This window comes from Shewanella sairae (assembly GCF_023283535.1).
In the GTDB taxonomy this organism is placed as follows: Bacteria; Pseudomonadota; Gammaproteobacteria; order Enterobacterales; family Shewanellaceae; genus Shewanella; species Shewanella sairae.
This window is the reverse complement of the sequence record NZ_JAKILT010000036.1, coordinates 1-52742: the sequence shown is the minus strand read 5'-3', so window position 1 is coordinate 52742 and position 52742 is coordinate 1. Positions and strand designations below refer to the sequence as shown.

General features: G+C 44.5%; 45 protein-coding genes. 27 read left to right on the top strand and 18 right to left on the bottom strand.

Annotated features, from left to right (window positions below; all coding sequences use genetic code 11):
* Positions 1-438: 438 nt before the first annotated feature.
* The gene (locus tag L2748_RS15125; RefSeq protein ID WP_220778256.1) at positions 439-1002 is read right to left on the bottom strand and encodes a NapC/NirT family cytochrome c; all 564 of its coding nucleotides are present in this window, start codon (positions 1000-1002) and stop codon (positions 439-441) included.
* Between the two features lie 393 nt (positions 1003-1395).
* On the opposite strand from L2748_RS15125, the gene L2748_RS15120 reads away from it, so the two are divergent.
* The 6 genes from L2748_RS15120 (at position 1396) to L2748_RS15095 (ending at position 8719) form a co-directional block, all read left to right on the top strand.
* Positions 1396-1809, top strand: a complete 414-nt coding sequence (locus tag L2748_RS15120; RefSeq protein WP_220778258.1) for a hypothetical protein — start codon at positions 1396-1398, stop codon at positions 1807-1809.
* Positions 1810-2025: 216 nt separating this feature from the next.
* On the top strand, positions 2026-2442 hold the full coding sequence (locus L2748_RS15115; RefSeq protein WP_220778260.1) for a DUF2057 family protein: 417 nt from the start codon (positions 2026-2028) through the stop codon (positions 2440-2442).
* Positions 2443-2586: 144 nt separating this feature from the next.
* Positions 2587-2997, top strand: a complete 411-nt coding sequence (locus L2748_RS15110; protein WP_220778261.1) for a hypothetical protein — start codon at positions 2587-2589, stop codon at positions 2995-2997.
* Between the two features lie 132 nt (positions 2998-3129).
* Positions 3130-3741, top strand: coding sequence for a heavy metal-binding domain-containing protein (locus L2748_RS15105; protein WP_220778262.1), 612 nt, complete (start codon positions 3130-3132; stop codon positions 3739-3741).
* 23 nt (positions 3742-3764) lie between these two features.
* Positions 3765-5567 (top strand): efflux RND transporter periplasmic adaptor subunit, encoded by a 1803-nt coding sequence (locus tag L2748_RS15100; protein ID WP_220778263.1) that lies wholly within the window; start codon positions 3765-3767, stop codon positions 5565-5567.
* A gap of 14 nt (positions 5568-5581) precedes the next feature.
* The gene (locus tag L2748_RS15095) at positions 5582-8719 is read left to right on the top strand and encodes an efflux RND transporter permease subunit (RefSeq protein WP_220778264.1); all 3138 of its coding nucleotides are present in this window, start codon (positions 5582-5584) and stop codon (positions 8717-8719) included.
* Between the two features lie 74 nt (positions 8720-8793).
* Here L2748_RS15095 and L2748_RS15090 read toward each other — a convergent pair whose 3' ends face one another.
* The 3 genes from L2748_RS15090 to L2748_RS15080 form a co-directional block, all read right to left on the bottom strand.
* Positions 8794-9576 (bottom strand): VOC family protein, encoded by a 783-nt coding sequence (locus tag L2748_RS15090; protein ID WP_220778265.1) that lies wholly within the window; start codon positions 9574-9576, stop codon positions 8794-8796.
* A 250-nt stretch (positions 9577-9826) separates the two neighbouring features.
* Positions 9827-11050, bottom strand: coding sequence for an HlyD family secretion protein (locus L2748_RS15085; protein ID WP_220778266.1), 1224 nt, complete (start codon positions 11048-11050; stop codon positions 9827-9829).
* A complete protein-coding gene (locus L2748_RS15080; protein WP_220778267.1) occupies positions 11043-11384 on the bottom strand; it encodes an MFS transporter in 342 nt (113 codons plus the stop codon). The genes L2748_RS15085 and L2748_RS15080 overlap by 8 nt, the downstream gene beginning before the upstream one ends.
* Before the next feature lie 138 nt (positions 11385-11522).
* Here L2748_RS15080 and L2748_RS15075 point away from each other — a divergent pair, with 138 nt between their 5' ends.
* The gene (locus L2748_RS15075) at positions 11523-12551 is read left to right on the top strand and encodes an AraC family transcriptional regulator (protein WP_220778268.1); all 1029 of its coding nucleotides are present in this window, start codon (positions 11523-11525) and stop codon (positions 12549-12551) included.
* A 32-nt stretch (positions 12552-12583) separates the two neighbouring features.
* Here L2748_RS15075 and mtr read toward each other — a convergent pair whose 3' ends face one another.
* Positions 12584-13840 (bottom strand): tryptophan permease, encoded by a 1257-nt coding sequence (gene mtr / locus L2748_RS15070; protein ID WP_220778271.1) that lies wholly within the window; start codon positions 13838-13840, stop codon positions 12584-12586.
* The gene (plsB, locus tag L2748_RS15065) at positions 13840-16263 is read right to left on the bottom strand and encodes a glycerol-3-phosphate 1-O-acyltransferase PlsB (protein ID WP_220778272.1); all 2424 of its coding nucleotides are present in this window, start codon (positions 16261-16263) and stop codon (positions 13840-13842) included. Before plsB ends, mtr begins: the two co-directional genes overlap by 1 nt.
* A 604-nt stretch (positions 16264-16867) precedes the next feature.
* Here plsB and lexA point away from each other — a divergent pair.
* The 6 genes from lexA to L2748_RS15035 all read left to right on the top strand — a co-directional run bounded on the left by lexA (position 16868) and on the right by L2748_RS15035 (position 23134).
* Complete coding sequence (gene lexA / locus L2748_RS15060; protein ID WP_220778274.1) at positions 16868-17488, top strand: transcriptional repressor LexA; 621 nt, start codon at positions 16868-16870, stop codon at positions 17486-17488.
* Positions 17485-18021 (top strand): cell division inhibitor SulA, encoded by a 537-nt coding sequence (locus tag L2748_RS15055; RefSeq protein ID WP_220778276.1) that lies wholly within the window; start codon positions 17485-17487, stop codon positions 18019-18021. The genes lexA and L2748_RS15055 overlap by 4 nt, the downstream gene beginning before the upstream one ends.
* A 477-nt stretch (positions 18022-18498) precedes the next feature.
* Positions 18499-20067: a cytochrome c oxidase subunit II gene (gene coxB / locus L2748_RS15050; protein ID WP_220778277.1), complete on the top strand. Its 1569-nt coding sequence runs from the start codon at positions 18499-18501 to the stop codon at positions 20065-20067.
* Positions 20068-20076: 9 nt separating this feature from the next.
* On the top strand, positions 20077-21681 hold the full coding sequence (ctaD, locus tag L2748_RS15045) for a cytochrome c oxidase subunit I (RefSeq protein WP_220765678.1): 1605 nt from the start codon (positions 20077-20079) through the stop codon (positions 21679-21681).
* A gap of 2 nt (positions 21682-21683) precedes the next feature.
* Positions 21684-22259 (top strand): cytochrome c oxidase assembly protein, encoded by a 576-nt coding sequence (locus L2748_RS15040; RefSeq protein WP_220778279.1) that lies wholly within the window; start codon positions 21684-21686, stop codon positions 22257-22259.
* Positions 22256-23134 carry a cytochrome c oxidase subunit 3 gene (locus L2748_RS15035; protein WP_220778282.1) on the top strand — a complete coding sequence of 293 codons (879 nt, stop codon included), beginning with the start codon at positions 22256-22258 and terminating at the stop codon, positions 23132-23134. The genes L2748_RS15040 and L2748_RS15035 overlap by 4 nt, the downstream gene beginning before the upstream one ends.
* 17 nt (positions 23135-23151) lie before the next feature.
* On the opposite strand, the gene L2748_RS15030 is transcribed toward L2748_RS15035, so the two are convergent.
* Positions 23152-23370 (bottom strand): DUF2909 family protein, encoded by a 219-nt coding sequence (locus tag L2748_RS15030; RefSeq protein ID WP_220778284.1) that lies wholly within the window; start codon positions 23368-23370, stop codon positions 23152-23154.
* Between L2748_RS15030 and L2748_RS15025 the strand changes: the two genes are divergently transcribed.
* The 5 genes from L2748_RS15025 (at position 23369) to L2748_RS15005 (ending at position 27626) form a co-directional block, all read left to right on the top strand.
* On the top strand, positions 23369-24115 hold the full coding sequence (locus L2748_RS15025) for an SURF1 family protein (RefSeq protein ID WP_220778286.1): 747 nt from the start codon (positions 23369-23371) through the stop codon (positions 24113-24115). The genes L2748_RS15030 and L2748_RS15025 overlap by 2 nt on opposite strands.
* 181 nt (positions 24116-24296) lie before the next feature.
* The gene (locus tag L2748_RS15020; RefSeq protein ID WP_220778288.1) at positions 24297-24839 is read left to right on the top strand and encodes a hypothetical protein; all 543 of its coding nucleotides are present in this window, start codon (positions 24297-24299) and stop codon (positions 24837-24839) included.
* 126 nt (positions 24840-24965) lie between these two features.
* Positions 24966-25949 carry a COX15/CtaA family protein gene (locus tag L2748_RS15015; RefSeq protein ID WP_220778289.1) on the top strand — a complete coding sequence of 328 codons (984 nt, stop codon included), beginning with the start codon at positions 24966-24968 and terminating at the stop codon, positions 25947-25949.
* Positions 25950-26015: 66 nt separating this feature from the next.
* The gene (gene cyoE, locus L2748_RS15010; protein WP_220778290.1) at positions 26016-26921 is read left to right on the top strand and encodes a heme o synthase; all 906 of its coding nucleotides are present in this window, start codon (positions 26016-26018) and stop codon (positions 26919-26921) included.
* Positions 26922-26996: 75 nt separating this feature from the next.
* Positions 26997-27626: an SCO family protein gene (locus L2748_RS15005; protein WP_220778291.1), complete on the top strand. Its 630-nt coding sequence runs from the start codon at positions 26997-26999 to the stop codon at positions 27624-27626.
* 68 nt (positions 27627-27694) lie between these two features.
* Here the strand turns inward: L2748_RS15005 and L2748_RS15000 are convergent, their stop codons facing one another.
* Positions 27695-28741, bottom strand: a complete 1047-nt coding sequence (locus L2748_RS15000; protein ID WP_220778292.1) for a polysaccharide deacetylase family protein — start codon at positions 28739-28741, stop codon at positions 27695-27697.
* A gap of 18 nt (positions 28742-28759) precedes the next feature.
* Between L2748_RS15000 and L2748_RS14995 the strand changes: the two genes are divergently transcribed.
* Positions 28760-30091 carry an MATE family efflux transporter gene (locus L2748_RS14995; protein WP_220778293.1) on the top strand — a complete coding sequence of 444 codons (1332 nt, stop codon included), beginning with the start codon at positions 28760-28762 and terminating at the stop codon, positions 30089-30091.
* A 93-nt stretch (positions 30092-30184) separates the two neighbouring features.
* Here the strand turns inward: L2748_RS14995 and nfuA are convergent, their stop codons facing one another.
* Positions 30185-30763, bottom strand: coding sequence for a Fe-S biogenesis protein NfuA (gene nfuA / locus L2748_RS14990; protein WP_220778295.1), 579 nt, complete (start codon positions 30761-30763; stop codon positions 30185-30187).
* A 210-nt stretch (positions 30764-30973) separates the two neighbouring features.
* Between nfuA and L2748_RS14985 the strand changes: the two genes are divergently transcribed.
* Positions 30974-33514, top strand: coding sequence for a M14 family zinc carboxypeptidase (locus L2748_RS14985; protein ID WP_220778297.1), 2541 nt, complete (start codon positions 30974-30976; stop codon positions 33512-33514).
* A 59-nt stretch (positions 33515-33573) separates the two neighbouring features.
* Here L2748_RS14985 and L2748_RS14980 read toward each other — a convergent pair whose 3' ends face one another.
* Positions 33574-34257: a ComF family protein gene (locus tag L2748_RS14980; RefSeq protein WP_220778299.1), complete on the bottom strand. Its 684-nt coding sequence runs from the start codon at positions 34255-34257 to the stop codon at positions 33574-33576.
* Between the two features lie 80 nt (positions 34258-34337).
* Between L2748_RS14980 and bioH the strand changes: the two genes are divergently transcribed.
* Positions 34338-35138 (top strand): pimeloyl-ACP methyl ester esterase BioH, encoded by an 801-nt coding sequence (bioH, locus tag L2748_RS14975; protein WP_220778336.1) that lies wholly within the window; start codon positions 34338-34340, stop codon positions 35136-35138.
* 103 nt (positions 35139-35241) lie between these two features.
* The gene (locus tag L2748_RS14970) at positions 35242-35736 is read left to right on the top strand and encodes a hypothetical protein (protein WP_220778303.1); all 495 of its coding nucleotides are present in this window, start codon (positions 35242-35244) and stop codon (positions 35734-35736) included.
* A 118-nt stretch (positions 35737-35854) separates the two neighbouring features.
* Here L2748_RS14970 and L2748_RS14965 read toward each other — a convergent pair whose 3' ends face one another.
* Both L2748_RS14965 and greB read right to left on the bottom strand, forming a co-directional pair.
* A complete protein-coding gene (locus L2748_RS14965) occupies positions 35855-38200 on the bottom strand; it encodes a Tex family protein (RefSeq protein WP_220778304.1) in 2346 nt (781 codons plus the stop codon).
* 140 nt (positions 38201-38340) lie between these two features.
* Positions 38341-38820 carry a transcription elongation factor GreB gene (gene greB / locus L2748_RS14960; RefSeq protein ID WP_220778305.1) on the bottom strand — a complete coding sequence of 160 codons (480 nt, stop codon included), beginning with the start codon at positions 38818-38820 and terminating at the stop codon, positions 38341-38343.
* A gap of 362 nt (positions 38821-39182) precedes the next feature.
* Between greB and ompR the strand changes: the two genes are divergently transcribed.
* The 3 genes from ompR to L2748_RS14945 all read left to right on the top strand — a co-directional run bounded on the left by ompR (position 39183) and on the right by L2748_RS14945 (position 43312).
* Positions 39183-39908, top strand: a complete 726-nt coding sequence (gene ompR / locus L2748_RS14955) for an osmolarity response regulator transcription factor OmpR (protein WP_220778309.1) — start codon at positions 39183-39185, stop codon at positions 39906-39908.
* Positions 39909-39954: 46 nt separating this feature from the next.
* Positions 39955-41277, top strand: a complete 1323-nt coding sequence (gene envZ / locus L2748_RS14950; protein ID WP_220778313.1) for a two-component system sensor histidine kinase EnvZ — start codon at positions 39955-39957, stop codon at positions 41275-41277.
* 94 nt (positions 41278-41371) lie between these two features.
* Positions 41372-43312 (top strand): methyl-accepting chemotaxis protein, encoded by a 1941-nt coding sequence (locus L2748_RS14945; RefSeq protein WP_220778315.1) that lies wholly within the window; start codon positions 41372-41374, stop codon positions 43310-43312.
* Positions 43313-43357: 45 nt separating this feature from the next.
* On the opposite strand, the gene L2748_RS14940 is transcribed toward L2748_RS14945, so the two are convergent.
* On the bottom strand, positions 43358-43831 hold the full coding sequence (locus L2748_RS14940; RefSeq protein WP_220778316.1) for a peroxiredoxin: 474 nt from the start codon (positions 43829-43831) through the stop codon (positions 43358-43360).
* A gap of 414 nt (positions 43832-44245) precedes the next feature.
* Between L2748_RS14940 and L2748_RS14935 the strand changes: the two genes are divergently transcribed.
* Entirely contained in the window at positions 44246-45664 is a 1419-nt protein-coding gene (locus L2748_RS14935; RefSeq protein ID WP_220778317.1) for a magnesium transporter, read from the top strand.
* 64 nt (positions 45665-45728) lie between these two features.
* Here the strand turns inward: L2748_RS14935 and L2748_RS14930 are convergent, their stop codons facing one another.
* The 4 genes from L2748_RS14930 to L2748_RS14915 form a co-directional block, all read right to left on the bottom strand.
* Positions 45729-46988 (bottom strand): hypothetical protein, encoded by a 1260-nt coding sequence (locus tag L2748_RS14930; RefSeq protein WP_220778318.1) that lies wholly within the window; start codon positions 46986-46988, stop codon positions 45729-45731.
* A 14-nt stretch (positions 46989-47002) separates the two neighbouring features.
* Positions 47003-47986 (bottom strand): hypothetical protein, encoded by a 984-nt coding sequence (locus L2748_RS14925; protein WP_220778321.1) that lies wholly within the window; start codon positions 47984-47986, stop codon positions 47003-47005.
* Positions 47987-48008: 22 nt separating this feature from the next.
* Positions 48009-48572, bottom strand: coding sequence for an imm11 family protein (locus L2748_RS14920; RefSeq protein ID WP_220778322.1), 564 nt, complete (start codon positions 48570-48572; stop codon positions 48009-48011).
* A 394-nt stretch (positions 48573-48966) separates the two neighbouring features.
* The gene (locus L2748_RS14915; protein ID WP_220778323.1) at positions 48967-50799 is read right to left on the bottom strand and encodes a hypothetical protein; all 1833 of its coding nucleotides are present in this window, start codon (positions 50797-50799) and stop codon (positions 48967-48969) included.
* 218 nt (positions 50800-51017) lie between these two features.
* Here L2748_RS14915 and L2748_RS14910 point away from each other — a divergent pair, with 218 nt between their 5' ends.
* Positions 51018-51329, top strand: a complete 312-nt coding sequence (locus L2748_RS14910; protein WP_220778324.1) for a hypothetical protein — start codon at positions 51018-51020, stop codon at positions 51327-51329.
* Between the two features lie 588 nt (positions 51330-51917).
* On the opposite strand, the gene L2748_RS14905 is transcribed toward L2748_RS14910, so the two are convergent.
* Positions 51918-52301, bottom strand: a complete 384-nt coding sequence (locus L2748_RS14905) for a hypothetical protein (RefSeq protein ID WP_220778325.1) — start codon at positions 52299-52301, stop codon at positions 51918-51920.
* Positions 52302-52742: the final 441 nt, after the last annotated feature.

Genomic DNA, 52742 nt, shown 5'->3' with positions numbered 1-52742 from the left:
GTATTGCGTTGTATTGCATCGCTCGGCATTTATGCCGTTAGGCTTATCGCCCTCAGCCTCGCCAATTTAGCTATCACTATATTCAGTATATCGATGGGCTAAAGCCCAACCTACAAAGCCTAGTATTGCGTTGTATTGCATCGCTCGGCATTTATGCCGTTAGGCTTATCGCCCTCAGCCTCGCCAATTTAGCTATCACTATATTCAGTATATTGATGGGCTAAAGCCCAACCTACAAAGCCTTGTATTGTGTTGTATGCGTAGGTCGGCATTTATGCCGTCAGCTTTATCGTATTCGACCACGACCAATTGAACAATTGAGCTACCATGAAAAACAAAAAAGCCCCAATTAAGGGGCTTTTAGCGATTTAACTTGTCGCTTAGACTTGTTACTTAAAACAGTCTGGTTTACTCAATTCCTAGGCTTTAGCCTGAGTATTATCCCTTAGGATAAACGTGAGCAACACCTTTGTGACAGTCTACACAAGTCTTACGCTTGTCTTCTTCTTTCTTGAAGTTGTTAGCGTGCATTCTTTTCGCCATCTTCTTCATAGTTTCAGGCTGGTTCTCGTAGATGCGAGAGTGACAGTGCTGACAGTTAGCAGAGTCATTGCCTTTGAAGTACTTAAGCGCTAGATCAGCTTGCTCTTTGCGGTTCTCATCCAACCACTCTTGAGTGTTAAAGCCGTCAATTGTTAGGTAACCGTATAGATCTTTAGATACGATGATCTTCTTAACTAGGTACTTAACTGGGTTGTGTGGAAGGTGACAATCTTGACACTGTACCACGATACCAGCACTACCACCGCCGTGAGCAGATGCTAACACTTCATCTTTCAATGAGTGGTTGCTATGACAGCTCATACAGAACTCATCTGTACTTGTGGCATGTAAAGTTTGTTGTGTACCAAAGTAGCCTACAACACCGACAACGACACCGATAATCAGCAATGCCAGAATCGAAATTTTTGCGCTGGGTTTAAATAGTGCTCGCCAGTTCATCACTCATCTCCAAGTATTTAATTATTTTCTACGATGAAGCTGAACTTCATCTTTAATTTATGCAAACTATTATAAACTAGATCCTACTCATTGATCTGGAACTAAAAGTGCAAAATGAGACATGGCTCTAACTCTGTCCTCACCGCCAAATTCGCTCACTTTATATGCACGTTTACTAAAGCTACTCTAAAGCCTTGAAAACCGCAAGGTTACTTAGGAGCAAGCCTTATAAAATAATGATTTAAAGCAATTACTTTGAATTCCTTTTAGATGTAAAACTGAGGGGTAGGACACACTAAAAATCAAAAAATTTGTGATTATTTGAAACTTTTTAAGCAAAAGTCAGGTCTTGGTTATTACATCATCTTTATTCCATAAACGTTAAGGTTTGACATGAGTAAGCAGTTAGCATATTTAGCATTTTTAGTCGCATTGGTGAGCCAGTTTATTCTGTCTCCTGCGATGGCAATGCCTAAATATTTGTCTGCGAGCTCGCACCCCCTTATTCAACAAGATACAGTCACGCCCCTGCCGCAGCAGCTTACCAGCATCAACCAATCCGATAACCATCAAGATTGCGTTCCACAAGCCGTTCAGCTTAGTCAGTTAAAAATCGACTGCGATGCGGTTTGCGAGCAGTTAGCTGCTGGAAACTGCGTCTCACATTGTGCTTCGGCTCCAGGAATTGTTGACCACTCTCAACTTGCCATATCAATTCAAAGCTCTAGCAATAGTATCCAAGCCAACTTTTGGTCATTACAAACTGTTGAGCTTTCATCTAAAAATCCCCCTCCGATTTACGCATAAGTCTTACTTCAACCGCATTTAGGGGCTCATCTGCTACAGACTTACCTGTCACAGAGAATACTCAACAGGTTTAGCCAAGAGTTTAAGTGCCCTGCATGATCAAAATATTACGCCAGCACTACCACATTTATAGTCAGTAGTTGGTAATAGCGTTTGCCGCATCTAGTCACAAAGTGATGCTCAGCAACGCACAATAAAAATATTTCGGAGTTTATTATGAAAAAATTTATCACCGTAATCACATTATCATTAGCAAGCTTTTTCACTTCAGCAGCATCAGTGTCTTTCCCTGAGTCTATCGATGTATTAACCCTTAATGGCCTCGCTAACGTTGACAGTCGCTACTTAGAGCTCGACAACGGCCATAACTTAATAGAAGTGAGATACAGTGATCTGTTTGAAAGTAATGCAGAGGATTCAAGTTGGGTCAGATCAGAACCTCTGTACCTCTACCTCGACTTTGACGTTGCAAACAACTATCAAGCTTTTACCCCGAGCATTTTATCTGAAGAGGATGCACTGCAGTTTATCAGCAACCCAACCATTAAACTTCGTAACGGTATGGGCGATGAGAAACAAGTTAGCTTAATGACTCACAGTCAGTTGATGGCTAAATTATTATTGTCTAAGTAGTGACAATCACTGCCATTAATAGCTAACTAATAACTGAATTAGTTAGCTATTAATGGCACATTGAACAAAGTAATTTGTGAAGTTTATCAATGTGTCAGCTAATTCCTATGGTAGACTTATCAAAGCTCATTAATTGGAAGCATCATGCTTAGCATCATCCGCCGTCATACATTACTAGCCTTTACGCTACTCGCTTTGTTGAGTCAGCTAGTGCTATCTAATGGGTCGCTGATAGTACCGAAAGCAATGGCTGATGACATGCCAATGATGAGCATGCAAGACGGAACAGAATGTCACCCAATGCAAATGGATGAAGACGCTCATTGCTGCGAAGCTGAAATACAAATGCTTCCCGGTAACGCTCAGCCTTGCTGCAACGGCAATGGATCATGCCAGAGCGACTGCAACCACTGCTTGGTTATTTCTGTAACAGGTACCCTGTTGAGTGCATCACCTTGGCCAGGTTTTAGCACCTCCGAAATTATAACGGCCACTCCAATGCCTCATTTCCACTCTATTTCATTGCCACAAGATTTAAGACCCCCTATTGCGTAACAGAGGCCCTGTCTCTCTATGCAAATTAAAAAAATCGTTATTAATCTTAATCAGCAATTATTTATGCCGTTAATTGTTCTGTTGCTTATATTAAGCACAGTCATCCGGCCATCTCTTTGATGGAGTTGAGTTATGAAAACCCTTATAAGTTTAGCCTTATCTGCCTTGTTAGTTTTGTCTTGGGGCCCTACAGCGTCTGCAAATGAGCATCATCATGCCCATAAAGGTCAGCACGCTGCACAGCACCAAGCATACGCCTGTCCAATGCACCCTGAAGTGACAGGTAACCAAGGTGACTCTTGCCCTAAATGTGGTATGGATTTAGAAGCCAATAAAACAGCTGCTAAAACCCACGCTATAAACTGTGACTCTTGTCCAAATAAAGAGTCGTGCCCGAACAAAGCTGGAAAGCACCATAAACATATGAGCAAGCACACCCATGCCTGCCCGATGAACCCAGCCATTACCGGTCAAGCAGGCGATAGCTGCCCTAAATGTGGTATGGATTTAGAGCCAATTGCTAAGGCGGATAACGCTAAAAACTGTGACTCTTGCCCGAATAAAGAGTCGTGCCCTAACAAAGCTAAAAACCACCACAAACATATGAGCAAGCATACCCATGCCTGCCCAATGAACCCAGCTATTACAGGTCAAGCAGGCGATAGCTGCCCTAAATGCGGAATGGACTTAGAGCCAATCGCCACTGGCGATACAGCAACAAAATCTAGTCACCAGCATCACTAATATTTAGGGTGGAGATAGGCATTATGAGTCTTTTTAAAGCACCAGTGGTAAAGCCACTAATCTGCGCACTAACGCTAACAATGGCTGTGACTCCACAGCTAGGCTATAGCCAAAACGCAGAGCCAAACGAACAACACAGTCATGCCCACCAGCATGACTCTACATACTATTGCCCTATGCATCCAGAAGTGACCAGCCATGAGCCGGGTCGCTGCCCTGAATGCAAAATGTTTCTCGTCTTAGATGAAAAAAAATCTGATGAAAAAGAAACTAGCGTCAAAGCTACCAATGCAGCATTAGGTGAACACTACTACTGCCCTATGCACCCAGAAGTGACCAGCCACGAGCCGGGTCGCTGCCCTGAATGCAAAATGTTTTTAGTCTCAGATCAAAAAAACACTGATTCTGATACTAATTCAGATAATCACAGCGAACATGCTGCCACTACAGCAGTTGAGAACTACTACTGTCCTATGCACCCAGAAGTAACCAGCCATGAGCCGGGTCGCTGCCCTGAGTGCAAAATGTTCCTTGTTAAAGAAGAGGAAGAAGAAAGCCCAGCAGATGAGCATGCTACCCACCAACATACACCAGAGCACACCCAAGCTGACAAAATATTAAGCCAGCCTAAACCAACGCTTGCACCCGCAGCGCAAAGCAGCGGTGATGGCAATATTAAGTACGTATGTCCGATGCATCCGCATGTGGTGTCTGACGTACCTGGATCATGCCCAATCTGTGGCATGGATTTAGAAAAAGTCACTGTCGGCGGCGTTGGTGAAGAAGTGGTTGTCGGTGTCTCAGGCGGCATGCAGCAAGCACTCGGTATGCGCAGCGAGCAAGTCACCAAGGGCACACTTTGGAAGCTAGTAAAAACCATTGGTACCGTGGAGTACAACGAAAATACTATTGGTCATAGCCACACTCGTGTTAATGGCTGGATAGAGACCTTAATGGTGCATAACGTCGGTCAGCGAGTGAAAAAAGGCCAGCTATTATACGAGCTGTATTCGCCAGAGCTTATTAATGCTCAAGACGACTATATGCAAGCAGTTGATTACCTTAAACAAGACAAAGAGCGCGGCCAAGGTTTATTGCGTAAAGCGCGGCTACGTCTAGAGCTGCTAGGAGTGAATACCGCAACGATTAAACAATTAGAACGTACCGGAAAAACTATCTATCGCGTACCATTTTATGCCGAACAAGACGGCTTTATCAGTAAATTAACTGTGCGTCACGGCATGTACGTTCAACCGGGTGACACCCTGTTCGAAATCGTTGATTTAAGCAGTGTTTGGGTGATTGCCGATGTATTTGAAAACGAACAAAGCTGGCTAGAACAAGGCCGTCCTGTAGAAGTAACTTCTGCGGCGCAAGGCTTGTTTGATATTGAATCGAATATTGACTACATCTACCCAGAACTTGATCCCGTATCGCGCGCGATGCGTGTGCGCATCAAACTCGATAATCCTAAAAAGCTGCTGAAACCTGGCACCTTAGTCGATGTAAAGCTGTTCGGCGGCCCTAAACGCGAAGTGCTATCTGTTCCAACTGAAGCATTGATTCTAACTGGACGTGAAAACCGCGTAGTCGTGCAGCGCGATGATAACCGTTTTGCTTCTGTTCCGGTAAAAGTCGGCATGATTGCCCAAGGCAAAGCTGAAATCATTGAAGGCTTACAAGCAGGTGACAAGGTCATAGTCTCGGGCCAGTTCCTGCTCGATTCCGAAGCCAGCATTCAAGGCAGCTTACAGCGTTTAAGTGGTAGCAATAGCACTAACGATAATAGTGGCGATGCCGCTAGCGATCCGCACGCACACCATTAATCGGGAGGCTGATTATGTTAGAAAGAATTATTAGCGCCTCGATTAAACAGCGGGCGATGGTGTTAGTGCTGACTGCCGTAATAGCCTTAATTGGCTATCAAGCAATGCGCATGACACCACTTGATGCACTGCCAGACTTATCTGATGTGCAAGTGATTGTAAAAACCTCTTATCCTGGGCAAGCACCACAGCTGGTAGAAGATCAAATCACCTACCCGTTATCGACTGCTATGCTGGCGGTACCGGGGGCTAAAACCGTACGTGGATTCTCCATGTTTGGTGACTCTTACGTTTACATTATTTTTGAAGATGGCACCGACATCTATTGGGCGCGCTCGCGGGTACTTGAGTACCTGTCGCAAACCCAAGGCCAGCTACCCGATAATGTCACGCCGACCTTAGGGCCAGATGCCTCTGGTGTTGGCTGGGTGTTCCAATATGCTTTGGTTGACCGCAAGGGCCAACATGACTTAGCTCAACTGCGGTCATTACAAGATTGGTTCCTCAAGCTTGAGCTACAAAGCGTGTCAGGCGTATCGGAAGTAGCCACCATTGGCGGCATGGAGCAGTCGTATCAAATTATTGTCGATCCACATAAGTTGGCCTTGTATCAAATTGATTTGATGACGGTAAAAAATGCCTTAGATAACTCCAACAGCTCAACCGGCGGCTCAGTAATTGAGATGGCAGAAGCTGAGTACATGATCACCTCAAGCGGATATCGTCAAACCTTAGCTGACTTTGAAGAGATCCCACTGGGTATTGTGTCTGAATCTGGCACACCTGTGCTAATGAAAGATGTGGCGCAGCTGCGCACAGGTCCTGCGGCACGTCGCGGCATTGCCGAGCTAAACGGTGAAGGCGAAGTTGTTGGCGGTATTGTGGTGATGCGTTACGGTGAAAATGCCCTCGCGACCATCAACAATGTCAAAGACAAACTCAAAGAGGTTGAAAACGGCCTACCTGACGGGGTTGAGTTGGTGATCACTTACGATCGCTCTGAGCTTATTCTTAACTCGGTCGATAACCTTACCCACAAAGTGCTCGAAGAGATGCTAGTGGTTGGGGTGATCTGTTTGATCTTCTTACTGCATGCACGCTCAACCATGGTGGCAATTATCTCGCTGCCTATCTCGATATTAATCAGCTTTATCGTGATGAACATTATTGGCGTTAACGCCAATATTATGAGTTTAGGCGGGATTGCGATTGCAATCGGCGCCGTGGTGGATGCCGCCATTGTAATGGTCGAGAACACCCATAAACATCTGGAACATTATCGCGAGCAGCATAATGGCGCCACACCCACAGGTGACGCCCATTGGGAACTAGTACGTAAAGCCTCGGTAGAAGTGGGCCCAGCACTGTTTTTCAGCCTACTTATCATTACCTTAAGCTTTGTGCCTGTGTTTGCTTTAGAAGCACAAGAAGGTCGTTTATTCCATCCTTTGGCGTACACCAAGACCTTTGCTATGGCAGCCAGTGCGATTCTCGCTATCACATTAATTCCGGTACTACTGGGTTACTTTGTTCGCGGCAAGATCCCTGATGAGCGTAAAAACCCAATTAGTCGTTTTTTAATTGCGATTTACGAGCCAACATTACGCCTAGTGCTACGCTTTCCGAAAGTCACCATCTTGCTTGCCATTGTGACCTTAGCAAGTGCAGTTTACCCCGTGACCAAGATGGGCAGCGAGTTTATGCCTGAGCTTGAAGAAGGTGACTTGCTCTATATGCCAACCACTTTACCGAGCGTCAGCGCAGGTAAAGCCGCGGAGATTTTGCAGCAAACCGATAGACTGATAAAAACCGTGCCCGAAGTAAAACAGGTATTCGGCAAAGTTGGCCGCGCAATGACAGCAACCGATCCTGCGCCGCTAACCATGCTGGAAACCACGATTATGCTCAACCCAAGAGAAACCTGGCGTGCAGGTATGACCTTGGAAGGTATTATCGCGGAGCTACAAAAAACCGTAAAAGTACCGGGTATGACCAATGCTTGGGTGCAACCGATCAAAACCCGTATTGATATGCTATCAACAGGGGTGCGAACTCCTGTCGGCATCAAAATATCGGGGGCTGATATTGAAGAGTTACAGCGCATAGGTACCGAAATCGAAGCTGTGGTGAGTAAGATCCCCGGCACCGAATCGGCTTTTGCCCAGCGCACTAGTGGTGGTCGCTATATTGATATTGAGCCTAACCTTAAAAATGCTGCACGTTATGGCATGACCTTAAAAGACATCCAAGATGTGGTGCAAATGGCCATTGGCGGTATGCAGGTTGGTCAATCAATTCAAGGGCAAGAACGCTATCCAATTAACATACGTTATCCGCGGGAGCTGCGTGACAGCATTGAAAAACTCGAAGACTTGCCAGTGCTCACCAAAACCGGCAAATACCTACCATTAGGCAACTTAGCCAGCATCACCATTAGTGATGGTGCACCTATGCTTGCCAGTGAAAATGGCCGTTTAATTAGCTGGGTATTTGTGGATTTAAAAGATATCTCCATTGGTGAGTATATAGAAACAGCTAGGGCGGCATTAGACGAGCAAATTACTTTACCGGCTCGTTACAGCTATACCTTTGCTGGCCAATATGAATATATGCAGCGGGTTGAAGCCAAAATGAAGCTGGTTGTGCCATTGATGTTGGCGGTAATTTTTATGCTGCTAATGATGACCTTTAGCTCATTTATTCAGGCATCGGTGATCATGTTAAGTCTGCCATTTTCGCTCGTAGGTAGTGCTTGGCTGCTGTACTTCTTAGACTTCAACTTCTCAGTCGCCGTTTCGGTGGGCATGATTGCGCTCGCTGGTGTCGCGGCAGAGTTTGGCGTTGTAATGCAGGTATACCTTAACAACAGCATTAAGGATCGAAAGCTGGCAGGTCAATACAATGAGCGTAACGACTTAAGCGAAGCACTTATCCACGGCGCAGTAATGCGTATTCGCCCTAAAGCAATGACGGTAGCCACCATCTTTTTTGGTCTACTGCCGATTATGTGGGGTAGCGGTACCGGTAATGAGGTGATGCAGAAGATTGCTGCACCTATGGTCGGTGGCATGGTTACCGCTCCGTTATTGTCGCTATTTGTTATTCCAGCAATTTACTTACTTATATATGGTCGAGCCTTTAATAAGAAGTAGTTTTGCTAGCGCAATAAATTCATGACCATCAATAAAAAGGGTAGCAAGCTTGCTACCCTTTTCTTTACTTCCAATTAAACGCCCATGCGTAACTCGATAATGGAAAAGAAGCCACCATCAGGGTCGTTAATCACCGCGAAGCGCCCCACATTGGCAATATCCGTTGGCGGCACACACACTTTGCCACCGAGTTCCTCAACCTGCGCCGCCTTGTCGTCACAGCTTTCTACGGTGAAATACAACATCCAGTGAGCAGGCATATCGCCCCACTCCTCCGTCATCGCCATCATGCCACCAACATCCTGTGCGCCCACTTGCCATTCGGTATATTCTATCCCTTCCATATTACTGGCTCTTGTGCCCCAACCCAGCACATGGGGATAAAACTGCTTGGCTTGTTCGGTATCGCGACACGCTAACTCGACCCAACATAAAGTATGGTTTTCTGCAGCCCGTTTAGCGCCAATGTGATTCTTGGCCTGCCAAAGAGCAAACCTTGCCCCTTCGGGATCTTTTATCACCGCCATACGCCCAGCTTCGCCCACATCGTGGGGACCGACAATCACAGTGCCACCTGAGCCGGTAACATCAACTAAAGAGGAGTCTAAATTCTCCACCGCAAAGTAAATGGTCCACTGCGTCGTTTCGCCATTTTCAACCATCTCCTCAGGAAGTTGATACATGGCACCAATATCATCATCTTCAATGGTCAACATGCTATAGGTCCCCTCGGGAATTGGCAGAACGACAATCTCCCAGCCAAATAGCTGGCTATAAAAGCGCTTACTACTGTCGATTTTTAGTGAGGCAAGCTCCGCCCAACAGGGCTGACCTTGAAAATATTGGTCCACTTTCATGACGTTTATCCTTAATTGCAGCAATCCATAAAGTTAAGACTGATATCGTTTCAGTGTCCAACTAAAGTAAAACTTCAACCTATTCACCAGTTGAGTACTAGAGCTGATTTACGACTCAGCAAGGAATGACTCTGCTTTATAAGTAACGAATTTAAGATAACAAATAGCCCAATTAAGGGCTATTTCGACTATCGATATTGGCGTTTGCTCTATCAAACAAGATTAAGGCTCACCTAGTTAACAGCTAAGATTAAATACTATAGAAATAGTAGATTTGCGACTTCATTCTTATCACTATCCCTCTAATTACATCTAAGAAAGCCAAGAACTCGATTGGCTTAGTGCCCGAGATCCACGCCAATCCAACTGATCCAACCGGGATATCGTAATCTGCGGATTCATTAAGCTTTAGCCTAACAAAGTGATGTTTATTATTGAGGTTTTGCCCTGTGGTTTGCCTAACATTATCGTCTAATGCCAGTAAACGACCTTGAGACTCACCTGTGGCTTCAACAATACCTTCAACCTCAGCGCTAAATACTTTGCCAGGATAGACCGCAGAGGCAAACTCAGCCTGCTGACCGACTTTTACATTACGTATCGCCTGATGGTTTACTCGCATCAAGACGTACTTTTCATTGGTGTACATCTGCATTCGCGGTGCTACACCAACGTACTGACCTTCACGCATAATAAAGTTAGTCACATAGCCATCGGTAGGCGCATAAATCTTGGTGTTATCTAGATTCCATTGTGCCTGCGCCACGTTTTCATGCTCACTATTCAAATCCGATTGGCGGCTTTCAACGGCAAGACGAGACTTTTCAATATTCAGCAAGGCGGTATGCTCGGCCATTTGCGCCTTTTCAATTTGAGTTGAGTACGTCTTCACTTGAGCTTGCGCCAAATCGACCGCGGTTTGCTGTTCATCTAACTGGCTTTTAGTAATGGTGTCGGGTACCACACGGTTTTGCTCAATATAGCGAGCGAGAGTTTTCTGCTTCCACGCCAAATCTTTGCTGGCGGCATCGAGTTGGTTATTCGTAATACTGACATCGGCTATCGACACTTCGTGCTGCTTCAGTGCAAGTTTTACATCTTCACTTGCCAGTGACAAAGCCACCTTAGCGGTTTGCTGTGCTACCAAGGCTTTGTTTAACGCAATCTGATAAGGCTCGGCATCGAGATCATAAATTAATTGCCCCGCCTCAACTTTTTGGTTGGGCTGCACATAAATATTGTCGACTTTACCGCGGATCTGAGAGTTAGCAGGTCGCAACTGAATATGCGGTGATTGCACTAAAGAGCCTCCGGATAAATCCATGGGCGTATAGTTAAGTAAACCTACCCAAACGAACATTAGCCAGCCCGTGCCACCTAAGTAAGCAAATGCTTTGCTATATACATTCCAAGGCATGCCGACTAAGCGTAAAAGGTATATCAACAAAGCCCAAACCGCTAAACCTTCAAGCATTATTCTGCTCCTCTTTCGCTGTTGATGCTGCTACTTCAGGATCTTTTTCTCGCCATACATCGCGTATGCGGCGCAGCGCTTTATCGCCATCTAAAAAGGCAACCATTACCGCTATTACCCAAACCCAGTGCCAGATAAAGCCTATCCAGGTGAGCGCCGTAATCAGTCCTATTTGTTGGTGCTGTTTTTTATGAGCTTTGTTAATGGGCATCTCGTGGATTTTCCAAAAACCGAAAGCGGCAGCAGCCACTGTCACTACCATCACGATTGCAGCCACACCATGCAGCGCAGCGTCTACGCCGGAATCAACAAATGGCATGCTAAATAAACTCATAACGACCAACCTTAAAACGATGTTTTGGCTGGGTAGTTTGCCCGACCTAAGCCGAACAACAAGACTATGTGCACTTATGTATCAAATGACGTTGATTTATGATTCAATGAGGTATTAATTAGACATCGAGAATTGCTTATGTTGCTCAATACGGCCTTTATTCGTTGCTGTTATATATTGCCAATATTCAACGGCATCAAAGCCCATTACGGCATCAAGAGCAATGCACTCGGGGTACCAGATTTACTGCTACAAGATCCGATGATGCTGATCCCTTTTACAGAAGTGTCTAAATGGTTAGAGCAGATTGAGACCTTAACTGGTGACGCTGATTTTATGCTTAATATCCGCAGTCACCTGACACTTGATAGCCTAGAAGTACCGGCAAACTGGTTTTTAAGCGCCCCCGACTTAGCGATTTCGTTCCGGCGGATCAATCATGGTGTTTGCTGTTTTCAGTCCGGCGCCAGCTATTACGCCCAGCAATCAGGTAAGATCTTAAAGTGGTGTTACAACAATCCCTTTGTCAAAGATAAGGCTCGCAGTCACGATTCTTTACGGGTGGCCCTAACTTTATTTAACGCCATAAAACATTATGTCGGTAACAGCTACCAGCCTAAAAAAGTTCGCCTTAGTGGCTCACCAGTTAACCAGCAACAAGTGGAGCAACTATTTGGTTGCCCTGTTGCTTGGAATGCGCCGCAAACAGAGATCTGGTTGAATATTGATGACTTACTGATGTCGACCGATGATTACATTTACACTCCAGAACCGTTAACCGCCGCCATCCCACTGTCACAGCTAGAAAAGTACCTCAATATGCCACAGCCGACTGATACACCTAAAGTGCTGTATGAAATGGTCAATTACTCGCGCTATTACGGTTTACCTAACGTTGATACGGTCGCATCCTTGTTTGATATCTCACGCCAGCAACTGCAAAGGCGACTGCAAAAGCTAGGTTTTACCTTCACTTATTTAGCAGGCTATATCCTGTGTAATCAGGCGATAAAATATATGTTGGAAGGCAAGGACATCGCAGAAATATCGCAGCTATTAGGCTATAGCAATAGCCATAGTTTTAGTCGCTCATTTACCCGCTTTCGCAGACAAACACCGACTCAGTATTTAGCTAAGCTAAACTTAAAAAGCAAAAAGCCTCTTTAAAAAGAGGCTTTTAATTGGCTTAACACTAACAGTTAACCGTATAGCGGCAACAGATCTGCCATTGCCAACAAATGGCATGCTGCAGTAACGATACCAAATAGGATCACAATAGCGATCACCGCGTTACCGCCAGGTACTTTGTAGCTAGTGCTATCTGGATACATCACTCTGACTTTATAAGCCATCATCGCCGGTACAATTGCCGCCCAGATAGTTGCAGCTAACGCCGCAAAGCCAATAGCGATAAGGAAACCATTGGGAAATAGTAAGCCTAGTACTGTTGGCGGTAGAAAGGTCACAGCGGCTGTCTTAAAGCGGCCTGAACGCGACTCATCAAAACCAAATAGGTCAGCCAAGTAGTCAAACAGACCTAAGGTTACCCCAAGGAAAGACGAGGCCACAGCTAGGTTAGCAAACAGGGTCAGCATGGTCGTTAACCAATCACTGGTTATCACACCAGACAGGGCATTGACCAACACGCCCATATTACCACCCTGCTCAATAATGCCGATAAAGCCTGTACGAGAGATATTCCCCATAGTGGCGACCAGCCAGCAGGTATAAATAACTAATGCGATACCGGTACCAATTACAATCGCCTTGATAATAGTGCGATGGTCTTTACCATAGTATTTTACTAGGCTTGGCACATTGCCGTGGTAGCCAAAGCTCACAAGACCAAAAGGCAGTGCGGCTAGCATATAAGGCAAATACTTGTTTTCTCCATCAGGGCTAAACAGCTTTACCGACTCAACGTCGAGCAGCAGGTTACCCACAGCCAGGAAGAAAGTAATAATCATACCGCCAAGCATGATAGTGGTAATTCTATCGACCGCTTTAGTACTAATAATAACTATGGTTGCTAGCACACCAGCAAATACCAAGCCAGCAACGCTCTGGGGAAGATTAACCCCAAGCCCTTCAAGGCTATGATTAACGACTGAACCACCGCCGCTGATATAGGCATAGGTCAAAATATACAGTACAAACGCAATCGATAGACCGTTGACGATACGCCAAAACTGACCCAAGGTGGCTTTAGTCAGTGTATCGAAGCTCGCGCCTGGCTCGAAGTGTAAGTTGGTCTCAAGCAGCATAAGCCCCGACACCAACATACAAAACCACACACCCACCATCATCATTAGCGAGTAGCCAAACCACATGCCAGCACCGACAACAGGTAATGAAAACATACCGGCGCCAACTGCTGTGCCCGCAATGATCATCGCGCCGCCTAACAGCGACTTACTTGCAACCTTATTCTTGGCTGCATTCATGTGATTAGCCATTAAACTTTTTGCTCCGCATGCACACTATCAACGATAGTTTGTCTTACTGACGAGCGTAGCAACAAGTTAGCTCTCTCTTTAATTCGTTTGATATCCGCACACCCTTCGTTGTCAGCTAGGTGACCTAGCTCTTTTAATTTGACACTCAGCGTAGCGTATAGCTTCTTGTCATAAAACTCTGGAGCGGTAATACCGTGAAGTGCACCTAACCTTTGTGCTAAGCGGTGACTGTCTCTTTCAAGATCAGAACGCTCAATATTGGGTTTAACCTCAAGCAGGTTAAACAAAATCGCATAGCGCTGCATAGTTTCACTAATCGTACCCGATAGCAGCAGTAGTTGATTGATATTGCTATCGACCACTTCAAAGTGTTCAGCTTCAACCACTAAACCTTGAGCAACAAAGATGTCTAAGATCTGGTTTGCATACAGACTAGGATCTTCAATTCCCATAAACAGCTCTGCTTCAAGCAATGGGTAGAAGTCATTCACAATGCTCACCACATCGTTACGGCTACAGTGTTCTTTACGCAATAAACAAGCAGCGATTAACGATGGTAGCACCATTAAATGAATAATGTTATTACGATAGTAAGTCATGGTGATTGCGATGCTTTGATCGATAGAAATAATATCGCCAAGCGGATCGCTTTCAATCTGCAGCTTCTTAAGCTCTAAGCCTTGAGACACCAAATCATGCCCCGTGCCTTCAGGCACAGAAGTGTATTCAGTATATGGCTGCTCTTTAAGAATAGTTAGATACAAGTCTAACTGCTTTTCTAGCTGTGAACGCTCTAAAGCATTTTGCTCAGATGCCAACAACACCATACTGGTTAAGGTTACCGAACTCACCGCTGCCGCATCATTGATGTTAGTCATTACACGGTTAGCAAGGGTGTTTACCACAGGTGTTAACCAAGAGGGCTTTTGTTCTGGATCATTAGCAAGATCTTCACGCCAAGTCGGCGCTTGTTCATTTAGGAAACTGTGCAAAGTAATTGGCTTACCAAAATTCACATACCCTTGACCAAAGTTGCCAAGCTTACGAATTGCGCCAAATACCTGCCATACCGACTCTTTCTTTTTCTTCTTACCACTTAGCTCTTTGTGGTACGTCGCCACTTCCATTACATGGTCATAGCCCAAGTACACAGGCACTAAAGTTACTGGACGCTCAACACCGCGCAGTACGCTGTTCAATGTCATTGCCAACATACCGGTTTTTGGCGCTAATAAACGCCCTGTGCGCGAACGGCCACCTTCGGTGAAGTACTCCACAGAGTAACCTTTGGTAAATAGCTGATCTAAATACTCACGGAATACTGCGGTATATAGCTTATTGCCACCAAAACTACGGCGAATAAAGAAAGCACCGCCACGGCGGAACGCTGGGCCTGCAGGCCAGAAGTTAAGGTTAATACCCGCAGCAATATGCGGCGGTACCATACCTTGATAATAAAGAATGTACGACAGTAACAAGTAATCCATATGGCTACGGTGACAAGGTACATACACAATTTCATGGCCGTCATGGTGTAGCTGACGCACTTGCTCAGCACCTTTAATATTGATGCCTTTATATAGCTTATTCCACAGCCAAGTCAGGAAACGCTCGGCGATACGCACTAAGCTATCTGAATAATCTGCAGCAACTTCATCGAGATATTCCATGGCTTTGGCGCGCGCTTCTGCCTCGGAAATCTTTTTGCTCGCCGCTTCTTCTTTAATCGCTTTAGTAATGGATTCAGACTTTAGCAACGAATGGAACAGTGCCTGACGTTTTGGCAGCTGTGGCCCCGTCATCACTTTACGTTGACGCTGGAAATGCACCCGTGCAACACGCGCAAGCTTCTGCGCGATGCGCTTGTCAGTGCCGTGCTCATCCGCCATATAACGCAGTGAAACCGCATTGGAAAACTGCACAAAGTTATGACGACCTAAGAACAGGATCATCAAACACTTACGTAACCAAGTAGGGTTCTGGCGCTCAAGCACAGCCGCACGCATGGTGTCGTCTTCTTTACCTGGAGTACGACCCCAATAAAGGCTCACTGGCACCAATTGAATATCTAATTCGCGATTCTGTTTATGCACGCTAAGCAAACGCTTAAAGCAGTCGATATACGGCTCGCCGCCTTCACGCTGACCAAAAAGCGGCTTGCTGCCTTCGAGACAAACAACTCTAGGCGCTTTTACGCCATTAACCTCAAGATCTTCATACGGGCTTGGTAAACCGAGTTTGGCGGTAATTTCGCTCAATGCCGCAATATCACTAACGGATGCCGTTTTCATGACATAGGCAAGCGGCTTGCTCGGATCAAGATTGAGATCATCAAATGGATCGTGAGGCACAACTACTGTGTGCACCAATTTGCGCTGTAACCAGCGTAAAGATTTAAACCAAAGAGAGTCTTGTTTGGACATGTTTATATGCAATGTTAGTCGCTTCTAATAAGGCGCTAGAATACCAGATATTTAAACGGTTTGCGCGTTAGTATTGTTAGCCTACACAATCTTGCTTGTATATTTATAGAACAAAGGCTTACGATTAAAAATAATAAAAACCGTCAATGCCAGGAGAATTAAATTGCGTTCATACTGGTTTCATCTTGTTATGGGGCGGAGCCATCAGCAAAGTCAATTGACTGTCTATGTGGGATCCTGTTTCAAATGAAACTCTCCCCAACATAAAATCAATAAGTTAACAGGCAAAAACCAGCTAGGTATTTCAGCTTGATCCGGGATAATGTGAAATTCTCCCCCATAAATCCAGCCAAAATGAAACTCACCTTATCAACCCAAACTCCCCGCTTTTCCCCAATTAAACCTCGTTAAATCTCAGTTAAGTCAGTAATCATCCGGCTTCTGAGTGAATATCTGATGAGCAATCAGGTTGTGAGTTTAATATCGCTGGATTTATTTCATTTGAAACTGGATCCCACAGAAAAAAGTTATATCTGGTTATTACTTGCACTCATAAAATTACTGTATATACTGACAGGTACTGTATAGAAAGACAGGGTTAATAATGAGACCACTTACACCGCGCCAAGCAGAAATTTTAGAGCTAATTAAACGTAATATTGCTGACACAGGCATGCCACCTACCCGTGCCGAGATCGCTCGTCGTTTAGGTTTTAAATCTGCCAATGCTGCCGAAGAGCATTTAAAAGCTTTAGCTAAGAAAGGCTGCATTGAAATTATGCCGGGTACTTCTCGCGGTATAAAATTAACCCAAGAAAGCACCGAAGAAGAGGATTTAGGTTTACCGCTTATCGGCCAAGTGGCTGCAGGTGAACCCATTCTTGCTCAAGAACATGTTGAACAACATTACCAAGTTGATCCAGCAATGTTCCGTCCAGCGGCAGACTTTTTACTGCGAGTTCGCGGTGACAGTATGAAGAATATCGGTATTCTCGAAGGCGATCTGTTAGCTGTACATAAGATAGAACAGGCTCGGAATGGTCAGGTTGTAGTAGCTCGAGTCGAAGACGACGTTACCGTTAAGCGTTTTGAGAAAAAGGGTAATAAAGTTTTCTTACACGCTGAAAACGAAGACTACTCACCAATTGAAGTGGATCTAGCCAACCAAAGCTTAAGCATTGAAGGTTTAGCTGTTGGTGTGATCCGCAATGGAGACTGGCAATGAACAAACTAATGGGAACAAGCCCGCGCCACCCAGGTCTTTGGCAAGATATGCCATCGACCACATTGGCAAACAATCCGATCAAAGATATCACCACTATGGTTACCCAAACCCAAGGCCGTGATGAACTGAAACAGATTAGTGCGCAGCTTTCACAGCTAAGCCAACAGGGTCGCTGGATTGTACTCATTAGCCCGCCAAACATAGGTTATAAACAGATGTTAGCAGCAGCGGGTGTCCGCATGGACAGAATTTTATTAGTCCACGCGAAAGATGAAGTTGAAACCTTATGGGCAATGGAAAAAGCATTAACCAGCGGTACTTCGAGCGCTGTAATCACTTGGACTAACTCGTTAGATGCACGCGATAGCCGTCGTCTACAATTAGTAGCTAAAAGTGCACGTGCAGCGGGGATCTTGATTGAAAATGGCGTCGCAACCTCATGCAATCATCACCATGAAACTATCACTGAATGCAGCGCTAATGCTCAAGATAATACTTTTGTTCAAGCCTCTCTGTTTGGTGGTCTACACTAGGCACAGGTATCACCCTCAATTTCTAATTCATTATTTCCAATAAAGAAATACAGCTTACTAAACGCTCTCGCATGAGAGCTTTTTTATTTTCCTCATTCTGCAAATCATTTGAAAAGTGATCTTGATCAATATTTAAACACCAAGTAGTGTTAGAAGTGATAACAACGATAATTTGTTATATCCGAGCGATTTAGTCGTCGGTCTTTAATTTGCAGCTAAGTAAGTAAACCCGCAAATTGAGACTGAAATCGGCCTGATATATTTCAGCCGTAAGTGCCAACGTGGTGATACAAAACTGTCAGTAACAAATACTGAATATACAATAGTCGCTGCCGTAATTGAGTTAGTTCGGCAAGTTTGACAAAACCACTCGCGCACTTTGAAGTCATCGTTGCTTTTTTGGGAACTGAAGAGTTTACATAGAGCAGAGACTTACTGTGTGACTCTTCTTTGTCTTGTTGACAGAGGAGAAGTCTAGTGAAGCAATTGTTGTATAGTGTGCTGGCGCTACTATTTACGCCCGCGCTTGTTGCATCAGAAATGCCACTTAATATGACGAAAGGTGTGACGGATATCAGTGGTCAGGTCTACAGCCTCCACATGATCATTCTCTACATCTGTTGTGCTATTGGCATAGTGGTGTTCGGCGTAATGATTTATGCAATGATCAACCATCGCAAATCTAAAGGCGCTGTCGCCGCCAATTTTCACGAAAGTACTAAAGTCGAAATATTATGGACGATTGTACCTTTTATCATTCTTATCGGAATGGCTATTCCTGCAACCAAAACCTTGATTGCAATGGAAGACCCCAGTAACGCCGATCTAACAATCAAAGTAACAGGCTCACAGTGGAAGTGGCATTACAGCTACTTTGATAAAGACATTTCATTTTTCAGTTTACTGTCGACTCCGCGAGAGCAAATTGAAGGTAAAGAAACTAAAGGCGAAAACTACCTACTGGAAGTTGATAAGCCATTAGTGCTGCCAATTAACCGTAAAGTGCGCTTTTTAATGACTTCTGAAGACGTTATTCACTCTTGGTGGGTACCCGCTTTTGCCGTTAAAAAAGATGCTAATCCCGGGTTTATTAATGAAGCATGGACCAAAATTGATAAACCTGGGATCTACCGTGGTCAATGTGCCGAGCTATGCGGTAAAGACCACGGTTTTATGCCCATTGTGGTTGAAGCCTTATCAGAAGAAGACTTTGACGCTTGGCTAATCGCCCAGCAGCAAGAGGCCAGTAACGCTGAAGCTGCAGCCCAAGCCGCCTTGTCGCAAACACTGACAATGGAAGAACTAATGAGCCAAGGTGAGCAAGTGTATATGGCGCGCTGCGCCGCCTGTCACCAACCCAATGGCGCAGGGCTACCCGGTGTTTTCCCATCACTTATTGGTAGTCCAATGATCAAAGGCGCTGTTGCTGGCCATATTGATATTGTGGTCAATGGTAAGCCAGGCACGGCGATGCAGGCATTTTCACAGCAACTGACAGCCACAGAAATTGCGGCAGTAGTGACTTTTGAACGCAACGCCTGGGGCAATGATTCCGGTGAGATGGTGCAAGCTGCCGATATCAACGCAAATGGTGACGCTGCAACTGATGATGCAGCCGACTCAAGTGCTAACAATGCTGGCACACCGACAACTCTCCCTGCCACCTTAGATGATACCCAATCGTTAGAGAACGAGGCTGTTGCCGCCACAGCTGCTGCAGTGGTGCTAGATGATTTAACCATGGATGAACTGATCGCCATGGGCGAGAAAGTCTACATGACCAGCTGCGTTGCTTGCCACCAAGCCACAGGCGCAGGTCTGCCACCCGCATTCCCATCACTTGTTGGTAGTCCTGTTATTAAAGGGCCTGTTACAGACCATCTTGAGATTGTGATTAATGGTAAACCGGGCACAGCTATGCAGGCGTTTGCGCAGCAGTTAACGCCACAAGAGATCGCTGCCGTCATTACCTATGAGCGTAATGCTTGGGGTAATAACTCAGGTGATGCCGTACAGGCAACTGATGTCGATGGTCACGCTAAGTAGGGGATGTAAATGAGCACAATTACACAAGATTCACCAGCCGCTCACGACGATCACCATGATGACCACCATCATGGGGCGCCGAAAGGCATTATGCGCTGGATATTAACCACTAACCATAAAGATATCGGTACGCTTTATTTATGGTTTAGTTTCATCATGTTCCTCACCGGCGGCGCCATGGCAATGGTGATCCGAGCAGAACTGTTTCAACCCGGCTTACAATTAGTCGAGCCTAACTTCTTTAACCAAATGACCACAGTCCATGGTTTGATCATGGTATTTGGCGCCGTCATGCCTGCCTTTACGGGCTTGGCTAACTGGTTAATTCCTATGATGATTGGTGCGCCAGATATGGCGCTACCGCGGATGAATAACTGGAGCTTTTGGATCTTGCCATTCGCATTTTCTATCTTGCTAAGTTCACTATTTATGGAGGGAGGTGGACCTAACTTTGGCTGGACCTTCTACGCACCGTTATCGACCACCTATAGCCCTGACAGTACAGCATTGTTTGTATTTGCGGTGCATATTATGGGCATAAGCTCAATTATGGGTGCGATTAACGTGGTCGTGACCATCGTTAATATGCGCGCGCCGGGCATGACCTGGATGAAGCTGCCGTTATTCGTATGGACTTGGCTAATCACTGCATTCTTATTGATTGCTGTAATGCCAGTACTTGCGGGCGTGGTCACTATGGTGCTGACCGATAAATACTTTGGTACCAGCTTTTTTGATGCCGCCGGTGGTGGCGACCCTGTCATGTTCCAGCATATTTTCTGGTTCTTTGGTCACCCAGAAGTGTATATCATGATTTTGCCGTCATTCGGTATCATCTCAGCAATTGTACCCGCCTTTAGCCGCAAACGCTTATTTGGTTATTCGTCGATGGTTTACGCCACCGCCAGTATCGCTATTTTGTCGTTCTTGGTTTGGGCGCACCACATGTTTACCACAGGTATGCCGGTATTTGCAGAGCTGTTCTTTATGTATTGCACCATGTTGATTGCGGTGCCGACGGGCGTAAAGGTATTTAACTGGGTAGCCACCATGTGGCGAGGCTCAATCACCTTTGAGACCCCGATGTTATTTGCGGTCGCCTTTATCATCTTGTTCACCATTGGTGGCTTCTCCGGGCTCATGTTGGCAATCACTCCTGCAGATTTCCAATACCACGATACTTACTTTGTGGTGGCGCATTTCCACTATGTTCTGGTAACCGGGGCGATATTCTCCATCATGGCTGCAGCCTATTATTGGTTGCCCAAGTGGACGGGTAACATGTACAGCGAAAGCTTAGGCCGCTGGCACTTTTGGTGTTCAGTGATCTCAGTAAACGTATTGTTCTTCCCCATGCATTTTCTCGGGCTTGCCGGTATGCCACGACGGATCCCAGACTATGCGATTCAGTTTGCCGACGTTAACCAAATTGTGTCGATTGGTGGGTTTGCCTTTGGTCTGTCACAGCTGATTTTCTTAGCCGTAGTGATTAAATGTATTCGCGGTGGTGAGAAAGCGCCAGCTAAACCGTGGGAAGGAGCCGAAGGTCTAGAATGGACTATTCCTAGCCCTGCACCCTATCACTCATTTACGACACCACCAGAGGTGAAGTAAACATGGAAAACACTAAGCGCAAATCTAATAAGAAACTGATCATAGTGCTGATTTTTAGCTCTCTGGGTATGTTTGGCTTTGGATTTGCGCTGGTCCCTTTATACGACGTACTGTGCGACGCTCTAGGTATTAACGGCAAAACCCAAAGTACTGCCAGCGTTTATCAGCCCGTCGTCATAGATAAAAATAGAACCATTACCGTAGAGTTTGTGTCTCAGGTGCAAAGTGATATGCCTTGGACCTTCGAACCAGAAGTTAACACTATGCAAGTTCACCCCGGTGAGCTTATTCGGACCCATTTTGTTGCAACAAATTTGTCTGCAAAGCATATTGTTGGCCAAGCGATCCCGTCGGTGTCACCCGGACAAGGCGCCGCCTACTTCAATAAAACGGAATGTTTCTGTTTCAATCAGCAGGTATTAACGGCCCAAGCCGAAGCTGATCTCCCACTGATATTTTTTGTGGATCCCGAATTACCAGATTCAATATCAACCTTGACCCTCTCTTATACCCTCTACAACATCACCGACAAAGGCTATGTCGCCAGCACTGCTGTAGAGCAAGGAGCCGCAAGATGACTATAGAAAAACATGAAAACTATTATGTTCCCGCCCAAAGTGCTTGGCCGATTATCGGGGCTATCGGCCTATTTCTAATCGCGTTTGGCGCTGGCAGCTATGTATCAGAATTAAAGACCGACAGTACCAGCGGCGGTTATATCCTGCTGGCTGGAATCACCGTGATCATCTTTATGATCTTTGGCTGGTTTAGAACAGTCATTGCCGAATCGATGGCTGGACTCTATTCAAAGCAGATGGATCGCTCATTTAGACAAGGTATGAGCTGGTTTATTTTCTCAGAAGTGATGTTCTTCGCAGCCTTTTTCGGCGCACTGTTTTATGCGCGCATGATTGCAGTGCCTTGGCTTGGTGGCGCATCAAATAATGCCATGACCAATGAAGTGTTATGGCCAACTTTCGAAGCGGTTTGGCCGCTGGTCACGACACCCGATGGCACCACCACCCAAGCTATGGGTTGGATGGGGCTGCCCCTGTATAACACCTTAATCCTGTTAACCTCATCGGTAACCTTACACTTTGCTCATGTCGGGCTTGAACAAGATAAACGTAAGGCGCTAACAGTTTGGCTAGGGCTAACCATTTTACTGGGTATTGGGTTCTTATTTTTACAGGCTGAAGAGTATATCCATGCTTACCAAGAGATGGGACTGACTCTCGATGCGGGCGTTTACGGCAATACGTTCTTCCTGTTAACCGGCTTTCACGGCATGCACGTTACCTTAGGAACTATATTCTTGATTGTGCTGTTCTTTAGAGTACTCAAGGGGCATTTCACCCCAGATAAGCAGTTTGCCTTTCAAGCTGGTGCTTGGTACTGGCACTTTGTTGATGTGGTTTGGTTATGTCTATTTATCTTTGTTTACGTGTTGTAAACGATAAAACCTAATCATTAATAGGGTCTGGCGTTAGGGCTGATGACGCCGGTCCCTAATGCCACCAGCAGCAAGACAACAACTAAAACAGAGAACAGTACCCGTCGACCTAAATACTGGCTCATCGGGACTGTCTGCTCTCCTTTCACCATAATAAATAGGGCGCGACCTAGATTAAACAGTATGAATAGCAGTAGTAATACTAAGACGACTTTAAAGATAAACAAAACAGACATGAGCTCTCCTAGAATTAAGGTGAATCTTGCGTGGTTATTTATTGTGCTTATTACTGTGCTAGTGTTTTCTATTTTGGTCAAGCTAGGTTTTTGGCAGCTAGAACGCGCCGAATACAAGGCTAGTTGGCAGCAACAGCTTAGCGCGAGGCAATCTGCAGCAATTCTCAGTTATAGCGAACTACTCGCCCTACCTAAAGATGAAGCCCTCACTGGATTTAAACTCAAAACCCTTGTTACACCAGTATCAAGTGAACTGTTTTTACTGGATAACCAAGTTTATCAAGGTCGGGTCGGTTACCTTGCATTGCAAGCGCTACAAGTGAGTGAGTTGCAACCTTGGTTGTTAGTCGAGCTGGGCTTTATCCCTGCAGGACTCAGCCGCTCACAATTGCCCGAAGTCATCACCATTAATCAACCTATCGAATTAACTGGCCGGGTTTACCAAAAACAGCTAAACCCAATGAGCTCAGAGTTAATGGCGGAATCCGGTTGGCCAAAACGTATTCAAAACCTCAACATTGGTCAACTCGCTAAACTCATAGATAAACCTTTAGCCAATGCCGTTTTACAGCCAAACAACCTCGAAAATGGCTACTCACATCCTTGGCAGCCGATCCCCTTATCGTCACAAAAACACCATGGCTATGCGGCGCAATGGTTTTCAATGGCTGCAGTGTTTGCCATTTTGATGGGATACCTATTTTTTCGTAAATTAAAACAATCAGATAAACAAGAAATTAAATAGGCTATTGCTAACGATACACAGACACTGTAGGTTAGAAATTAAGCGACCTAGCCGTTCCGGGAAGCTCGATTCTGCACAATTATTTTGATGGATTATTTCCACCATTTTGGCCAACACTGACTTATAAGTAGGTTAGTCAGTGCGCTAGAAAAGGATGGAGTAACAGAATAGAGGAGATGGAATGAACTCCCCCAAAAAGAACGGTAAGCGCACCCTCATATTGCTATTAATGGCATTTATTCTACCTGTCATGGCAGCAAAAATTGTACTCAGCTTTGATTTATACCAAGGCGGAGCAACCAATAAAGGCCAACTACTTGAAAGCGTTAGCTATCAAAGCCTAGATATGGCCAATCCCCAGCCACAAGAGTGGCAACTGCTTTATCAATTACCCAGTCACTGCGATGCAGTTTGCGAAGATAGGCTGTATATATTGCAGCAAAGCCATGTCGCCCTTGGCCGCAATCAAGACCGAGTGCACACCATTATTATGCTAAGTCCGCTCAGCGATACCACAGCACTAAGCGGTTTCGACTTTGTCACCGCCACGCCATCTACAGAACTTAGCCAATTACTCAAGCAACAACAGCTGGTGATTGTCGACCCGTTGGGCAGCTTAGTGATGAGCTACCCGATTGCCGAAGATCATCAAGCGCAGATCATGCAAGGCAAAGCACTCGTGGCCGACCTACGTAAGCTCCTCAAACTGTCGCGGATTGGATAAGGGGGACTTTGATGCAAATTAACTCACTGTTGAAAATCACCTTAGTATTTACTTTATCCGTGATCCTTTATAGATGTGCTTACACCTCTCTCAGCATCGGATCAAAATTCGCTGGGGGTAACAGGCATGCAAATTAACTCGTTAGTAAAAATCACCTTAGTATTTACTTTATGCGTAATTTTAATGGGAGCGTACACTCGGCTAGCCGATGCTGGCCTAGGTTGCCCAGACTGGCCCGGTTGTTACGGCATGCTAAAAGTGCCTACCGAAAGCCACGAATTAGCACAAGTTCAGCAAGCCTTTCCTGAGCATACGGTAGAAACTGAAAAAGCTTGGTTAGAAATGATCCACCGCTACATTGCCGGTACGCTCGGGCTTCTGGTGTTACTGATTTTAATCCTCAGCCTTAAAACCCAGGACGCGCCCAAAAAACTGCCCATGTTTATCGCAGGGCTTATTCTTTTCCAAGCGGCATTAGGCATGTGGACGGTCACGATGAAGTTAATGCCCATCATAGTGATGGCGCATCTCATTGGTGGTTTTGCGCTATTTTCACTGCTGTTGTTACTGTATTTACGCAATATGCCACTACGGATCCCCGGCGGTGACCCTACGGCACGCAAACTAGCGGGCTTTGCCGCTATCTGTATTGGCGTGTTACTGCTGCAAATAATGCTAGGCGGTTGGACGTCATCGAATTATGCCGCCCTAGCCTGTACCACTCTGCCGTTTTGTGAAGGCAACTGGGTCGATAACCTTAGCTTTGCTAAAGCCTTTTCACCTTTTCAAGGCGAGCACGCCAGCTTTGAATTTGGCGTACTCGATTACCCCGCCAGAATGACCATACATGTGGCGCACCGTATTGGCGCTATCATCACCGCAGCCATGTTGCTGTATCTCGCTTTTAAACTTATCCGCGATGCCAAATCAAACATCATGCGTAATGCGGCTTGGTTGCTGGTTGGTTTGGTTATTTTGCAGGTTGTACTTGGCGTCAGCAATGTCGTACTCAATCTACCACTTGGGATCGCTGTATCCCATAACGCTGGCGCAGCATTATTGCTGCTCAACCTAGTGTTTATCAATTACGCCTTATGGCGCAAAGCATAAGAGGGTCGATAAATGACAACAAATAGCGCCCTTTTTTCTGTTACTGAGTAAAGTGAGGTACCGAATATGGCCAAACCTATCGCAATAACAACCAGCCAGTCGACGCCAATATTTCAATGGCGGGCTTATTATGAAATGACCAAGCCTAAAGTGGTCGCGTTAATGCTATTAACCGTTTTGGTGGGGATGTGCCTTGCCGTTCCCGGCGCGGTGCCTATTACGCCCTTGATAGCCGGAATGGCGGGGATCGGTATGATGGCTGGCTCGGCAGCAGCATTTAACCACCTCATTGATCGCCGTATCGACGGCCTAATGGCACGTACCTACAACCGCCCGCTACCTAAAGGTCGAGTCTCGATAACTAAGGCACTAACCTTCTCTTTTGGCTTAGGGATCTTAGGGTTTGTAATTCTGTATGCCTTGGTCAACCCTCTCACCGCTTGTCTAACTTTTGCCAGTTTAATTGGCTATGCCGTGGTTTATACCGCTTATTTAAAGCGCGCAACACCGCAAAATATCGTAGTGGGTGGCTTAGCGGGTGCAATGCCACCGTTACTGGGCTGGACTGCGGTAACGGGCGAGTTTCACGGTAATGCATTACTGCTAGTGATCATCATCTTTGCCTGGACGCCACCGCACTTTTGGGCGCTGGCGATTCACCGCAAAACTGAATATGCCAAAGTGGATATCCCCATGTTGCCGGTTACCCACGGCGTAGAGTTTACTAAAACCTGTATTTTTCTATACACAGTGTTATTGGCGATAGCCTGCTTACTCCCGGTGCTCGTAGGCATGTGTGGCCCGGTTTATTTAGTTAGCTCAACTTTACTCAGTGCAGGCTTTATCTATAAAGCTTGGCAGCTTAAATACCATGAGACACCTGGACTGGCGATGAATGTGTTTAAGTTTTCTATCTATCACTTGATGCTGCTATTTATCGCACTGCTCGTTGACCATTATCTTTGGGTATAGCCCTAACTAGAGCGCTAACAGCAGATAACCACGGATTGGATTAGGCTAAATATCGCGTTAACTGAGGGATAAAATATGAAACTCATAGCAATTATTGCAGCTATTATTTTGGTCGCCGCTGGCGCTTATGCCAGTGTGCAGCTTAATCAACCGAAACCGATTAACTTGCAAACGAGTTTTGAATACCCAAGCCCGCAGCCTTTAGCGCCGTTCTCACTTACCGACCAACGTGGCAACAGCTTTAGCAACCTTAACCTACAAGGTAAGTGGAGCCTATTTTTTATTGGTTACACCTCTTGCCCTGACGTTTGCCCAACCACTATGGGGAAACTCACTTCGGCTTATGCTGGACTGAATCAAGTCGCCGATGTACAAGTGATCTTTCTTTCGGTGGATCCACAGCGCGATAGCACCAACAAACTGCAAAACTACATTAAGTTCTTTAACCCCGAATTTATGGCTGTGACGGGCGAGCATAAACAGCTGTTTCCCATTACTCGCAGTTTAGGTTTTGTTTATGCCATGGTGGGCGACGGAGAAGATTATCAAGTCGATCATAGCGCGTCGTTTGCGTTAGTGTCACCCCAAGGGCAAAAGGTGGCGATTATTAAGCCTAAGTCGCATTCGCCTGGGCAACTACCGCAGATAAAAAACAGCGAATTAATCCATGATGTGAATGCGCTCATCGCAAAACATTCGAGCTAACGTTTCCCAGTTAAAAGTTTTCCAATTAAAAAAAGCGCCTATTAGGCGCTTTTCTATTTCAATCTAGATTACTCTGCAATCCATTGACCGTTTGCTTTAGGACGAATCCATGGCTGCGAGAACCAGTAGTAACTACCTTTGCTTTTACTCGGTGCGGTGCAGTTATATCGTGAGCGACCCGCAGGTAGATCTAGCTCAGCTTGAATACTAAATTGGTCATCACTAATCCAGTTTGGTTTTTTAGCACCCTGCCCCTGAATAAAGCACATCAGTTGCGATGCGTTGATATCGCTCATATCCAAGGTCACTTTAATCTCTGGTCGCCACTGGCCAGAATCCAATTGCGGATTACTGTTGGTTTGCGCAATCACAGGCATATTTAAACTGTGTAGCTTCACCTTTAAACTATTAAGATCGGCATAAACACCAGCCACCGGAAAACGCGGTAAAGCGGTTAATGGTGAATGTGGACCCGCTGCGCCAGACTGCTGACCAAAGGCCACAAAGCCGTGCTTTTCAAGCATAGCTTCAATCTGCTGGTTGTACTCACCATAAGGGTAAGCCAACATCTTTAGATTCTGTCCTGTCGCCTTAGCAATTTCAGCTTCGGTGCGAAGAATATTGTCTTCAATACGCGCCAACCATTGCGCCTCAGTTTCGTTACCTTCTTTACGGATAAGGTGCTCATGATTCCAGCTGTGGTTAGCGATTTCCGCCCCTTCATTAGATAAGGTAATCAGTTGTTGCCAACTCATCATCTCACCATACTCTTTTAGAATTGGCTCTACAGAGACAAAAAGGGTGTAGGGGAATTTATATTGCTTTAAAATAGGGTGCGCCGTATTTGCAATACTGCGGTATCCATCATCAAAAGTAATCGCAATTGTTTTTGCTGGCAGTGTCTGTTTTGCCTTAATCGACTCCACAACCGTTGAAAGTGGTACAACATTAAAGTTGTTATCCGCTAGGTACTGCATTTGCTCTTTAAATTGCGCAGGCGTCACACTGGTGATCGCAGGTGTCGTATCTGACACATGATGATACTGCAGGATCACTGCCGCATGAGCCGAAAAACCTGTCAGCGCTAATAGCGCTAGCAACACGTTTTTAACCATATATATTAGACCTCTAAAATGATTGCCTTATTGTTAAACCCACAAAAAAACCGACAGTTATTCGCTTTAGCGCTGCCGATGATTTTATCAAACATCACTGTGCCGCTATTAGGTTTAGTCGATACCGCCGTTGTTGGACATCTTAGCAACGCCTATTATTTAGGCGGCGTGGCAGTTGGGTCAACGATTATAACCTTAATTTTGTGGTTGCTAGGATTTTTACGCATGGCAACCACAGGATTAGTCGCGCAAGCCTATGGCGCAGACGATACTCAGCAACAATTTAAGCTGTTAGTGCAAGCGGCAAGTTTAGCGCTAATGTTTGGTATCGCCGCCATTGCACTGCAATGGCCGATCCTCAACTTAGCCATGGCAATGTCTGATGCCAGCGTAGAAGTAGAGCGCTATTGCCGCGAATATTTTCAAGTCCGTATTTGGTCTACACCATTTGCACTAATGAACTTAGTGATGCTCGGTTGGTTACTCGGCCGCCAGCAACCTAAAGCCGCCATGTGGCAGCTAATTGTGGCTAACTTAGTCAATATTATTCTCGACGTACTATTTGTACTGGTACTTGGCTGGGGCGTTAAAGGCGCGGCATTAGCCTCAGTATTTGCCGATATATCAGGTTTCTTAGTCGCACTCACTATGGTGAGAGGACAGCTTAGTAAACTAGGTGGCTTTAAACTATTTACAGTGGCTAAGCAGCTATCACTACAGAGCTACGGCAAGCTAATGAGCTTAAACACCGATATTTTTATCCGTAGTTTATGCTTGCAACTGTCTTTTGCCTTTATGACTTTTTACGGTGCCGGCCTTGGCGACAATACCGTGGCCGCCAATGCGGTGTTACTCAACTTATTAATGCTGATCTCCTACGCCTTAGACGGCATAGCCTATTACGCTGAGGCTGAAGTAGGTAGAGCTTATGGGCAGAAAAATAGCCGTTTAATGCAGGAGTCTGTCACCTTAGCTTGGGCTTGGTCGGCGATAGCGGCTATTGGCTTCACGCTGTTTTTTGCCTTAGCAGGTTCCAGCATCATCAGTATGTTAACCAGCTTAACCGAGGTGCAAGCCGTGGCTGAACAGTACTTATTCTGGGTGGTATTTCTACCATTACTGGCCTTTGGGTCTTACTTGTTTGATGGTGTGTATATTGGCGCAGCCAAAGGTAGCATCATGCGTAATAGCATGATTTTATCAACGTTTGGTGTGTTCTTTCCGACTTGGTATTTACTGCAATCTAATGGCAACCATGCACTTTGGGCGGCAATGAGCTGCTTTATGCTAGCGCGCAGTGCCTCTTTATCGCTACATTACTGGTTTAGACTAAGACAAGCACTAAACTAGCAGTAAATCATCGCTATCAATATAAAAATCAGACATAAAAAAACGCGACCTAAGCTTAGAGTCGCGTTTTTTATAGCAAATAATACCAGAGTCTTACTGGTAAGAGTGCTCACCGTGCTGGTGCTCAGTCACGTCTTTAACGCCTGTTAGCTCGCTTGGGAACATATCAAGTAGTTGCTTCTCGATACCATCTTTCAGCGTCACATCAACCATAGAACAACCATTACAACCACCACCAAACTGCAGTACAGCGATGCCGTCTTCAGTGATCTCAACTAGCATGATGTTACCACCGTGGCTAGCAAGCTGTGGGTTGATTTCAGACTGGATAACGTACTCAATACGCTCTTGTAGTGACGCATCGTCAGACACTTTACGCATTTTAGCGTTAGGTGCTTTCAGCGTTAACTGTGAACCTAGTTGATCGGTAACAAAATCGATTGTCGCTTCTTCAAGGAAAGGAGCGCTCTTTTCGTCAACCATGGCATTAAAGCCGTTAAACTCTAGCTCAGTGTCGTCAGCTTCAACAGCATCTGGTGGGCAATAAGATACACCACACTCAGCTTGCGCAGTGCCAGGGCTGATAACAAATACTCGAATGTGAGTTCCTTCAGGCTGATCTGATAACAATTTAACAAAATGCGCCTGAGCTGCTTCGGAAATGGTAATCATGAAAACATGCTCCGTCAGGGATAAACCTGAGTGTTTTAGTAAGAATTAGCCCTATAATACTCTTACTCTGCATTCCTTTGTAGCCCCTAATGCTCACAGATTAAGAATTAACACGAATCTGATCACAGTTTTTTATCTTCCCCTAGAGTGGTTTTGTCGCCTACGAGCTGTTAATTTAACAACAATATTATAAATATAACGAAAAACTCCATGTTAAGAATCGGTCTTGTTGTTTTGTGCGCTTTTTTGATGTTACCCGCCTTTTTTGCTGAAGCAAAGAAGACGCGTCTAACCGATAATCCACTCTATGGCGTTGCAACAATCAGTCCTGAGGAGTTTCTCGGTTATCCACTTGGCGAACGCCTATTACGTCATGATCAAATCAATTACTACCTACAGCAAATAGCCCAACAAAACCCGAGAGTGTCTCTCGAAGATACAGGGGTTAGCCATGAGGCAAGAAAACAGCTTACCGCGGTGATTACCTCGGTTGAAAACCAAGCCAAACTCGATGACATCTTAGCTCAACGTCAACAAGTAAAATATGGCGCACAGCAAGATGGACCACTGATTATTTGGTTAGCTTACTCGATTCATGGTGATGAAATTAGTGGCGCCCACAGCGCAATCAAACTCAGCCATATGCTCGCCACCAGCGAAGAAAAATGGGTAACCAATCTACTGAATAACGCCGTTGTGCTGATTACTCCCAGTCAGAACCCCGATGGTCTAGATCGCTTTTCCACTTGGGCCAATGGTTATGCTGGTAAAGTCGCGGTTAGCGATCCCAACCATAAAGAACACAAGCAAGGTTGGCCATCAGGCAGAAGTAACCACTACCTAGCAGACCTTAATCGTGACTGGCTGTTCCTGCGTCATCCCGAATCTCAAGGTCGCGTTGCGCTATTTCACCGCTGGCAGCCCCATTATGTTGGCGATTTCCATGAAATGGGTCATAACCACAGTTATTTTTTTCAGCCAGGTGTTCCCGACAGAACGCACCCTCTCACCCCTGCAGCTAACCAAAAACTCACCGCCAAGTTAGCCGCGTATCATCAAGCTGAACTGGACACCAAAAAGCAGGCCTACTTTAGCCGCCAGCTGTTTGATGACTTCTTTTATGGTAAAGGCTCAACCTACCCGGATATTAACGGCGCGATTGGCGTGCTGTTTGAACAAGCCAGCGCTCGCGGCCAGCAACAAGCATCGGTAAATGGCTTAGTGACGATGCAAGAAGCCATCGATAATCAATATGCCACTTCAATTTCAAGCCTCAAAGGCGCACTGGCATTAAGGTCTGAGCTAGAACAATATCAAGCTGAATTCTTCGAAGATAAACACCAAAAGGCGATGAAGAAAAAGCCTCGCCAAGCTGGGCTACTAATGAGTACCAGTAAAGACAGTGGCCGCATAAAAGTGCTGACCCAATTACTTGCTCAACATCAGATTGAGTATTACTACCTCACTAATCCGCTGTCTCAGGGCGAGATTGATTTTGCGGTCAATAGCAGTATTTTCATCCCCAACAACCAAGCTCAATCTGCATTGTTAACTGCCATGTTTGATGACAGAACCGAGTTTGTTGACCCAACTTTTTATGATATTTCCACCTGGAACTTACAACACGCTTTTGACTTAACCTTACGCCGTAATGTGAAGCTTGAATTAAGTGTGCTAAATCAGACAGCGCCTAAATTTACCGTTAATCAGTGGGATGATAAAGCGGTAGCACTACTTATCAATTGGCAACAAAGCCAAGCGGTTTTATTGCTACAACAGTTACTTGAACAAGGTGTGCTCGTTAAGTTTGCCGCTAAACCTTTTAGCATCAAACAACAGAATAAAAATACCGATTTTGCTGCTGGTAGCCTGCAAATCCCTCTCAAGCAGGATAAGTTTTCAGCCAGCGACATTAATAAGTTAGTGGCAAAGCTTGCGCAAAAGTTACAAGTTGATGTTGTCGCTACCAATACTAGCTCTGCTAGCGCAGGAATCGATTTAGGCAGCCCTGATTTCAAAGTGATTAAACCGATTAGGCCACTGCTCATTAGTGGCAAAGGCACCTCAATATCAGAAGTCGGTCAATTATGGTATTACCTCGATAACACCTTAGGCGTTGCCACCACTATGGTTGATATTAATCAGCTCCCGAGCATTAACCTCAGTGACTACAGCCATGTATTATTCGCAGATGGCCGCTACCAAACATTAGATGAACGCTTTGCCCGTAAGCTCGGGCAATTTGCCAGCGAGGGTGGCGTCATCATCGCTCAAAAAGGTGCGCTCAATTGGCTAAGTCGCGCTAATTTGCTCAAAACGAACTTACGCAGCGATCGTTTTTACAAACAACTTTTTGATGCAGAGGGGCTAACCTTTGATAAAAAGTCAAAGTTCCGTGCCAAGCAAGCCATTGGCGGTGCGATTTTAGAGCTTAAACTCGATACTAGCCACCCGATAAACTTTGGCTTACCTAGTGACAGATTACCTATACTAAAAAACAAAGTATTAGGGTTTTCGCAGGTTACTGGCGACTTTAGCGTGGCAGCTAAATATGCCTCACAACCGCTACTAAGTGGCTATTTAGCCCAAGAGTACCAAAGTAGTTTTAGCAACAGTGCAGCAATTATTGTGGAGTCACATAATAAAGGCGCAGTGGTAGCACTCGCAGACAACTTACTGTTTAGAAATATCTGGCTAGGCAGTGAAAAAGTTTACGCCAACGCGCTCTACTTTATCCCCGCCTTACATTAGCGATGAAGTGAGTAATAAAGTGAAATCAAGAGCGAAGTGAATAATGAAGTAAACAATAACTAACTTACGCCCGGTGCCTCAGCCCTCGCGAGGCACCACACTTGTACTTGAATATGTTGGCGCTGAAACAGCTTAGCGATCTCCTTAACTGTGGTGCCCGTTGTCACCACATCGTCAATTAAGGCGACTCGCTGCCAATTAAACCCATCACTAAGCGCAAACGCACTATTTAGGTTTTTGCGGCGCGATTTACCGCTTAGCCCTGCTTGAGGCTGAGTATCTCGAACGCGAAAGAGCATATCGTCGATTAACGGAATATTAAGGCGTTTAGACAGCGTTTTAGCAATAATCCACGCTTGATTAAACCCTCTTTGTCGCAATCGATTACGGTGCAAAGGCACAGCGATTAATACTTGTGGACGTTCAACTAAGCCTAGCCCCTCTAAATGAAACAACCGCTGTACCAGTGCCTCAACAAGCACATCGATGACTGCAAACTGCGCTTGATACTTTATCTGCCCAACCCAGTGACCTATACCATCACGATAACGACAAGGCGCAATGACCTGTATTGTCGGTTTCAACATACACTGACCACAAAACGCCATAGGTAACGCCATTTCACGGCCACAACCTAAGCAGATCTCGGTTTGGTAGCTGCTCGCCTGCAAACACACCTCACACAAACCACGTTGCTCAGAGTTAATATGTTGATGGCACATCAAACAGCGATTGGGTAACATAACCGCCAGCCATCTATTCCAAGGTATTTTGTTGATAGATGAAATCCTTTTCTATTATCTACACACCCAGCGAGATCGCGATGAATCAAAATCAGCTACACATTGAATCAATTGGCCAAGGCCCAGATCTCGTTATCCTCCATGGCTGGGGTGTTAACAGCGCCGTATTTTCGCCATTAAAAGATGCTTTAGCTGAGTATAGAGTCCACTATGTCGATCTGCCGGGATTTGGTTATAGCCAAGCAGTAGAAGGCGGCATTCAAGATTGGCTTGCCGCCATCATGCAGCAGGTACCCGATACTGCGATTTGGACAGGCTGGTCACTCGGCGGCCTTGTGGCAACACTTGCAGCGATACAATACCCAGAGCGAGTGAGCGCCCTATGCACCATAGCATCGTCACCTTGTTTTATGGCACGGGAAGACTGGCCAGGGATCCCGCCAGAAGTACTGGGACAATTTGCTAGCCAACTAACCCAAGATCTTGATAAAACCGTCGAACGATTTTTAGCGATTCAAGCCATGGGCAGCCAAACGGCAAAAGCGGATATTAAGCAATTGCGTGAGTTAGTGCTCGCTCGCCCACAGGCACATCAAGGCGCTCTAGCCCAAGGGCTAGATATGCTTGAAACCGTGGATTTACGTGCTGAAATAGCTGCAATTAAGCAACCTTGGTTAAGAGTTTGGGGGCGACTCGACGGGTTAGTACCACGCCGCGTCGTTAACGCTATGCCACAGCTTGAACACAGCCAAGACCTGCTATTGCTTAAAGCTTCCCATGCGCCATTTATTAGCCATAGCGCTGTGTTTATTGAAGCTTACTTACTGTGGTTAAACACAGCGCGGTTAAACACTCAGGCAAACAGTACAGGCTTAGGCTGATTTAATTTCAGTCATTAGTACTCGAGTAAAACTTTATTTTTGCGCCCGAATTGATTAATATTTAAACATAAATATTAATCAAGAAAATAGGTGGGACAATAAAATGTTAGTGGTCACCAACTATCCTAATGTGCCTATTGCGACAACCAATGCCGCAACAGATGCCGCACGCACGGATAGTCAACAACGACCACCAATAATCCCACCACAACAGCCAACTAAAGGCCATGAAGAACGCGCCTTTAATCCGCAACATGAACGTACAGCCGACCAAACTCAGACTCAAGCCAAGCTGCGTGAATCAGTACAAGATAAACAGCAGGGCCAATCACAGCAACAAGAGCAATCTGGCCAAGAAAAACAGAAACAAAGCCAAGCACTTAACCTAAAGCAGCTTTTAAGTCAGCGAGCGCCACTCAAGCGCAGTGATATTAAATTACCGGTACAACAGCTGCCCGTTAGCGAGAAAGAAGCCAATAAACACCCTATGCCTGATGAATCACTGCAGTTTTATCAAGACTTTGGCATACGCATTGAAGCCTTTTATCAGCAGCGCACAGAGCCTGATTTACTACCGACATTTTTAGAAACTGCCTAACGTTTTAAATCAACGACCAAATACTTTACAACCCATAAAAAAACCGACACGCTGAGTTGTCGGTTTTTTATTTGGCTTGTGGCTTATTTAACGGCCACCAAAATCCAGCGTTACACTGTTACTTTTTCAGTTTAGCGAACGCATCAGCAAAAGCATTACCCATGGCGGCATTGGCCTGCTGTTTTGGCTTATGCGTCTTTTGCTGTGGACGTTGATTAGCACCTTTATTCGGGGCGCCTTTGTTATGGTTGCTTGCTGGGCGCGGAGCACTCTTAGGTGCATCACCAGCTTTGTCTTCAAGGCGCATGCTTAAGCCTATACGACGACGCTCTGCATCCACTTCCATCACTTTAACTTTAACGATGTCGCCCGCTTTAACCACCTTATGTGGATCATCAATAAACTTGTCGGTCATTGACGAGATATGCACTAAACCGTCTTGATGCACACCAACATCAATAAAGGCGCCGAAGTTAGTCACGTTAGTCACAACGCCTTCTAAGATCATATCTAGCTTAAGATCTTTAATTTCTTCCACGCCCTCTTTAAAGGTCGCAGTTTTAAATTCACCGCGTGGATCGCGTCCCGGCTTATCAAGTTCTGCCAGGATATCGGTTACCGTTGGTAAACCAAATTCACTGGTAATGAAATCTTTGGCTTCAAGCGCTTTTAGTAGCTCTGAGTTACCGATAATTTCAGCGACTGATACGCCTTTCGCTGTGGCGATAGACTCGACTAAAGCATAAGCCTCTGGGTGAACAGCCGAGCTATCTAGCGGGTTATCACCTTCAGTAATACGTAAGAAACCTGCCGCTTGTTCATAGGCTTTAGGTCCAAGGCGCGCAACTTTAAGTAGCGCTTTACGGTTATTAAAGCGACCTTGTTCGTCACGGTGAGCCACAATATTGCGTGCTAAGGTTTTATTCAAACCAGCAACCTGAGCCAGCAACGGAGCTGACGCCATATTCACATCAACACCCACGCCGTTTACGCAATCCTCAACTACAGCCTCTAGTGAACTAGATAGCGAACTTTGACTAACGTCATGCTGATATTGACCCACACCAATGGCTTTAGGTTCGATTTTAACTAATTCAGCTAACGGATCTTGTAAGCGACGAGCAATAGAAACTGCGCCACGAATAGAGACATCGATACCAGGGAATTCTTCAGAGGCCAGCTCAGATGCCGAGTAAACCGATGCGCCCGCTTCACTCACCATAATCTTGGTCAGTCTTGGCAAATCAGCTTTAACTTGGCTAATCAAATCAGCAGCTAGCTTATCGGTCTCCCGTGATGCAGTGCCATTACCAATCGCAATTAACTCAACCTTATGCATTTTCACAAGATTAGCTAGAGTTCTTACCGACTTGTCCCACTGGTTTTGTGGTGCATGTGGGAAAATAGTGGTGTGAGCCATCAGCTTGCCGGTGTCGTTTACAATCGCCACTTTCACACCAGAACGTAGACCAGGATCTAGGCCCAATGTCGCTTTAGCTCCCGCTGGTGCCGCCATTAACAGGTCACCCAAGTTGCGCGCAAACACTTTAATCGCTTCTTGTTCGGCGGTTTCACGCATACGGCCCAGAAACTCAGTTTCCATCTGCAGGGCAATCTTCACTTTCCACGTTGCCGCAACCACTGTCTTTAACCAAGTATCGACAGCTGTGTTACTTAAGCCAAGCTTGAAGTGCTCGATAATAATCACTTCACAGTAACTCGCCTGCTTTGGCTCTTGCTGTGGATCCGCATTGATATTAAGGCTTAGCATGCCCTCATTACGACCACGAAGCATCGCCAGCGCACGATGTGAAGGCACTTTAGTTAGCTTTTCAGTATGTTCAAAGTAATCTCTAAACTTAGCGCCTTCTTTTTCTTTGCCCTTTACCATACGGCTTTCAAGCACAGCATTTTGCTCTACTTGAGTACGGATTTTCTGCAGTAGCTCTGCATCTTCAGCAAAACGCTCCATCAAAATGAAACGCGCACCGTCGAGTACCGCTTTGGCATCGCTAAAACCAGCAGCTACATTGATATATTCGCTAGCCTTGGCGTCACAATCAGCTTGGCGGTTTGCCAATAAGAAATCAGCTAACGGCTCTATGCCTGCCTCAATAGCAATTAAGCCTTTGGTGCGGCGCTTAGGCTTATAAGGTAAATACAAATCTTCTAGGCGAGTTTTACTATCAGCTGCATTAATGGCTGCTTTCAGCTCGGGCGTTAACTTACTTTGGGCTTCAATGCTCGACAAAATAACGTTACGACGATCATTTAAATCGCGTAAGTAACTAAGACGACTGTTTAATGTGCGTAACTGCGCATCATCTAAGCCACCCGTAGCTTCTTTACGGTAGCGAGCAATAAACGGTACGGTCGCACCATCATCGAGTAATGAAATAGTATCGGTAACTTGTTGCTGGCGAACGTTAAGTTCTTCAGCGATGAGCTGTGCAATATTTTGCATAAATAGAAGTCGAGCCTAGTTGATAAAGGAGGTTTTGCCAAAGATACCACAGCACATGGCTTTGGTTAATGCTAATACTAAGGCAATTATGCTATTTGCGCCGCGGAACAGCGGCGCACGTGTAACAGAAGCTAGAGAAACTACTCGAAGCCTTGATAGGAAATGCGATTGATATACCAAACCTGTTCACCGTTTGGGGTCTTGATCACCGCTTCGTCATCGACTTCTTTTTTCAGTAAGCCACGCGCCATAGGCGAATCAATCGAAATATAGTCTTTGCGGCCAAAAATTTCATCGTAACCGACAATTTTAAACTGCAGTTTATTGCCATCATCATTTTCAATTTCAACCCAAGCCCCGAAAAACACCTTCCCTTCTTGCGCCGGCGAGTAATCAACCACTTGTACATTTTCGAGAGTTTTACGCAAATAACGAACTCTACGGTCTATTTCACGTAGTTTTCTCTTGTTGAAAGTGTAATCTGCGTTTTCGCTTCGGTCGCCTAAACTAGCAGCCCAGCTAACAATTTTAGTAATTTCAGGTCGATGTTCACGCCAAAGATAGTTCAGCTCTTTTTGTAATTTTTCGAAACCTTCACGGGTGACGATAGCGGTTCTCATAAGTTCTACTTTCTAAACAGAGTTAATCAAATTAGATGGACGAAAAGCATAGCACAGATCTGACTAGGCTCAGCTATTCGCTAGCTAAATCGTTCAGTTAAAACAGGCTCGAAACAAAGCCCTATTCAATTTGCTTACAATTTCAAACTGAGAAAGAAAATAACCAATTTATCCCTATATACAATAGCTTAGACTGGGGCGAAACCGAACTCAAGCCACACATTAACCTTTAAGTTAAAATGTATGCTAGTCATTAACATATTAAAACAGCTATATTAGGACGAATAGCATCAATATCAGCCATTTTCCTAGAGTAATACTCTGCTTTACGGGCTAGAAAAAAAGAACAAAGGGACCTGAGCATGGGACAAGAAACCTCTAAAATTCTCGTTGTAGACGATGATATGAGATTGCGCGCGTTGCTAGAACGCTATTTGATGGAGCAAGGTTATCAAGTGCGCAGCGCGGCCAATGCTGAACAGATGGACCGATTACTCGAGCGAGAAAATTTTCACCTACTGGTGCTAGATCTTATGTTGCCTGGCGAAGATGGCCTGTCTATCTGCCGCAGATTGCGCCAAACAGGTAACCCAATTCCCATTGTGATGCTAACAGCGAAAGGCGACGAAGTTGATAGAATCATCGGCTTAGAATTAGGCGCAGATGATTACTTACCTAAACCGTTTAACCCAAGAGAGTTACTGGCACGAATTAAAGCGGTTATGCGTCGTCAAACACCTGAAGTACCAGGCGCACCTACTCAGCAAGAAGAAGAGATCACCTTTGGTGAATTCTCACTTAATCTTGCGACTCGCGAAATGCATCACGGTGAAGAAAGCATTGCGCTCACTAGCGGCGAGTTTGCTGTACTCAAAGTATTAGTCAGTCATCCGCGAGAGCCATTATCTCGTGACAAACTAATGAATCTCGCCCGTGGCCGTGACTACTCAGCACTAGAACGCTCTATTGACGTGCAGGTTTCTCGACTGCGTCGACTCATTGAAAAAGATGCTGCTAATCCACGTTACATTCAAACCGTATGGGGTCTTGGCTACGTGTTTGTGCCCGACGGGCAATCACGCAAGTAACGCTATTTATTGAACCTGAGCCTTATATAACGGTGGCTTTCTAACTGTGTCTTTAAACAAGCGATGGTGGCAGCGCTTCCTGCCGCGTAGCTCTTTCAGCCAAACTGTCATGTTGATTGGCTGCCTGCTACTGACTAACCAGTTAGTGTCTTATATCTCGGTGGCGGTGTACTTCATCAAGCCTAGCTATCAGCAAATTAACCAGCTGATTGCTAGGCAGGTTAAGCTACTGTTTGTAGGTGGAGTCGATATTGATCGTAAACACTTAACTATGGTTGATGCGCTCAATGCAAAAGTGAGTGACGATGCCATGCACTTTTACAATCAAAAACAAGCTCGAGAAGCTGGAATCGAGCGTGCTACCTACTACAGCTTTTTATCGTCACAGATGTCCGAATATCTCGGTGGAGAAGCAGAAGTCCGCATTGCTCAAGGCGAAGAGTTTGAAATCTGGATCCGACCGCCACAAGCGCCCTCTATCTGGATTAAAGTGCCACTGACAGGGCTTAATGAGAAAAATCTATCGCCACTCACCTTGTACCTAATGGTCATTGGCGCATTAAGTGTAGCCGGTGGTTGGTGGTTTGCCCGCCAGCAAAACCGTCCACTACGGCGCTTACAAAAAGCCGCGATTGCCGTGTCACGGGGCGACTACCCCAAACCTTTGCCTTTAAGTGGCTCAAGCGAGATCGTGGAGGTAACTAATACCTTTAATCAGATGTCTCACAGCATGAAGCAGCTAGAACAAGATCGCGCACTCTTAATGGCGGGGATCTCGCACGATTTGCGCACCCCACTGACCCGTATTCGCTTAGCCTCTGAAATGATGGTTGAGGAGGATCAGTATCTAAAAGACGGCATAGTCCATGATATTGAAGATATGGACGCCATTATCAATCAATTCATCTCCTATATTAGGCAAGATCAAGAAGGCACCCGAGCCCCTTCGCAAATTAACACGCTGATCCAAGATGTGATCCAAGCTGAATCAAATCGCGAAGGTAGTATCGACTCCGAGTTAAGTGAGTGCCCGGTCATTCCTATGCAAGACATTGCTATTAAGCGTGTTCTTAGTAACTTGGTCGAAAATGCTTATCGCTATGGCAATGGCTGGGTCAAAATCAGCTCTCAATTTAACGGTCAATTTGTCGGTTTTAGTGTCGAAGACAATGGTCCCGGTATTGAAGAGCAGCAAATCCCTAAACTTTTTCAACCCTTTACCCAAGGAGATACCGCTCGTGGCAGCGTGGGCTCAGGCTTAGGCTTAGCGATTATTAAACGTATTGTGGACAGGCATCAAGGTAAAGTGATCTTAACCAATCGCAGCGAAGGCGGATTACACGCCCAAATTTGGCTACCTAAAGAGTAATCCGCTTCAAGATGAATTAATCTATTGTTTCTTGTAATTTTTTTGTAACTCAAATGCCATATTCTATCGCCACTTTAAAAAATTGGCGTGGAATATGAAAATCTCAACTCTTTCTCTCTCAGCCTCAGCGATTCTATTACTTATCGCCGCATTGCTCGCTGGCGTCGTGTTTTGGAGTAGTGACGAACGCCAATTTATCGAGCAACAAACCTCAGAACTGCAGCAGATCCAAACCACCTTTTTAGTCGAGATCAGACGCGATCTTGATAGCTATCTATCCACTGGAAACGCTGGACAGCTTGAACAGGCAAAGCTCAACTTAATCGCTATTCAAAAGCAAATCAGCCAGCAAGTAGGTGTTAACACTGAAGAATTGCAGGCCACACTTAACCGATTTATCCAAGCACTAGACAATGAATACCGCGCGGCAGGAAAACTCGCAGGTAATCCGCGTCAGCTCTTAGCCCATGCTGAGTCAGAAATGATAGACAATAATCGACGTCTTGCCGATTATGCCTTTCAAGGCCAAGCGGAACATCCGCAACTTGCGGATAAATACATAGCTTTAACGACTCGTCTGCCACCAATTATTTATGAGCTATCTCAAGTCACATCGAGCTACTTAATAGACAAGGAGCAGCGTTTAAAGTCGATTTTAGCCAGCCTAATAACCGAGCTTGAGATCTGGCATGACGAACTTAATACCTTAGTACTGCTTGGCATTTATCAAACGATAGAAGCTGATGAATTTGCTTTAGGTGATGCCGAAGAGGAACAAGTTGAGGTTGGTGAAATTTACCGAAATGAGCTACTAAGTTTGACTAAACGCTACAATAAAGAAGTCGCTAATACCCATGCATTGCTGATTGAAAACCAACGCACACAGCAAGCACTCATTAAAGATGTCGCGATTATCGAACAGATCTTGTTGAACTTAGGCAGCCAACAAGAAAAACAAAACCAGCTGTTAAAACAAGAACTCATGATCGCGATCTATACCATGGTCTCGATCCTTATCATCTTTGCTATTGGGTATTTTATACTACAACAGCGACGAGTCATTAAACCGCTAAAACACCTAAATAACGCCTTTTCAAAACTAAGCGAATCCAATAGCCGCGAACGTTTAGCGATTCATCGCCGCTGTGAAACTGGGCAAATCGCAGGACACTTTAACCAACTGCTGCAACGCTTTGAAAAAGAAGATGAGCAACAAAGAACACAAATCACCCAAGTATCTCAATCTCTCTCACAATTAGTGGAACGAATTACAGACATTTCTGCAAGCGCAGAACAAACTCAAAGCATAGTCTTAACAGCGCAAAGCCAAACCGAACAAATTCGAGTACTCGCCAAAGATGTTAGCCTCACTACTGAGCAGGTAGAGCAAAGCGCTCAACAAACTATGGTGCAAATGCAAAAAAGTCAGCAAGAATCACAAGCTGTGCTCGATGCGACGGCACAAACAGAAACAGCAGTGCAACATTGTCATCAGTCATTAGCTAGCCTAACCACTTCGGTTACCGACGTTTCTAAAATTATTGATGTAATAGGTAACATTGCAGAGCAAACCAATCTACTCGCGCTAAATGCTGCTATTGAAGCAGCAAGAGCTGGCGAACAGGGTCGCGGTTTTGCCGTGGTAGCAGAAGAGGTGCGTAATTTATCTCAGCGTACACAATTATCGCTGAAAGAAATTATGCAAATATTGAATCAACTGACACAAGCAAACAGTGACTTAGACACAAGAGTGCAAGGAATTGAAGAAGCGACCCAAGCGCAGAAATCTCGCGCTCAAAGCTTATGGCAAGTCGCTCAAAGTGTACAAACACAAGCTAGTGAAATGGTGAGTACGGCTCAACAAGGCGCTAATAGCACACTTGAACAAGTCGCACATCTAGATGAGTTTGTGACAGCAATGCAGAGCCTAAAGAATCATGCTCAAGCCGCGTCGCAGCAAAGTGAGGTAATTGCCAGTGAAGTGCAGCAAAGCGTTGAGAATATTGAAGTGAGTTTGGGGATTAAAACAGCCTAATGAAAAAAGGAGCCAGCAGCTCCTTTTTACTAATGCCGAGACATTTTAAAGCGTGGCTAAAATCGCTTCAGCGGTACTGACTTCAAATGATTTTGGCGCCTCAACATTCAACCTAGTGACCACTCCATTATCAACCACCATGGCATAACGCTGTGAACGAATACCACCAAAGCCTGCAGTATCCATTTCCAGGCCAAGGGCTTTAGTAAAGCTTGCATCACCATCGGCAAGCATCATTAGCTCAGCAGCATTTTGCGCTTCGCCCCACGCTTTCATCACAAATGCGTCGTTAACCGAAACACAAGCGATAGCATCAACACCCTTAGCTTTTAATTGGTCAGCCAATACTACAAAGCCTGGCAGGTGCGCTTCAGAGCAAGTCGGTGTAAATGCGCCAGGTACAGCAAAAAGTACAACTTTCTTATCTGCAAAAAACGTTACTACATCATGGTTAACCATGCCGTCTTTAGTCAGCTGAGCCAATGTACCTGCAGGGAGTGATTGTCCTTGTTCGATCATGGTTTTTATCCTTTATAAAAGAGACAGATTTTAGTTATCTCATCCTAGCCCAGTTATGGGTAAACAAACACAGATAGAATACAAGGTTATAGCTTTCACATTTTCCAGCTATAAACTTTAGCCACTCACCCTTCCAGAGCTATTGGCAAGGAGCTTTTACTAAGTGACAAAATGTTATTCTCCTAATATTGTTCTAGCGCAAGTAAGTTAGAGAACTATCACATCAAGGGTACAAAATGCTATTATTAGTCCCAGCTAGGTTAAACCATGACTAGCAAACTCATTGCGAGTCAGCAATTTAATCAATAATTTTTTTGTACTAATTTTTATATCAGCTTTTGTATTTGCTTTCTTACATTAGCATTTAAAAGTCAGTTACACCCTTTTTAAAGCCTCACTTAAGGTCAGTTAGCCATGCCATTGCCAAAAGATAAACTCCCTATCGATAACAACCAAATGCTACGCGATTCAGAATATGAAACGCCTGAGTTAGCCATGGTCGAAGTGAGCCAATCGGTTGAGCAGCTGACAAATGCTGAAGGTGAGGAACAGGCTGAGCTATTCGACGAGATGCTCGAAGAAGCAGAGTCTGGTACTGTGGCGCTGTTATTAGAGTCGTTACCGTTAGATGAGCGTTACGAGCGCTGGTTACAGGTTGATTCTGACGAGCGCATTGCCGTACTAGATTTAATGCGCGCCGATCCGCGTAACGGTATTCTAGATGAGATGCCAGAAGCTGAGCTCGACTTACTGTTCTCGCAAATATCACCTGAAGACTTGATTGAGTGGAGTGACACTTTATCTGACGCGATGACCGAACGTGCGCTGTCGCAAATGGGTGAACGCCAACGTCAGCACTATGATCGTTACGACCAATACTCTGAAAATGAAATTGGCCGTTATGCTGAACACCAATTTTTAGCACTAAACCTCACCTCTACGGTGTCTCAAGCTCAGCGTTTTTTCCGTCGAATCAAGCTTGACTGTAACGATCATGTGTTTTTGCTCGATGATGACGACAAATACATAGGTAGTGTTCGCCGTCATGATGTATTTCGCGCCGCGCCCGAAAGCACGTTAGAAAGCTTACTATGGGAAGACAGTCGCTCAATCTTGGCAGATGCAAGCCTAATTGAAGCTGCAGAAGCGATTGAGCACAGTAACGAATTAGAAATCGCCGTTGTTGATGCTAATGGCATCATGATTGGTCGTATGACGCTACGTACTGCAACAGCACTGGTTCGAGAGCATTATGAAGCCCAGCTAATGGCAACCGCGGGTATGGACGAGGATGACGATTTGTTCGCGCCGATTACCGTAGGTGCACGTCGCCGCGCCGTTTGGCTTGGGATTAACTTACTCACCGCATTTTTAGCCTCAGCCACAATTGGCCTGTTTGAAAATGTATTAGAGAAAGTTGTCGCCCTAGCGGTATTGATGCCAATCGTCGCCTCAATGGGCGGTATCGCTGGTAGCCAGTCGCTCACCTTGATGATCCGCGGCATGGCCATGGGACAGATCTCCTCGGGTAACTTTATGTCGCTACTAAAGAACGAACTGGGGATTGGGATCTTAAATGGGGTACTGTGGGCAACGGTGATAGGCTTAATTGCAGGCTACTGGTTTAACGACCCGATTATCGGCACTGTAATTGGCGCGGCCATTTTAATTAATATGGCGGTGGCGGCAATTGCGGGTGTGGTTGTACCTATGATTCTACAGAAGATGAATCAAGACGCAGCGCTATCTGGCTCGGTGATTTTAACCACGGTGACTGATGTGGTCGGCTTCTTCTGCTTCTTAGGTTTAGCTTCAATTTTGTATTTATACTAACAGTTGGATTTTCTGAGCACAGAAACCACAAAGCCTAGCTAACAGCTAGGCTTTTTTATGCGCACTATTCATTCTTTGGTTTTTTCTCTTGCGGCACCAATCTCACCGGCACTCCCAATTTAACTAAATAATTGAGAATATATCGGCCGCTCCAAACCCAACCACTTAATGGAATGAGATGACTATCCACTCCAATTAGCTTTATATCACCGTCGATAGATAAACGTAGCGGAGCACTATCTTCGGCTCCAACTTGAACATCGGCGTGACTAATATAAGCGATTTCGGCGCATGATATCTTTCTCGAATCATGGCCATTTATGCCGGGAGTTAGCAGCCAAGTTGCATCTTTAGTGATGCAAACGGACTTAAAGGTTCGAGACTTAACATCACTATAAAAGCTAAATATGTAGGCCAAACAAGGCAGGGCGAGCATGATAAACGCAATGACCATCATAAACACCACGCCCCCATCTGACATTGACTCAGTCCTGTAAATAACATCACCGAACTTATTTCGATAGCGGCCAACAGGAAACATAAACTTAAACAGGCCTGGCAGCCAAAAAACGTAAGCGTATAAACCAGTGAAGCTCAATAAAAATATCTTTACTCCATCACGCCATGACTTTTTAGTGATTGTGTGGCCCGTCATCATGGATAGGTGCTGATTGAGCTGCGCAATAACCGTTTTGGCATCATCACCTTCGAACGGATCTTCCTCAAGCGAGATAGTGCCAACAAACTCAAGTTGCCGCTGTGTAGCTTCATCTTGCTCAGTTAAAACCTCCGCTGGCAGGGGTAATATTTCAGCGGGCTGTTTAACCATATAAATATCAAACCTTTGCAGTAGCAAACAGTTAGACTGTTTGTTCTCCAGCAGTAAATACTTCTCTACCAAGGGCAAAACAAGTTCGTCCTGACGATGCAAGCGTCTGTAAATCAATACAGATAGGCAGATTTGATAGGCCACAATTACCAGCATTAGTATGCTGATATTAGCCAAAGCATAGATATCGCTCGCTGCCACAATCACAACGAAACAACCCAATACCCATTTATCAAAGCTAGATATTTGCGCCAACTTTGATATTCGTAACGCATCATCTTTAAGGTAAATGTGTTGGCGTAACTTAGGTTTAAAAACAAAACTGATGATGACATAAAGCGTTGCGAAAATGGTTAGCACTAGCGAAATAGCCTGAGCACCATAAAAACACGCCCCAAGTAGAAAGCCTAAACCAATCACTAACGAGGCTTTCTGGAACATGCTTCGCGTAAAAGGGGTGAGAACTGTATCTTGAATACTGGCGACTGTGTTCACTACATATCCCACGCTTATCCGATTGGCACTATGGCATCGATTAACTTACCCAAAAAGGCAGGCTCATCTTGGATAAAGCTATTCTTCTTATGCTCTATCAGTGTCAATTGAGGTAATTTGGCAGTTAAAATCAAATTCATCAATTCTCGTTCTGGCGGATATTGATAAAAGAGCTTACCCGTTACATAAGCATTATCTCGCTGCCACTCAGCGAACGATTTAGAAAAACCAGCAGCTGTTGGCATACAGATTTGAGCAAATAACACAGGGTCAATATAGCGAGCGAAGTTATAAAGGCCGTGTAACTCGAGCGCAAAACATTTTTCCAGTGTGCTATTTACCCGGCTGCGGGCAAAGCCAAGACTAGCTTGCTGCAATGCTTCACTCGCGCGATGACTATCACCTAGCATCAGCGCCACTAGAAAATTGATAACCGCAGCATCTAACACTGGCAGTTTCTTTTGTAAAAATTTTGCCGCTAAAGCTAATGCTTCTGTTTGCTTAGCACTATCTTGATAATACAGTGAAGTAATGAGGTTCAGCGCGGGGGCGTTGTAGTAGGGATACTTGCAAAATGGTAAGTCTGCGGGTGCAAATGTATGCATTATTTCAAAATCATTAGCTGCAAAAGCTGCCACTATATTGTGATAAAAACTGCTGTGATCTGTGCCACCAGCAGTGATGGCGCTCGATAATAGCCTTTGCCTTGTGGACTGAAAGATAACGTCATTGAGCATCTGACAATCTTGGGTGGTGAACGCTTGATAACATCCAAATAGCTCAATCGGCTGAGTATCTCGTAAACATCTCGCTATCGCCTTCGGCAAGTCATCTCGATTTACAAGTAACTTAACCGTGTCTTCTGGCTCAAGTTCAACGCTATATAATTGCTGCAACTCATCCCATGAACGAATGTAAGGGTATGTCTCAGCAAAACCTTGCTGGCGTTCTTCGGCAAGTTTGTTATAAAGGCTTAGGTACTTTTGTGCATTATCCATAATATTCTCAATCCCTCACCCACTATGTCGATGTAGCGGCGAAATCAGCAGGGATAAAAGCGATACCGCTAACGCCGGCTTGCTCTAGAGCGAGTTTGACTCGCTCATTGACATAATAAACCAGTTTGTAATTCGACAGAGTGAAGCAGTCATGAGTGATTGCGCTACGTAAAAACTTGTGTTTATCAAGCTTCTCATCCGACACCTTAGCATAGCCACCAATCACCTCTTTAAAACGTTTGGCATTAGACGCCACAGCATCAAGTAGATCATAATCTGCGATGCAATTCATAAATGCAAAACTGTGGTTAACAGTGTTAGCGTACACCTCAACAGGCACAAACTGTATTCCGGTAAAACCGTTTATCTGGAAGATACTTTGCACTCTTTTGCTAGCCACAAAGCCAATACCCAGTTTTAAAAAGTCAGACATTGCCCGGCCTTCATAAAAAGTATCAAGGCTGACAACTGGCGGCGTAGCAAATGATTTAGGCTCGGTGTGATAAAAGTTGAGCTGCTGAGGTGGTTGCTCTGTGAAGCTCGCTTCGTCAGCTTCAAATACTGCAGACAACAAATAATAATTCATAAACAAATATACTCAGCAACCACTACTGAGCAAATGGTCTCTGATAATATCATGTAAATCAATAGCATTTACTTATCAGATCCGCGCTAACTTACTATCGAATAATACCGTCAATTGGATATAACCTAGCTTTTCTGGCGTAGAGAGTAACAAATATGGGGCAACAAAAAGCCCCTTATTAACGAGTTGTCGCTGGAAGCATAACCTGACATAGGCTGCTTTCAGCTTTCAATAACTTAGCTTAAAGATATAACCATATACTGACATAAAATATAACCATAAGCTGACAAATTGGAACAAGCTCAAATAAACGAGAATTGTAATATGTACTTTTATTACGGGAGGTAAAAACTAACTTTTGTCACCTCGTTTTGAACTGGATACCTAGTGCCACCTAAATTAGAACACCAGGAAACACATCTATTTGGAACTTTAGAGGCTCCTTTAAATTAAAAACCTCAACCGTATTTGGCAAGTCATAGTTACCAAATGGACTCAACCTAGAGTACGAATAATGTATAACAGAACTTTTGTCCTCTAGGACTTTCCCTGTAAGGCATTTAATCACAACCTCAATAGCTACCTCCAACTCACCTTTAGCTTCTAAGTCGCGAACTAACCTTACAAGTTTTCGGTAAAAGACTATAGCCTCAATAGGCTCTGTGGGCAGTTGTTCTCCCAACCAATAAAAGTTTTCCTGAATAGATTTATTAAAGCCAATAAAATTATGGTCAACTGCACTGTTTAACGGTGAAAAAAAATCAGATAAGCCTTTTTGCTCAACCGGTAATCTTTCCTGAACTTGACTATATATAATCTCCGGCAAGCATTCTTTAGTGAACTTTTTAAGAGCTTCATATGATTGACGAACAGTTGACGCTTTTCCAAAGCGCCCTTCTGTTTCTTTCACAAAGAGCTCTGTTTTTTGCCTTATTGTTTGCCTTCGTTGTTTTTCTTGCTTAAAGCACCAATGAGAAAAATGCATCCCTCGTTGCATAACAACAAATGAAGCCGTAGTGCGCTTATTGAATACTTGAGTACAACTAACTAGACTCCAATGTTGAAAGTTCCACAACCCAGAAATATAGTTTTCAGAGTTTCTCATCCTAAAGTGGTTACTCCCCCTCCAGGTTAACTCTTTAGATTTTTCAATGTGCTCGAATGCTGCATCAGAAACAGCACTAATAAAATGACGGTAATAACCATCATTAAGTGCTTTGATAAATTCAGATTTTTGAAAAGATAGTTGTAACCGCTCTTCACACAAGCTCTGTGCCAGTGATTCATCATACGACTCGGAATTTTCAGCTGAAACTTGAGGATGAACAGTGCAATCGGCCACTGTAATGTCCGTAACAATTGGAGCGAATCCAGCAGATTGAATACGCTTAAAATTTAACGCCTTTTCAATAGCTTCTACATCTTCCTTTAGCTTATTAGCGACTTTTTCCTCAATAGCACGATTAAATGAATGAATGAGATCATGACGATATTTACTCGCGCTAACCACATCCATTTTTGTAGGATACTTAGTCTGACCAGAGGTAATAGAATCTAAATAACTAGAAACGACATCCTCACGTAAAGTCAGAAATTTATCGTTATCAAAGCTATTCAAGTTAGCTATCTTTTTGAGCAAATCATTACCATAACGGTATGCACGCATGATGAGATGATGAGGATAACCCAGTCTATAATCATTCAAGTTTTGAAAATCAAAATCCTCCATTAAACTAGGTAAAATCTTCGTCTCTATATTTATAACCTTAGCGTCCCGAACTCTAACTATTTGCTGCTTAGACTCCCGCTCAGTTCTCTCCTGTTGACGCTCGAAAGCATTGACTAAATATGTATTATATTTATCACCATTATCTAAACAACCAAGTAACAAAGAAACCGCTTCCCACTTCAATTCATCCCCTGTATTTGCATAAGAATTAAAGATGGAGCGATTGGCTTTTACCCAATGATTTACGTCAGAGTTAGAAAAAATCTCTTCAATTAAACGATCAACTTTTTCAAGAATCTCTCTTGACGATTTATCGTGCTTGATCCGTTCAACAACCATTAGTAACTGCATCCACTCGGCAATTACTCCATTTTTAGCATCTTCAAATGGATTGCTGCGAAAAAGGTGACGGTGGTTAAGGATTGTAATCAACGTTCTTTGCTGTAAATCATAACCATCCACTTTGGAATTTTGGCCTTCAGAAAGGTCTTTCAGCATAAATATAAATACCTTCTACTACATATAAGCACTATTTCAAGTGGAACCATTAAAGAATAAATACGTTTAGTATCACATAGATATTCACGAAGAGGTAGTTAAGCAGCTTTTAACTATAAAATCCACAAAAAACAATTAATGACAGTCTAAATGATTGAGAAAGTTAGGTTTAGAGGTACACTTTTAGCTGTCCATTACAAAACCTAGGAAAAGAACTAATGACCAATTTAGCCAACACCATTCGAGAAATTAGATTACGTTCATTTACCACATTTGTGGCTCGTGTAAATGCTTTGAATAACCACAATGATAGCTACCACTTACAAATGGCTATACATGAGCATGGAGAGCAGGCAGTCCTAGTTGAAATGAGCCATCAAATAGCACAAGAAGAATCAATATCATTTACAGAGGCTTCAAGAAAAGCTTCTCATTTTATCGAGTACACGCTCAACGCGTCCCTAAAAAGAGGGTTTGGAAAATCAGTACGAGATACGTTGAATGATTCAACCACTAAAAGAGGACATTAAAAATGTACAAGAATAATGAAAATCATAGCCCATGCTGTGATTGGTGCGATGAGATAGCAACACTAGTGTCAGATGAAATCAGTTTATGCGAGGACTGCCAGGACCAGTATATCCAAACATATGTAAAAGATTAAATACCCAAACTTGTACGTAGGATGACTTCATCATGCTACGTACAAAAAGCTAAAACAGCAAAACGCTAAGAGCATGACACCCCACAAAAAAAGACAAATAAAAACAATGACAAAAGAGAGTTGCTGAGGGGGTTCATGGAGTTTGGTGTTCAAATTCATCTCCAAACAAAAATTACCACATAATTGGCTACTCGATGTTACTAGTTGTCCCTCTAGTCCAAACCGAAGTCAACTTAGGTAGGAATAACATTCGGCTATACGGAATCACTAAGTATCTCCCCTACGGCAATAGCATTCTGCATGATTAAGAATTTTTTTCTCAAACACTTTCTTTTTCACTAACCATTCTCTCCTGAGATTAAAATATAAAGCTAACGCCCTGTTAAAGGGCCTATAATGTTTAGCGAAACCGAACCAAACTTTAACAGTCCCGCTTGAACACCTTATTATGTTTTTATTTTACTAGATTGAGAAACAGATCACCGTAGCCCCAAATTAGCGTGCCTATTATTGCGAGTATAGCTGCAAGATACTTCATCTTTTCAATGAGAGTACTATATTTATTTTTCAGATTATCTTCTGTTGCCATATCATCCCAAGTTTGCCCATCAGGGCTTCGAGGTGATGAATAATTACCTATTTTAAATAATTTAAATTCTACCCATACTGCGAATAGCACCATCAATGATCCGCTTCGCTGAAACCATACGCCTGGATTGTCATCTACTTTAAGGCAACCATGCCAAGCTAAAATAGGTAAAACAACAGACAAAATGTACAGTGGGATTGATGTAAGTAATTCCTTTTTTATTGATTTATCTGATTTGGTAAAGTTCACAAAATCTCCGAAAAACATAACGGTATATAAGGCTGAATTCCGCATAAGAATGGTCTTAATAAGAACAGGTCCGCAGCACTTGGCGAATACTCAAGACTAACAATAAATCACTATATCAACAATTAGTTACAACATAAAAAGAACTGATACCCAGTTTCTCTGCCTGAATGAGACCAAGAACCTCCATCGTTACATAAAGTGCAATATTCACGCAGGAAGAAAGTCATTAGGCTCCGGCCTATATGTTAATTCGGGGGCAGGTCTTGTATCTTGCTCCCCACATTAACTTCTCTATTGCCAAAGCTTTACTTGTACTATTTACCATTTTGATTCGTGAAAATGATAAAGGGGCGTGCGACATGAGGTCGTATGAAGCGCTGTCCACCGCTTAATAGAGTGGACCATCTGTATCACCAGATGAACCTAGGAGCCTGAATAAAG

Coding starts and splice junctions, on each gene's coding strand:
- L2748_RS15125 (WP_220778256.1), bottom strand. CDS start 1,002: ATGAACTGGCGAGCACTATTTAAACCCAGCGCAAAAATTTCGATTCTG.
- L2748_RS15120 (WP_220778258.1), top strand. CDS start 1,396: ATGAGTAAGCAGTTAGCATATTTAGCATTTTTAGTCGCATTGGTGAGC.
- L2748_RS15115 (WP_220778260.1), top strand. CDS start 2,026: ATGAAAAAATTTATCACCGTAATCACATTATCATTAGCAAGCTTTTTC.
- L2748_RS15110 (WP_220778261.1), top strand. CDS start 2,587: ATGCTTAGCATCATCCGCCGTCATACATTACTAGCCTTTACGCTACTC.
- L2748_RS15105 (WP_220778262.1), top strand. CDS start 3,130: ATGAAAACCCTTATAAGTTTAGCCTTATCTGCCTTGTTAGTTTTGTCT.
- L2748_RS15100 (WP_220778263.1), top strand. CDS start 3,765: ATGAGTCTTTTTAAAGCACCAGTGGTAAAGCCACTAATCTGCGCACTA.
- L2748_RS15095 (WP_220778264.1), top strand. CDS start 5,582: ATGTTAGAAAGAATTATTAGCGCCTCGATTAAACAGCGGGCGATGGTG.
- L2748_RS15090 (WP_220778265.1), bottom strand. CDS start 9,576: ATGAAAGTGGACCAATATTTTCAAGGTCAGCCCTGTTGGGCGGAGCTT.
- L2748_RS15085 (WP_220778266.1), bottom strand. CDS start 11,050: ATGCTTGAAGGTTTAGCGGTTTGGGCTTTGTTGATATACCTTTTACGC.
- L2748_RS15080 (WP_220778267.1), bottom strand. CDS start 11,384: ATGAGTTTATTTAGCATGCCATTTGTTGATTCCGGCGTAGACGCTGCG.
- L2748_RS15075 (WP_220778268.1), top strand. CDS start 11,523: ATGTTGCTCAATACGGCCTTTATTCGTTGCTGTTATATATTGCCAATA.
- mtr (WP_220778271.1), bottom strand. CDS start 13,840: ATGGCTAATCACATGAATGCAGCCAAGAATAAGGTTGCAAGTAAGTCG.
- plsB (WP_220778272.1), bottom strand. CDS start 16,263: ATGTCCAAACAAGACTCTCTTTGGTTTAAATCTTTACGCTGGTTACAG.
- lexA (WP_220778274.1), top strand. CDS start 16,868: ATGAGACCACTTACACCGCGCCAAGCAGAAATTTTAGAGCTAATTAAA.
- L2748_RS15055 (WP_220778276.1), top strand. CDS start 17,485: ATGAACAAACTAATGGGAACAAGCCCGCGCCACCCAGGTCTTTGGCAA.
- ctaD (WP_220765678.1), top strand. CDS start 20,077: ATGAGCACAATTACACAAGATTCACCAGCCGCTCACGACGATCACCAT.
- L2748_RS15040 (WP_220778279.1), top strand. CDS start 21,684: ATGGAAAACACTAAGCGCAAATCTAATAAGAAACTGATCATAGTGCTG.
- L2748_RS15035 (WP_220778282.1), top strand. CDS start 22,256: ATGACTATAGAAAAACATGAAAACTATTATGTTCCCGCCCAAAGTGCT.
- L2748_RS15025 (WP_220778286.1), top strand. CDS start 23,369: ATGAGCTCTCCTAGAATTAAGGTGAATCTTGCGTGGTTATTTATTGTG.
- L2748_RS15030 (WP_220778284.1), bottom strand. CDS start 23,370: ATGTCTGTTTTGTTTATCTTTAAAGTCGTCTTAGTATTACTACTGCTA.
- L2748_RS15020 (WP_220778288.1), top strand. CDS start 24,297: ATGAACTCCCCCAAAAAGAACGGTAAGCGCACCCTCATATTGCTATTA.
- L2748_RS15015 (WP_220778289.1), top strand. CDS start 24,966: ATGCAAATTAACTCGTTAGTAAAAATCACCTTAGTATTTACTTTATGC.
- cyoE (WP_220778290.1), top strand. CDS start 26,016: ATGGCCAAACCTATCGCAATAACAACCAGCCAGTCGACGCCAATATTT.
- L2748_RS15005 (WP_220778291.1), top strand. CDS start 26,997: ATGAAACTCATAGCAATTATTGCAGCTATTATTTTGGTCGCCGCTGGC.
- L2748_RS15000 (WP_220778292.1), bottom strand. CDS start 28,741: ATGGTTAAAAACGTGTTGCTAGCGCTATTAGCGCTGACAGGTTTTTCG.
- L2748_RS14995 (WP_220778293.1), top strand. CDS start 28,760: ATGATTGCCTTATTGTTAAACCCACAAAAAAACCGACAGTTATTCGCT.
- nfuA (WP_220778295.1), bottom strand. CDS start 30,763: ATGATTACCATTTCCGAAGCAGCTCAGGCGCATTTTGTTAAATTGTTA.
- L2748_RS14985 (WP_220778297.1), top strand. CDS start 30,974: ATGTTAAGAATCGGTCTTGTTGTTTTGTGCGCTTTTTTGATGTTACCC.
- L2748_RS14980 (WP_220778299.1), bottom strand. CDS start 34,257: ATGTTACCCAATCGCTGTTTGATGTGCCATCAACATATTAACTCTGAG.
- bioH (WP_220778336.1), top strand. CDS start 34,338: ATGAATCAAAATCAGCTACACATTGAATCAATTGGCCAAGGCCCAGAT.
- L2748_RS14970 (WP_220778303.1), top strand. CDS start 35,242: ATGTTAGTGGTCACCAACTATCCTAATGTGCCTATTGCGACAACCAAT.
- L2748_RS14965 (WP_220778304.1), bottom strand. CDS start 38,200: ATGCAAAATATTGCACAGCTCATCGCTGAAGAACTTAACGTTCGCCAG.
- greB (WP_220778305.1), bottom strand. CDS start 38,820: ATGAGAACCGCTATCGTCACCCGTGAAGGTTTCGAAAAATTACAAAAA.
- ompR (WP_220778309.1), top strand. CDS start 39,183: ATGGGACAAGAAACCTCTAAAATTCTCGTTGTAGACGATGATATGAGA.
- L2748_RS14945 (WP_220778315.1), top strand. CDS start 41,372: ATGAAAATCTCAACTCTTTCTCTCTCAGCCTCAGCGATTCTATTACTT.
- L2748_RS14940 (WP_220778316.1), bottom strand. CDS start 43,831: ATGATCGAACAAGGACAATCACTCCCTGCAGGTACATTGGCTCAGCTG.
- L2748_RS14935 (WP_220778317.1), top strand. CDS start 44,246: ATGCCATTGCCAAAAGATAAACTCCCTATCGATAACAACCAAATGCTA.
- L2748_RS14925 (WP_220778321.1), bottom strand. CDS start 47,986: ATGGATAATGCACAAAAGTACCTAAGCCTTTATAACAAACTTGCCGAA.
- L2748_RS14920 (WP_220778322.1), bottom strand. CDS start 48,572: ATGAATTATTATTTGTTGTCTGCAGTATTTGAAGCTGACGAAGCGAGC.
- L2748_RS14915 (WP_220778323.1), bottom strand. CDS start 50,799: ATGCTGAAAGACCTTTCTGAAGGCCAAAATTCCAAAGTGGATGGTTAT.
- L2748_RS14910 (WP_220778324.1), top strand. CDS start 51,018: ATGACCAATTTAGCCAACACCATTCGAGAAATTAGATTACGTTCATTT.